Source organism: Streptomyces griseoluteus, assembly GCF_004784465.1.
In the GTDB taxonomy this organism is placed as follows: domain Bacteria; phylum Actinomycetota; class Actinomycetes; order Streptomycetales; family Streptomycetaceae; genus Streptomyces; species Streptomyces griseoluteus.
Genome location: NZ_SRRU01000008.1, coordinates 226,738 through 282,154, shown reverse-complemented (window position 1 = coordinate 282,154; position 55,417 = coordinate 226,738). Strand labels below are relative to the sequence as shown.

The following is a 55,417-nucleotide window of genomic DNA, read 5'->3' as shown; positions in this document are numbered from 1 at the left end:
GGACGGCGGTGTCGTCCGTGCGGCCGGTGCCCCGGTCCTCGCGCCAGGCGCGGATCGCGAGGGCGAGCGCGGTGAGCAGCACGTCGTCCACCCCGGCGTGGAAGGCGGCCGGCGCGGTGGTGAGCAGCGGGCCGGTCCAGCGGGCGTCCAGCCGGGTGGTGATGGTCCGGGTGTGCTCGGCGGTGTCCCGCTCCGCGTCGAGCGGCCGGTGTCCGATGCGCGGGTCGGGGGTGTTCAGTACGCCTTCCCACAGCGGGAGTTCGCGTTCCCGTTCCGGCGTGCGGGCCTGGGCGGCGAGGAGGCGGGCCCAGCTCCGGTACGGCGTGGCGACGGACGGCAGCGGCGACGGCGTGCCGGTGACCGTCCGCCAGGCGGCGGCGAGGTCGGCGCCGAGCACCCGCCAGGAGACCGCGTCGACGGCCAGGTGGTGGACCACGGTCAGCAGTCGGCCGGGGGTGGCCGGGCCCGCGTCGCCCCAGACGGCCTCGATGACATGGCCGTCGGCGGGCCGCAGCCGGGCGCGGGCCTGTTCGCCCGCCCCGGCGAGCGCGGCGCTCGCGGCGGCCGCGTCCAGCCCGGTGATGTCGAGCCGGGTCAGGTGCTTGCGCGCCTGTACGGAGCCGGGCGGCTGCGCGTACAGGGACGGCTCCTCCTCGGTGGAGCGGGTGACCCGCATCCGGAGCATGTCGTGGTGGTCGATGAGGAGTTGGAGGGTGGCGACGAGGGATTCCTCGTCGGCGTCGGCCGGGGTGCGCAGGACGGCGGACTGGTTGTAGCCGTCCGTGGGGCCGGGCCGTTCCAGGAACCAGGCCGCGATCGGCGTGGGCGGCATCTCGCCGGTGCCCGCCTCGGCGGGTTCGGCGGAGTCCGCCGTCAGCACGGTGGCGACGGCCGCGATGGCCTCCGGCGTGCGGTGCACGAAGACGTCGCGCGGGGTGACGGCGAGCCCGGCCTGCCGGACCCGGCTGACGAGCTGGATGGAGAGGATGCTGTCGCCACCGAGCGCGAAGAAGTCGTCGTCGGTGCGGACCGTGGGCGCGCGCAGCACGGAGCCGAACACCTCGCACAGCAGGCGCTCCCGCTCGGTACGAGGCTCCCCGCCCGGCCGGGTTCCGGCGGTGCGGGCCGGCGCGGGCAGGGCACGCCGGTCGGTCTTGCCGTTGGCCATCAGCGGCAGCGCGTCCAGGCGCACGAAGACGGCGGGCGTCATGTACGGCGGCAGCACGTCGGCCAGCCCCCGGCGCAGCGCGTCGTCGGCCACGTCGGCCGCTCCCCCGCCGGGCACGACGTAGGCCACCAGCCGGCGTTCACCCGGCTGGTCCTCGCGTACGACGGCGCAGGCGGCGGTGATGCCGGGCAGGGCGGCGAGCGCGGTCTCGATCTCGCCGAGCTCGATGCGGAAGCCGTTCAGCTTGACCTGGTCGTCGGCGCGGGAGACGTAGGTGAGCAGGCCGTCCGCGTCGCGCCGGACGAGGTCGCCGGTGCGGTACATCCGGCTTCCGGCGGGCCCGTACGGGTCGGCGACGAAGCGGGTGGCGGTGAGCCCGGCCCGGCCCAGGTAACCGCGCGCCAGTCCGTCGCCGGCGATGTACAGCTCACCGGTGACACCGGGCGGCACGGGCTGGAGGCGGGCGTCGAGGACGTGGGCGCGGGTGTTGTCGACGGGGCGCCCGAGCGGCACGCTCCCCTCGGCGGTGTCGGTGTCGTCGTCGGTGTGGTGGTGGGCGGTGGCGTCGATGGTGGTCTCGGTGGGCCCGTACAGGTTGTGCGGCTCGGCCCGCCAGGCGTCCCGGACCCGCCGGGCCAGGGTGCGCGGCAGGGGTTCGCCGCCGCAGAGCACGGCCCGCAGCGTCGTCGGCGCTTCCTCGCCGGCCGTCTCGGTGAGCACCAGCGAGAGGTGCGTGGGCACGAACTGGGCGATGGTGACGCCCAGTTCACGTACCCGGCCGAGCAGCCCGGCGGGGTCGTGGTTGAGGGCGGCCGGTACCGGGCAGGTGGAGCCGCCGTGCAGCAGGGGCAGCCAGGTCTCCCACACCGAGGCGTCGAAGCTGGGCGAGGTCCGGGCGAGGACCCGGTCGGCGCCGGTGAGGGCGAGGTGCCCGGCCATCCACGCCATGTGGTTGGTGAGCGAGGCGTGAGTGACGACGACACCCTTGGGGCGCCCGGTGGAGCCCGAGGTGTAGATGACGTACGCCGCGTCGCGCGGGTCGGGCACGGTGGCGGGCGGCGCGGTGTGCCCGGTGGACCAGGCGGCCCGGTCGTCCAACGTGAGGATCGGAACGGCAAGTCGGCGGCCGCGGACGCGGGGGGCGTGGGTGAGCAGGAGGACCGGGCGGGCGTCGGACAGGGTGTAGGCGATGCGTGCCTCGGGGTGTTCCAGGTCGACGGGCAGATAGGCGGCCCCGGCCTTGGTGACGGCGAGCATCGCCACGACCTGGTCGGCGGTGCCCTCCAGGGCGAGGGCGACGAGGTCGCCCCGGCCGATGCCCCGGTCGCGCAGGTGGTGCGCGAGAGCGCCCGAGAGCTGGTCGAGTTCGGTGAAGGTGAGGGTGCGGTCGGCCCCGCGTACCGCGACGGCGTCCGGGGTGCGGGCGCACTGCGCGCGGAACGCCTCGGGTGCCGTACGCGCGGCCACCGGGCGGACCGGCCCGAGTGCCGCCCGCTCCAGCCGCTCCCGCTCGGACGCGCCCAGCACCTCGCTCTGGTGCACCCGCTGGCCGGGGTCGGCCGCGAGGGAGGCGAGGAGGCGGGTCAGCCGGTCGGCGAGGGCGTACGCGGTGGCGTGGTCGAACAGCTCGGTGGAGAACTCCAGCACCCCGTCGAGCCCGGTGGGGCGCCCTGCACTGTCTTCGGTCTCGGTGAAGGTGAAGGTCAGGTCGAACTTGCTGATGCCGGTGCGCACCGGCTGCTCGGAGACGGTGAGACCGGGCAGCTCGATGTCGGCGCCGGCCGTGTTCTGGAGTACCAGCATGGTCTGGAACAGCGGGTGATGGTTCTGCGCCCGCTCCGGGCTGAGGACGTCCACCAGCCGCTCGAAGGGCACGTCCTGGTGGTCGTAGGCGGCGAGGTCGAACTCCCGCACGCGGTCCAGCACTTCGTCGAAGGTGGGGTCGCCGGTGAGGTCGGTGCGCAGCACCAGGGTGTTGACGAAGAAGCCGACCAGGTCGTCCAGGGCCTCGTCGGTACGGCCGGCGACGGCGGTGCCGAGCGGGATGTCCTCCCCGGCGCCGTGCCGGGACAGCAGCACCGCGAGGGCGGCCTGCAGCACCATGAAGAGGCTGCACCCGCGGGCGCGGGCGAGCGCGGCGAGGGCCTGGTGGGTGCCGGCGTCCACGGGGAAGGCGAACGCGTCGCCCCGGTGCCCGGTGACCGCCGGGCGCGGCCGGTCGCCGGGCAGCTCCAGCAGCCCGGGCGCTCCGGCCAGCGCCTCACGCCAGTAGGCGAGTTGCCGGGCGGCCCGGCTGCCCGGGTCCTCCTCGTCGCCGAGCAGCTCGTGCTGCCACAGCGTGTAGTCGGCGTACTGGACGGCGAGGTCGGTCCAGCCCAGCTCCTCGTGCGCGAGCCGCGCCCGGTACGCCTCGCCGAGGTCGCGGGAGAGCGGGGCGAGGGACCAGCCGTCGCCCGCGATGTGGTGCAGGACCAGGACGAGGACGTGCGTCTCGGTGCCGAGCCGCACCAGCCGGGCCCGTACCGGTGCCTCGGCGCTCACGTCGAAGGCGTGGGCCACCTCGGCGGCGAGCACCTCGTCCAGGCGGGCCGGGTCGGTGTCGCGGGGGGTGAGGTCGAGGTCGGCGGTGCGGGCGTCCAGGATGAGCTGACGCGGCACGCCGTCGGTGTCGGGGAAGACGGTGCGCAGGCTCTCGTGGCGTTCGACCACGTCGGCCAGCGCGCTTTCCAGCGCGTCGGCGTCCAGCGGGCCGTCCAGGCGCAGCACGAGCGGGACGTTGTAGGTGTCGCTGGGCCCCTCGAACCGGTTGAGGAACCAGAGGCGGCGCTGCGCGAAGGACAGCGGCAGCGGCTCCGCCCGGTGCCCGGCCCGCCGCAGCGGCAGCCGCGCCGCCTCGGCACCGTCGAGCACGGTGGCCAGCGCGGCGGGCGCCGGATGCTCGAACAGGGTCTTGACGGGGACCTCCACGCCGAGCGCGGCCCGGATACGGGCGGTGAGCCGGGTGGCGAGCAGGGAGTGGCCGCCGAGGGCGAAGAAGTCGTCGTCGGGACCGACCGCGTCCAGGCCGAGCACGTCGGCGAAGAGTCCGCAGAGGATCTCCTCGCGTGCGGTACGGGCCGGGCGTCCGCTCACCGGCGCGTACTCGGGAACGGGCAGCGCGCGCCGGTCCACTTTGCCGTTGGGGGTGAGCGGGAGCGCGTCCAGCGTGACGAGGGCGCTGGGCACCATGTAGGCGGGCAGGGACCGGCCGACGGCGCGGGCGAGATCGGCCGGGTCGGGGGTGGCACCGCTCGCGGGGACCACGTAGGCGACGAGGCGGCGGTCGCCGGGTGTGTCCTCGCGGACCACGGCGAAGGCGTCCGCGACGCCCAGGCAGGAGGCGAGGGTGTTCTCGATCTCGCCCAGCTCGATCCGGTAGCCGCGCAGCTTCACCTGGCCGTCGGACCGGCCGACGTAGGCGATCTGCCCGTCCGGGGTCCAGCGGACCAGGTCGCCGGTGCGGTACATCCGGCCGCCCGCGGCGTCGAACGGGTCGGCGACGAAGCGGGTGGCCGTCAGGCCGGGGCGGCCCGTGTAGCCGCGCGCCACACCGTGTCCGGCGAGGTACAACTCGCCGACCACGCCCGGCGGTACGGGCCGCAGCGAGTCGTCCAGGACGTGCAGGCGCATGCCGTCCAGCGGGCGGCCGATGGGCGGCGGCCCGGCGGGCAGGTCGGCGGCCACCGGGTAGCGGGTGGCGAAGGTGGTGGTCTCGGTGGGGCCGTACACGTGCAGGACGCGGGTGTCGGGGGCGAGGGCCGCGACCCGCTGCATCGCGTCCGGGGAGGCCAGCTCACCGCCGGCACACACCAGCCGCAGACCGGTGAAGGCGCCGGGGTCGGTCTCGGCGATCACGTTGAACAGGGCGGTCGTCATGAAGACGGCCGTGGCCCCGTGGGTGTGCACCGCGTCGTCCAGCGCGCGGGCGTCCAGCACGCCCTCGGGCGCGACGACGATCCGGCCGCCGTGCAGCAGCGGGGTCCAGATCTCGAAGGTGGAGGCGTCGAAGACGTACGCCGAGTGCATCAGCACCGCGTCGGCGGCGCCCTCCCGCCAGGCGGAGTCGGCGGCCAGCGCGACCACGTCGGCGTGGCTGACGCCGACGCCCTTGGGCAGGCCGGTCGAGCCGGAGGTGAACATCACGTAGGCCAGCGCGGCGGGGTCCGGTACCGGCACCGGGCGGCCGGGCCGCTTCGGCGCGCCACGCAGGACCCGGCCGAGCCGGTCCAGGACGACGACCGGTGTCCGTCCGGCGGCCGCGCGCACCCAGGGTGAGCCGTGGGCGGCCTTGTCGACCAGGAGCACCTTCACGTCCGCGGCCCCGGCGACCTGGTCGAGCCGCTCCTCGGGCCAGCGGGCGTCGAGCGGGACATAGGCCCCGGCGGCGCGGACGGTGCCGAGGGAGGCGGTCACCACGGCCGGGGAGCGGCCGAGCAGTACGCCGACGCCGGTCTCGGGGCCGACGCCGAGGCCCGCGAGAGCGGCGGCGAGTTCGGCGGAGAGGCCGTCGAGTTCGGCGTAGGTGAGGGAGGTGTCGTCGGTGGTGACGGCCACCGCGTCCGGGGTGCGCGCGGCCTGGGCGGCGAACAGCGCCGGCAGGACCGCGGGCTCGTCGGTGGCGGGCAGGGCGCGGCCGGTGCCCCAGCGGGTGACGCTGGTGTGCTCGTCCGGTGTCATCAAGTCGTGTTCGGCGACCGGGCGTTCGGGCTCGGCGGCGACCCGCTCCAGCAGGCGCAGCAGCCGGGCGGTGAGGTTCTCGACCGTGCTCCGGTCGAACAGCGCCGTGGCGTACTCCACGCCGGCGCCGAGGCCGCCGTCCCGCTCCTCGGTGAAGGCGAAGGTGAGGTCGAACTTGCTCAGCCCGTTGTGCACGAGCCGGTCCTCGACGGTGAGGCCGAACAGGTCGGGTCGGACGCTGTCCTGGTTCTGCAGCACCACCATGGTCTGGAACAGCGGGTGGTGGTCACGGGCCCGGACCGGGTTGAGGTGCTCCACCAGCCGCTCGAAGGGCACGTCCTGGTTGGCGTAGGCGGCGAGGTCGAACTCCCTGACTCGCACGAGGAGTTCGCGGAAGGTGGGGCGTCCGGAGAGGTCGGTGCGCAGCACCAGGGTGTTGACGAAGAACCCGACCAGGTCCTCCAGCGCCTCGTCCGTGCGGCCCGCGACGGGCGAGCCGAGCGGGATGTCGTCGCCGGCTCCGTGCCGGTGGAGCAGGGTGGCCACGGCCGCCTGGAGCACCATGAAGAGGCTGCTGCCCGACTCCCTTGCCAGTCGCCCGAGTCGGATGTGCAGCTCGGCGGGCACCTCGAAGGTGTGGACGCCGCCCCGGGGGTCGACGGCGGCCGGGCGGGGCCGGTCCAGCGGGAGGTCGATCAGGCCGGGCATCCCGGCGAGCGCGGTGTTCCAGTGGTCGAGCTGTCCGCGCAGCACGCCGTCGTCCTCGGCGTCGCCCTCCCCGTCGCCGAGGAGAGCTCGCTGCCAGAGGGTGTAGTCGGCGTACTGGAGCGGGGTGCCGAGCGTGAGCCCCGGCTCGGCGCCTTCGAGGCGGGCCCGGTAGGCGGTGCCGAGGTGGCGGGCGAGCGGGGCGAGGGACCAGCCGTCACCGGCGATGTGGTGGACGACGAGGACCAGCACGTGGTGTTCGGGCGCCGAGCGCAACAGCAGGGCGCGCAGCGGCAGGTCGGCGGTGACGTCGAACGTCTCCCGCACGGCGGCCAGCACGGTGGCGTCCCTGTCGGCGGGTGCCGTGCTCACCACGGGCAGCGCGGGCGTGGCCGCCTCGGCGGGCAGGATCGTCTGGTACGGCACGCCGTCCCGCTCGGGGAACACCGTGCGCAGCGCCTCGTGCCGCTCGATGACATCGCCGAGCGCGGCCCGGAGGGCGTCCGGATCGAGGGCGCCGTCGAGTTCGAGGACGAGCGGGATGTTGTACGTGGAGCTGGGGCCCTCCAGCCGGTTGAGGAACCAGAGCCGCAGCTGGGCGTAGGACAGCGGCAGCGGCTCGGGGCGGTGGGCGGCTGGCAGGACGGCGGGGCGGGCCCGGCCTGGCGTGTCCAGGGCGCGGGCGAGGCCGGCGACGGTCGGGTGCTCGAAGAGGGTGCGCACCGCGACCTCCGCCCCGAGGACGGCACGGATGCGGCTGACGACGCGCATGGCGAGCAGGGAGTGGCCGCCGAGCTCGAAGAAGCTCTCGTGCGGGCCGACGGCGGGGCGGTGCAGCACGTCGGCGAAGATCCCGGCGAGGAGTTCCTCCTGCGGGGTGCCCCGGCCTGGGGCCACCGACGTCCCGGCCTCCGGCTCGGGTTCGGGCAGCGCGCGCCGGTTCACCTTGCCGTTGGGCAGCAGCGGGAGTTCGTCCAGGACGACGACGGCGCCGGGCACCATGTAGTGCGGCAGCGTCTGGGCGAGGTCGTCGCGCAGGGTGAGGGCGCGCGGGGCGCCGTCGGCGGTGACGGCGTAGGCCACCAGCCGGCGGCTGCCGGGGGCGTCCTCGCGGATGACGGCGCAGGCCGAGGTGACGCCGGGACGGGCGAGAAGGGCGGCCTCGACCTCACCCAGCTCGATGCGGAAACCCCGCAGTTTGACCTGGTCGTCGGCGCGGGACACGTACTCGATCAGCCCGTGCCGGTTCCACCGCACGAGGTCGCCGGTGCGGTACATGCGGGCACCGTCGGTGCCGAAGGGGTCGGCGACGAAGCGTTCGGCGGTCAGGCCGGGGCGCCCCAGGTAGCCGCGCGCGAGGTTGGGCCCGGCGAGGTACAGCTCGCCGGTGACCCCGGTCGGTACGGGGCGCAGCCGGGTGTCGAGGACGTAGGCGCGCATGGTGTCGACGGGCCGGCCGATCGGCACGGTGTCCGCCGCGTGGCCCTCGGCGTCCTCGGGGACCCGGTGGGCGGTGGCGTCGATGGTCGCCTCGGTCGGGCCGTACAGGTTGTGCGCCTCGGCGTGCCAGGTGCGGGCGATGTCGTCGGCGAGGGCGCGGGGCAGCGGTTCGCCGCCGCACAGGACGGCGCGCAGCGCGGGCAGCGGTGCCGCGTCGGCGGCCTCGGCGAGGACGAGCGCGAGGTGCGAGGGCACGAACTGGGCGACGGTGACGCCGAACCGGCCCATCCAGCCGACCAGCGCCCGCGGGTCCTGGTTGGCCCCGTCGGGCAGCACGCACACCTCGGCGCCATTCATCAGCGGCAGCCACAGCTCCCACACGGAGGCGTCGAAGCTGGTGGAGGTACGGGCGAGAACCCGGTCGCCCCGCGTCAGCGAGAGGTGCCCCGCCATCCAGGCCATGTGGTTGGCGAGCGCGCCGTGCGGCACGGTCACGCCCTTCGGCCGGCCGGTGGAGCCGGAGGTGTAGATGACGTACGCCGGGTCGGCGGGGTGGATCGGCTGCCCGGAATCGCTTCTGCCCGGGACGCGTTGGTCCGGGTCGAGCCACGGTACGTCGGTGGGCGGGAGCGTCTCGTGGACGTCGCGTGTGGTGAGCAGCAGGACCGGGCGGGCGTCGGTGACCATGTGCCGGATGCGGGTGGCCGGGTAACGCGGGTCCACGGGCAGATAGGCGGCTCCGGCGCGCAGGACGGCCAGCATGGCGACGACGGAGGTGACGGACGGTGGCAGGGCGAGCGCGACCAGCGTCTCGCGCCCCGCGCCGCGCTCGCGCAGTAGGTGGGCCAACGCGTCGGCACGGCGGTCCAGTTCGGCGTAGGTGAGGCTGGTGTCGGCGTCCCGTACGGCGGTGGCGTCCGGGGTGCGCGCGGCCCACTCGCGGACCGCTTCCGGCGCGGTGAGCGCGGGGAGGGGACGCTGGGTGCCGTGGCCCTGGGCGAGGAGGCGGTCGCGTTCGCCGGGGCCGAGCGGGTCGAGGTCGCCGAGGCGCCGGTCGGGGTGGCGCACGGCCTCGGTGAGGACGCGGGCGAACCGGTCGCACAGGTCGCGGGCGGTGGCCTCGTCGAAGAGGTCGGTGGCGTACTCGAGGTAGCCGCCGATGCCCCGGGCGGGCTCGCTCCGGTCGGCGGAGGCCGCGTTCTCGGTGAGGGAGAAGGTCAGGTCGAACTTGCTGATCCCGGTGTGTCCGGAGCGGTCGCGGCTGGTGACGCCCGGCAGGTCGATCCGGGCCCGCTCCTGGCTCTGGAGGACCAGCATGGTCTGGAAGAGCGGGTGGTGGTCGCCGGAGCGCTCGGGGTTGACCGCCTCCACCAGCCGCTCGAACGGGATGTCCCCGTGGCTGAACGCGGCGAGGTCGAACTCCTTGACCCGGCCCAGGAGTTCCCGGAACGTCGGGTCACCGGAGAGGTCGGTGCGCAGCACGAGGGTGTTGACGAAGAAGCCCACCAGGTCGTCCAGCGCCTCGTCCGCGCGTCCGGCGACCGCCGTGCCGAGCGGGATGTCCTCGCCCGCGCCGTGGGCGCGCAGGGTCACGGCGAGGGCGGCCTGCAGCACCATGAACGGGGTGCAGCCGGCCGCGCGGGCCAGCCCGGTCAGCGCGGCGTGGGCAGCGGCGGGCAGCTCGAAGGGCACCGCCCCGCCCCGGTGGCTCGGAACGGCCGGGCGCGGCCGGTCCCACGGGAGTTCGAGCAGGTCGGGGGCGCCGTGCAGCGCCTCGCGCCAGAAGGCGAGCTGCCGCCCGGCGAGGCTGTCCGGGTCGCCGTCCTCGCCGAGCAACTCCCGCTGCCACAGGGCGTAGTCGGCGTACTGCACCCGCAGCGCGGGCCAGTCGGGCGTGTCCTCCCCCGCCAGCCGGGCCCGGTAGGCGGCGCCGACGTCCCGGCTCAGCGGGGCGAGGGACCAGCCGTCGGCGACGACATGGTGCGGGACCAGGACCAGGATGTGCCGGTCGGCACCGAGCCGCAGCAGCCCGGCACGGAAGGCGACACCCCCGGCCAGGTCGAAGGGGGCGCCGGACAGCCGGGCCACCGCCTCCTCGGCCCACACCTCGGCGTCCGCCCCGGCCGGGGGCTCCTCGACGGCGAGCGGGACCAGCTCGGCGGCGTGCGCGGCGTCCAGGACGACCTGCCGGGCCACCCCGTCCTCCTCCGCGAACACCGTGCGCAGGCTCTCGTGCCGGGCCACCACGTCGGCGAGGGCGCCGCGCAGTGCGTCGGTGTCCAGCGGGCCTTCGAGGTCGAGGACGAGCGGCACGTTGTAGGTGTCGCCGGAGTCCTCGGCCCGGTTGAGGAACCAGAGCCGCTGCTGCGCGAAGGACAGCGGCACCGTGTCGGGCCGGTCCCGCTGGCCGAGCGCGGGGCGTGCCGCGCCGGAGGTGTCGAGCACGGCGGCCAGCGAGGCGACCGTGGGGTGCTCGAAGAGGGTCCGCAGGTCGAGTTCGGCGCCGAGCGCGGTGCGGACCCGGCCGGTGAGGCGGGTGGCGAGCAGGGAGTGGCCGCCGAGGGCGAAGAAGTCGTCGTCCACGCCGACCGCGTCCACGCCGAGCACATCGGCGAACAGCCCCGCCAGCACCTCCTCGTGGGCGGTGCGCGGGGCACGCCCGGCGGCCGTGGCGGCGCGGGGCGCGGGCAGGGCACGGTGGTCGAGCTTGCCGTTGGCGTTCAGGGGCAGCGCGTCGAGCAGGACGAACGCGGACGGCACCATGTAGGCGGGCAGCGCCCGGCCCACGGTCCGGGCGAGCGCGGCGGCGTCCGTGGCGGTGCCGGGTTCGGGGACGACGTAGCCGACGAGGCGCGGGTCGCCGGGCACGTCCTCCCGGACCAGGACGCGGGCGGAGCGTACGGCGGGATCGGTGAGCAGGGTGTTCTCGATCTCGGCGGGCTCGATACGGAACCCGCGCAGCTTGACCTGTCCGTCGACGCGCCCGGCGTACTCGATGTCGCCGTCGGCGGTCCAGCGCGCGAGGTCGCCGGTGCGGTACATCCGGGCGCCGTCCGCGTCGTACGGGTCGGCCACGAACCGGGTGGCGGTGAGCCGGGCGCGGCCCAGGTAGCCGCGGGCCACGCCCCGGCCGCTGACGTACAGCTCGCCCACCACGCCGGGCGGCACCGGGCGCAGGCGGTCGTCGAGGACGTAGGCGTTCATGCCGTCCAGGGGGCGGCCGATCGGGGGCACGCCGCTCGGGCCGGCGGCCACCTGGTGGCGGGTGGCGAAGGTGGTGGTCTCGGTGGGGCCGTAGACGTTCAGCACGCGGGTGCCGGGGGCGGCCTCGGCGACCCGCTGGGTGAGGCCGGGGGCGGCCGCCTCGCCGCCGGTGGAGACCAGGCGGAGCCCGGCGAAGGCGGCCGGGTCGGTCTCGGCGACGAGGTTGAACAGCGAGGTCGTCAGGAACAGCGAGGTGACCCCGTACCGCTCCGTCATCTCCCTGAGCACGCGCGGCTCCAGGCCGCCGGGCGGGGCGACGACCACCCGGCCGCCGTTGAGGAGCGGCACCCAGATCTCGAAGGTGGAGGCGTCGAAGACGTAGGCGGAGTGCATCAGCACCGCGCCGGAGACGCCGTCCCGCCAGGCGGAGTCGGCGGCCAGCGCGAGCACGTCGTCGTGCGTGACGCCGACGCCCTTGGGGAGGCCGGTGGAGCCGGAGGTGAACATCACGTAGGCGAGGCGGTCACCCCGTTCCACCGCGCGCGGGGTACCAGGCTGTTCCGGGGCGCCGCGCAGAAGGGTGCCGCGCTCGTCCACGACGAGGACGGGGAGGGTGGCGGCCCGCTCCGTGACCCAGTCCGCTTCGGCGTTGGCCGCGTCCACGACCAGGGCGCGGACCCGGGCGGTCCCGGCGACGCGGTCCAGCCGGCCGGCGGGCCATGCGGCGTCCATCGGTACGTACGCGGCCCCGGCGCCCACGGCGCCGAGCGTGGCCGTCACCACGGCGGCCGAGCGGTCCACCAGAACCCCGACACCGTCCTCGGCGCCGACGCCCCAGCCGCTCAGCGCGCCGGCCAGCTCATCGGCCGCCTCCGCGAGCTCACTGTAGGTGAGGGTGTGCGCCCCCGCGACGACGGCCGGGGCGTCCGGGGTACGGCGGACCTGCGCGGCGAACGCCTGCGGGAGCGCGGTGTCCCCGGCGGGCAGTTCGGTCCCGCGTCCCTGGGCGAGCACCTCGGCGGTGGCGGTGTCGTCGAGCAACGGGATCTCGGCGAGCGGGGTTTCGGCGTCCGTCCCGGCCAGGGCCGTGAGGAAGGAGACGACGGCGTGCTGGTGCAGCCGGACGTCGTCCGGGTGGTACAGCTCCGGGTTGGTGTCGAAGCCGATCAGCGGCCCCTGCCCCTCGGAGCGTTCGGAGACGAAGAGGGACACGTCGTCCACCGGGCCGATGGACAGCAGCCGGGAAGTGGCGGTGCTGCCGCCGAATTCGAGGCCGTACTCGAAGCCCATGATGTTGACGACGACGTCGGTGAGACGGGCCCCGTCGTCGGCCATGTTCAGCTCGCGCGCGAGCTGTTCGCGGGAGAAGCGGCGGTGGCGCATCGCGCCGCGCATCTCGGCGGCGACCGCGCGGACCAGGGCGCCGACCGTCATGTCGGGGGTGACGGCCAGGCGCAGCGGCAGGATGTTGGAGGTCATGCCCATGATGTGGCGCAGCCCGGCGTGCCGGCCATGGGAGGCGAGGCCGACCCTGACGTCCCGCGTGCCGGTGACCCGGGCGACGTAGGCGGCGACGGCGCTGACCAGGACGGCGCTCCAGGTGGTGCGGCTGTCCCCGGCGAGACGGCGCAGCTCGTCCAGGACGGTGACGGGGAGGGTGTCGCCGGAGTGCAGCTCCACCGGCGCGTCGCAGGCGGCGCGCGGGGCCGGGGTATCGGTGCGGCGGCGGACGAGCGGGGCGGCGGCGCGGGTCCCGTCGTCGGAGGCGTCCCCGGCCGGGGTGGTGAAGCGGCCGGTCCAGTAGGCGCGGTCGGCCTCGGTGCGGCCGGAGGCGCGGTAGGCGGCCTCCTCGTCCACCAGGTCGCGCAGGGGCGCGGCGGTGATGTCGTCGGTGTTCTCGCCCCGTAGCGCACGGGTGTAGAGGTCGGCGACGGTGCGGGCGAAGAGGGCGCCGCTGAGACCGTCGACGGCGATGTGGTGGTAGCGGATGTACCAGAAGTGCAGCGTGGGGCTGAGCCGCAGCAGCGCGAAGTGGTGGCGCGGGGAGTCCAGTCGGTCGACGGTGGCCATGTCGTCGGCCATGTAACGTTCCGCCGCGGCGGTCGGGTCTCCCTCACCGCTCAGGTCTACTCGACGGAGCCGGCTCGGGGCGTCCGGTCCGGGGCGCACCACCCGCTGGCGAATCGTTTCACCGTCAGTGACGAACTCCAGGTGAAAGCTGTCGTGGAGGTACACCGCGCGGTCCACCGCGGCGGCGAATAAACCCTCGTCGAGGCCGCCACGGATCTCCAGGCATTCCCCGATGTTGTATTTGGGGCTGTCCGGATCGACCAGCTGCCCATACCACACACCCTGTTGCGCGGCGGTCAGTTCGAACGGTTCTTCGGGCGCCACTGAGAACGCGGCCGAGCGGTTTTCACGCATGCGGGATCAACCTTTGGGGAGAGGTTCCGGGGACGGTAAGGAAAGCCGGGGCATAACGAACGAGCGCACGGCGGCTCGCCCCACGGCTTTTCCGTGACGGTGAAAGGAAGAGAGTGCGTCTGCGAGATGTCGAACACGGCCGAGCCGATCCGCACTTCCGCTTACCGGCGCACGAGTGCCCGCCGCATCCACGCACGTCGACCCCGCGGCCGGGCGGGCCGCCGGGACCTCCGCGAGCGGGAACGGGAACCGGCGCGAGCGTCTCGCCCGCGGTGACGATCGTCCGGCGCGCCGACGCGACGGCCTCCCCGGGCGAGAGCGGCGCCCAGGGGGTCACATGGCGGCGAATGCCGTACGACCAGGCACGACACCCCGGACGGGCCGGGGTTCGCGGGCCGACCTATCCGTCGGCCGCCATCGCCCGCACCAGACTGGCGGGCCGCATGTCGGTCCACTGGGCCTCGATCGCGTCCAGGCACTCCTGGCGCGACCCCTCCGGGCCCTCGGCCCGCCAGCCGCCCGGCACGGCGAGCGTCGCCGGCCAGAGCGAGTACTGACCCTCTTCGTTCACGAGCACCAGGAACTTGCCCGATTCATCGTCGAAAGGATTGACCACGACGCCCCCCTTGGCGGCACGTACATCAGCTTGTTTTTCCGAGCCGCCGCGCATTCCGTTTCCGCGGCTCCCGGACTGCTTGCCCGATCCGCACAGTGCGTCAGATCGAACGAAGGAGCGAAGCGCTCCATCCCCGAGATGACAGTTCCCGTGCGGCCGGTCGGAACCAGACTGCCCGGACCCTGTTCATTCACACTCATCACACTAAGGGAAAGTCCACGATCGGAGGTACTCGTTCGATCGATTACCGATGGGTAATAGAGCGTGCAATAATCTCCTGCACTGCCTTTGGCATATGACCAACGGCATTCAGCATTCAGCATTTGGCCAACAGGCGCCCCGAGTATGCCGGTTCGGCCGCATATGACCCAGGTCGATCCGGCCGGTCCGGCGCATGTGCCACCGCGCTCTCACTTGAGCGCATACGACTCCGCACCACGCACCCGTGCGCCGACCGTGCGCCCCGTTTCCACCCGTGACGCCTCGCCGCACCGACCAGATCAGGACACGAGGGGCGAGGAACAGACCGTGCACCCCGCTTTCGGGACGACCGGTATCCGGCCAAGGTGCGCACCGGCCCCACTCGAAGCCTTAAGAGTCTGTCGTGGCTGACGGATGATCAATAACCTTACGGAACACGCCATTCCCGGTCTCGACGGAGCATCATGACCACTGCGGCACAGATACCCGACATCCTCTCCCCCGAGTTCGCGGCGGACCCGTACCCGGCCTACCGGCTGATGCGGGAGTCCGCGCCCCTCATCTGGCACGAGGCCACGCAGAGTTACATCATCTCGCGCTACGAAGACGTCGAACGTGTCTTCAAGGACAAGGACGGCGAGTTCACCACCGACAACTACGACTGGCAGATAGAGCCGGTCCACGGCAAGACCATCCTCCAGCTCAGCGGCCGTGAGCACGCGGTGCGCCGGGCCTTGGTCGCCCCTGCCTTCCGCGGCCGGGACCTCCAGGAGAAGTTCCTGCCCGTCATCGAGCGCAACTCGCGCGAACTGATCGACGCCTTCCGGCACTCCGGCTCCGCCGACCTGGTCACCGACTACGCCACCCGGTTCCCGGTCAACGTGATCGCGGACATGCTGGGCCTGGACAAGGACGACCACGCCCGCTTCCACCGCTGGTACACCGCCGTCATCGCCTTCCTCGGCAACCTGTCCGGCGACCAGGAGGTGGCCGCGGCCGGCGAGCGCACCCGCGTGGAGTTCGCGGAGTACATGCTGCCGATCATCCGCGAGCGCCGCGAGAACCTCGGCGACGACCTGCTGTCGGTGCTGTGCGCCGCCGAGGTCGACGGGGTACGGATGAGCGACGAGGACATCAAGGCGTTCTGCAGCCTGCTGCTCGCCGCCGGCGGTGAGACCACGGACAAGGCGATCGCCAGCATCTTCGCCAACCTGCTGAGCCACCCCGACCAGCTCGCCGCCGTCCGGGCCGACCACAGCCTCATCCCGCGGGCGTTCGCGGAGACCCTGCGCTTCACCCCGCCGGTGCACATGATCATGCGGCAGTCCGCGACAGAGGTGAAGCTCAGCGGCGGCACCGTCCCGGCCGGGGTCACCGTCACCTGCCTGATCGGCTCGGCCAACCGGGACGAGAACCGCTACCGCGAGCCGGACCGCTTCGACATCTTCCGCGAGGACCTCACCGCCACCAACGCCTTTTCCGCGGCCGCCGACCACCTGGCGTTCGCGCTGGGCCGGCACTTCTGCGTGGGCGCGCTCCTCGCCAAGGCGGAGGTCGAGATCGGCGTCGCCCAACTGCTGGACGCCATGCCGGACCTGCGCTTCGCCGACGGCTTCGACCCGGTCGAGCAGGGCGTGTTCACCCGCGGCCCCCAGGCTCTTCCGGTGCGGTTCACCCCCACCGCCTGACCAGCGGCCCGCTGGGCCCCCGGAGGAGGGGGCCCAGCGGGCCGCCGGCTATCCGTCGACCGGGGTGAACCGGACCGGCAGCGTGGTCAGCCCCCGCATCCAGATGGACGACCGCCAGGTCAGCGTGTGCGGGTCCACCGCGAGCACCAGGTCGGGCAGTCGCTCCAGCAGCGTCTCCACGGCGGTGCGCGCCATGACGTCCGCGAGCAGCGGCGCCGGGTACGGGCACCGGTGCTCGCCGTTGCTGAACGACAGGTGCGCGGCGTTCTCCGCGCCGACATGGCCCTCGGGCCAGAGACTCGGGTCGGTGTTGGCGGCGGCCAGCCCGAGGACCAGGCAGTCGCCGGCCCGGATCTGACGGCCGCCGAGCTGGGTGTCACGTACCGCCCAGCGGCCGATGAAGTTCTGGGTGGGCGTGTCGAGCCAGAGCACCTCGTTCAGCGCCTCGCCCACGCTGACCCGGCCGCCGGACACGCTGAGTTCGAACCGCTCGTCGGTGAGCAGCAGACGCAGCGCGTTGCAGATCCAGTTGGCGGTGGGCTGCTGCGCGGCCGCGATGACCGAGATCAGGTCCTGGACGATCTCCTGGTCGCTGAGCCCCGCCGGGTGCAGCACCATCCGCGAGGTGACGTCCTTGCCGGGGTCGGCCCGCTTGTCCTGGACCAGCCGCACCAGCCGCTCGCCCACGCGCCCGTAGGCCGCCACCGGGTCGTCGCCCTCGGCCGCGTCCAGGGAGATCCGCAGGTCGTCCACGAGCTGCTGGGTGTCGGCGCCGGAGACCGGCATACCGCACATCTGGACCACGGCCCGCATCGGCAGCGCGTGCGCGTACGACGACATCAGCTCGGCCTGGCCGCTGCCGGCGAACCGCGCGATCAGCTCGTCGGCGATCAGCTCGCAGTCGCGGGCCAGCTCGAACTGGTCCACCCCGGACAGCGCCTCGGTGATCACCCCGGCCCGCCGCCGGTGCTCCTCCCCCTCGGTGAACAACACCGAGGGCTGGTAGCCGACGAAGGGCATCAGCGGCCAGTCCGGCGGGATGTTGTCCCACTGGTTCCAGCGGCGCGAGTCCCGCGCGAACAGCTCGTCGTGGCTGGTGACCTGGGCGACCTCGTGGTAGCCGAGCACCAGCCAGGCCGGGATGTCGCCGTCCAGCAGGACGGGCGCGACAGCGCCGTGCTCGCGGCGCAACGCCCGGTACATCTGCGACGGCGTCTGCTGGTACTCCAGTCCCGCCAGGCGCACCGCGTCGGTGTGGGCGGGGCAGCCGGGCGGCGGGGCCTGGTGCGCGGAGAAGGGGCCGGGGTCGGTCACGGGGTCGCCTCCTGGGCCGTGGCCAGCGTGTACACATGGTCCACGAGAGTGATCAGCACGTCCTTGCCCGACTGCCTGACCCGTGCGTCGCAGTCGAGCATCGGCACGTGATCCGGGAGCGCGAGGGCCTGCCGGATCTCGTCCAGGGAGTGGTGGTTCGCGTCGTCGTCGAACCGGTTGACGGCCACCACGAAGGGCGTGCCGTGGTGTTCCAGCCGGTCTATCGCGTACCAGGAGTCGTCCATCCGGCGGGTGTCCACGAGGACGACGGCGCCGAGGGTGCCGGAGAAGAGCCGGTCCCACAGGAACCAGAAGCGCTTCTGGCCGGGCGCGCCGAACAGGTACAGCACCATGGTGTCGTTGAGGCTGATCCGGCCGAAGTCGAAGGCGACGGTGGTGGTCGACTTCGCGGCGACGCCGCTGGTCTCGTCGATGCCGACGCCGGCCTCCGTCATCACCTCCTCGGTGTTCAGCGGCCGGATCTCGCTCACGGAGCGGACCAGCGTGGTCTTGCCGACGCCGAAGCCGCCCACGACGACGATCTTCAGCCCGGTTTCCGCCGCGTCGGCCAGTGGCGTGCGGTGGGCGGGCAGCTCAGAGATTGCGGAGCCCATGGAGCACTTCCTTGAGAAGGGCGGGGTCGGGGAGCGAGGGGTTCACGGGTGGGTGGCGTGCGGTGATCCGGCCGGTGTCGAGCAGGTCGGCCAGCAGGATGCGGACGACCGTGATCGGCAGTTCCAGCTCGGCGGAGATCTCCACCACCGAGGTGGGGTGCCGGCACAGGGTCAGGATGCGGCTGTGCTCCGACTGCATGCCTGTGGTCGGCTGGCACTCCGCGACGATGAGCGTGACCAGGTCCAGGGTGTCGTCGACGCTGCTGCGCCCGTTCGTGACCGTGTAGAGCCGGTCGGGGGCACCGGTGTCCACCGGCTTGCGGGTCACGGCCGGGTACTCCCCTGGAACGGCTGCCTGGGCGCGGCCCGCAGATGCTCACCGATCTTGTCGACCAGCCCGGTCATCTCCTCGCCGAGGCGGCCGGGGTCGGCGTCCTCGGCGGCGACGACCGCCAGGTGCGCGCCCTCACCGGCGCCGACGATGCACAGCAGGCCGCCGTGGAAGGCGGTCATGGCGTGGAGCACGCCGCCGGAGCCGTCGCCGAACTCCACGGACGCGCCGTGGGACAGGGCCTGGAGGCCGGAGCAGATCGCGGCGAGCTGGTCGGCCTGATCCGCGGCCAGGTCGGGAGTCCAGCACAGCTTGAGGCCGTCGCGTGAGAGGACCAGGGCGTGCCGGGCACCGGGCGTCTGCTCCAGCAGGTTCTGCAGTAGCCAGACGAGGCTGTTGTCGGTGGTCTGCATGATGGGTGATGGGACGGTGGTGTCCGGCTGTTCGGTCACCGGCCCGTTCCTCCAATCTCATGGGCACGAGGGGGGCGTGGCTGCCGGGCGCGGGCCCGGCGGGGCTTGGGGGGTGCTTAACCGGCGGTCGGCGGCTCGGGGTCGGGGCGGCCGCCCAGGGTGTCGCCCGAGGACTTGCGCGAGCGGTGGAAGGCGCCGAAGCGGGAGCCGACGTCGTGCACGGGCCGCTTGCGGGGCGGGGCGGGCTCGCCGGCGGGGCGCTGGGCGCGCTCGGCGTCGCTCATGGTGCGGCCGGGCTTGCGGACGGGCAGGCCGTTCGGGGTGGCGGCGGCGGACGCGGCGGCGGGCGGCTCGTGCCGGGTCTGCTCGGGGACCCCCCGCAACTTCACGGGGGGATCGGGGCGGACGGACGCCTCGATGACGGGGGCCGGGGCGGGCGTCGGCGCTTCGGGCGCCGGGACCGGACGGACGGTGGCCGCCCGGGCCGCCTCCCGCTGCGCGGGCCACGGGTCGCGCTGCTGCGCGATGAGGTGCCGGGGCAGCAGGACGACCACGCCGGTGCCGCCGCGCGAGGAGGGGCGGTAGCTGACGTTGATCCGGTACTTGAGCGCGAGCAGTCCGACCACGGCGAGGCCCAGCCGGGTGCCCTGGAGGGAGGCGAGGTCGGCCATGCTGCCGGCCACCGCGCCCTCGGCGTGCCGCATGGCCGCCTCGGACATGGTCAGTCCGCTGTCCTCGACGGTGACGACGATCCCGGCCCGGTGCTCCTCGACGTAGACGTGCACCTCGTCGGTCGGCGGGGAGAAGTTGGCCGCGTTGTCGATCAGTTCGGCGAGGAGGTGCATCACGCCTTCGGCGGCGAATCCGGAGATCGCGGCCTGGGAGGTGAAGTGCAGCCGCACCCGCTGGTAGGCGGCGATACGGCCGATGGCGCCCCGGAGGATGCTCTCCATCCGGATCGGCTTGTTCCAGGTACGGCTGGTCTTGCCGCCCATGAGCAGCGCCAGCCGGTCGGCGATCAGCACGAGCTGGGAGGTCTTGTGGTCCAGCCGCATCAGATCACCGAGCATCTTGCCGTCGTGCTCGTCCTGCATCGCCCGCAGGTCGGCGAGCATGCTGACGGCCTTGGCCTGTACACGGCTGAGTGCCTTGGTGGAGGCGATCCGGGCACCGCCCGGGCACCGCCCGCGCGCCGCTCGCTGCGCGCCAGTTCGCGGACGACCAGCTCGGTCAGGTCGTGCATCAACGGCACCTGGGGAAGCGCGAGTTCACCGAGGACGGTGTCGGCCGAGCGGCCCTCGGCGAGCCGGGCGACGGCGGCGGGCAGCGTCTCCCGGCCGAGCCGGTCCACCTCGGCCAGCACCTCGTTGAGCGCCTCCTGGGTCTGCCGGGACTCCTCGCCGGCGGCGGCCGCGCGGCCCACGGCCTCCTCCAGGGCACCGGCGGAGAGCTGGGCGAGCCGGCGCAGGTTCTGGTCGTTGGGCGTCGACACGCCCGCGAGCGCGTCGGCGGCGCCGCTGCCGGCCAGCACCAGGTTGTACAGGGAGGGCAGCGTGACGTTGACCAAGTGGCTGGTCTGTGCGGCCGTCTGCTGTGCCTGCGCGCGGAGCCGGTCGTTCTCGGCGGCCTGGGTGGCGGCGGCCAGCCTGGCCCGGCGGACGAGGAGGTGTCCGACGAGCACCGCGACGGCGACGCACGCCCAGCCCGCGCCCGCCACGATCAGGGTCCATCTGCGGGTGCCGGTCGGCGCCGCGCCGACCGCGACGGCGACCGCCGCGGCGGTCACCGCCACCACGGCCGCGGGCACCGCCAACGAACTGCGCTGAGCGGCCGTCGAGCGGTGTTGAACGGACGGTGCAGGAACTGACATTCCGCGGTCCCTCGGTCTGCGAGCAGAAGAATCGGCGACCGATCGCCTCGATCGCGGGTCCGGAAGCGGCCGCCGCTGAGGAAGGCGATCTTCCATTCCGGTTACGCCCACATGCTAGTCACACCGGAGTGCACCAAGTTCCGAATGGCCCCTCCTGACCCCCCGGACCTGAAGTCGTCGTGAAGCAACCATTGCGACGAGGGGGCGTGATAGAGGACCCACCAGGCCGCACCGCTGCTGCCAGGCCCGGAAACACCCCATGCGCCCCCCATGCCCCGCCCCCCGGGTAGCGACCGCAAACCCCGAGAAGTCGTCAACCCCCACGGGAGGGACCCCTTTCCAGCCAACCGAACGCGCTCACCGGAAGAGTGGCGACGACACCGATCACCCAGATGGCCAGAAATGCGCTGGCCAGTACCAGACATCCGGCGGCCGCCAGGAAGCCCTTGACGTCCGCGTGCCCGGAGCTTTCCAGGTCCTCCGGGGACGCGGCCGGCGGCCAGGTCCTCGTCGCCTCGGGCGAGGGTGTCTCTCAGTGCCATGAGCTGATGATCGGCCGCGAAGTGGGCGGAGGCGAACGGGGTTTCACCCGAAGGGGGAATGTCGTCGCCAGGGGAGCGCGCTCAACGGCAGGTAGTGTCCGCTGCATTGCCCAATTTCGGGACATTCAAGGGAATTTCCTATAAGGGGCGAAGAATGAATAGTGGGGACGACCGCTTCATGGTGACTACCGGGATCGCCCGGCTGTGCGCGGTGCCCGGTCTCGCCGGGCCGGGCCGGCTCGGGCTGGTGACGAACCACAGCTGCGTGCTGCCCGACCTGAGCCCGACGGCACCCGCGTTGATGGAGGCCGGCGTGAACCTGGCCGCGCTGTTCGGCCCCGAGCACGGGCTGTACGGCACCGCCCAGGCGGGCGGCGGTGAGCCGGACGAGGCCGACCCGGCCACCGGGCTGCCGATCTACGACACGTACCGCCGCGAGGGTGATCGGCTCGACAAGGTGCTGATCAACAGCGGCGTGGACGCGCTGGTGTACGACCTCCAGGACGTCGGGGCGCGCTTCTACACCTACGTGTGGACGATGTTCGACCTGATGGCCTCGGCCGCGCGCACCGGCGTGCGGTTCGTGGTGGCCGACCGGCCCAATCCGCTCGGCGGGCTCGTCAGCGAGGGCCCGGTGCTCGATCCGGCGTTCGCGAGCTTCGTCGGCCGGGCGCCGGTGCCGATCCGGCACGGGCTGACCTGCGGGGAGCTCGCCTGGTGTCTCAACAGGTCGGCCGTGGCCGAAGTCGCCGGGCGGCAGGCCGACTTGACCGTGATCAAGGCCGCAGGCTGGCAGCGGAAGATGGACGCGGAGGCCACCGGCCTCCCCTGGATCGCGCCCTCGCCCAACATGCCGACGTACGCCACGGCCGTCGTCTACCCCGGCACCTGCCTCTTCGAGGGCACCAACGTCTCCGAGGGCAGGGGCACCACTCAGCCCTTCGAGACCGTCGGCGCCCCGTACATCGACGCCCGCTTCGCCCCCGCGCTCGCCGAACTCGGCCTGCCCGGCGTGCACTTCAGGGAGGTCCGCTACGTGCCGACCTTCGACAAGCACGCCGGCCGCCCCGTGCGCGGGGTCCACCTCCACGTCACGGACCGCGAGGCGTTCGCCCCCGTACGCACCGCCGTCGCCATGCTCGGCACGCTGCGGCGGCTGTACCCGGACGACTTCGCCTGGTCCGGCGACTTCATCGACCGCCTCTGGGGCTCCGACGAACTGCGGCGGACGGTCGACGCGGGCGAGGACCCGCTGCGGCTGTGCGAACCGCCCGCACCGCCCGGCCGGTGGGCCGGTGAGGACGTACTGCTCTACCCCTGAGACGGAAGGACGTCGATGACCGATCCCACGACGAGAGCCCGGACCGTGATCCGCGGGTTCCGGCCGGGTGACGGTCCGCCGCTGGTGGCGGCGTGGCGCCGGAGCGCGCCCGCCGACCCCGTCACCGCGGACCGCTTCCGCTCCCTGGTGCTGCTCGACGCCAACTTCGACCCGGCCGGCCTACGGGTCGCCGTGGAGGACGGCAAACTCGTCGGCGCGGCCTACGCCGTACGCCGGCTGACCCCGATGACCGGCACCGACCTGGAACCGGAACAGGGCTGGCTCCCCTTCTTCTTCGTCGACCCGGCCGCCCGCGGACGCGGCGTGGGCCGGGAACTGCTGACCGACGCCCTGGACTGGCTGCTCGCCCACGGCCGCACCCGCGTCGACTTCGCCCCGTACACCCCGAACTACTTCCTCCCCGGCCTGGACGCCGAGACGTACCCGGAGGCGGCCGGGTTGCTGGAGTCCCTGGACTTCCGCACCGTGGACGAGGCGGTGGCCATGGACCGCTCGCTGACCGACTACGCCCTGCCGACCGAGGTCGGCCGCCGGGCCGCCGAACTGACCGCGCTGGGCTATGCGTTCGGCTCCCCCACCGACGACGACCTGCCCGCACTTCTCGCCCTCGCCGCCGTCCACTTCGTCCCGGACTGGGCGCGCGCGATCCGGGAGTGCCTGCTGACCGGCGCCCCGCTGGACAGGATCGTGGTCGCACGGGACCCCTCGGGCCGGCTGGTGGGCTGGGCGATGCATGGCGCGTACGAGTCGGCGATCGAGCGGTTCGGCCCGTTCGGGGTGCTGGCCGAGATGCGCGGGACCGGACTGGGCAACGTGCTGCTGCACCTGGTCCTGGAGCGGATGCGGGCGCTGGGCGCGGGGTCGGCGTGGTTCCTGTGGACCGATCATCAGTCCGCAGCGGCCCGTCTGTACCGCCGGGCCGGGTTCGGCACCACGCGGGTGTTCCGGGTCCTGCGCCGGGAGGCCCTCCGGTGACCGGAGCACCGCACGGGCTGAGCCGCCGCCGTTTCACGCTCGCGGCAGCCCTGCTCGCGGCGGGCTGCGCCGCGCCGCACCAGGGCACCGGACGGCCCAACGACCCGATCGTCCTCACCCTGCTCTCCCACTACGCGAGCGGTGAGCTGAAGGCGGCCCTCCAGGGGCCGGTGGACGAGTGGAACGCCACGCACGACCGGGTCAAGGTGCGCACCAAGGCGGTGGAGTTCAACGACCTGCTGACCACGTTCATGGTCCGGCAGGCGGCCGGACAGGGCGCCGACATCCTCCAGCCGTACTGTCTGTGGAACGGCCAGCTCGTCCGCGCCGGCGTCCTGCGCCCCGCCCCGCCGGAGGACGCGGCGGAGATCACCCGCGGCTACGGCGCGGCGGCGGCCGGCTCCGCATCCGTCGGCGGCAAGGTCTACGGCTACCCCACCGAGGCGCAGACGTACGCCCTCTACTACAACAAGCGCCTGCTCCGGGAATCCGGCGTCACCCACCCCCCGCGCACCTGGCGGGAGCTGGAGGACACCGCGTACCGCACCACCCGGCGCGACCGGTACGGCAACACCCTGGTCCAGGGCTTCGGCCTCTCCACCTACGACGAATCCACCACCGTCGGCCAGACCCTCGCCCTGCTCAACGCGGCCGGGGGCACCTTCGTGTCCGGGGACGGCAGGCGCACCGCCATCGACTCAGCTGCCGGGCGGGCCGTGCTGGACCTGGAGCGCCGTCTGGTCAGCAGCGGGGCGAGCGAGCCCGGTGTCAACGTCTACAAGGCGTTCCAGTCCGGGCAGGTGGCGATGGTGATCAGCGCCGGATGGTGGACCGGCAGCCTGAAGGCCCAGATGGGCGACGCCTATCGGGACGTGGCCGTGGCCCCCGTGCCCGTACCGGAGCTGGGCGCCAAGCCCGCCACCCTCGCCACCGGGTTCATGCTGGGCGTCAACGCCTCCAGTCAGCACCCGCGTGAGGCCTGGGAGTTCCTTCGCTGGCTCAACACCGACCGGGTGGGCGTAGGCAAGGGCGCGACGGTGACTCGGATGAGCGCCCTCCAGGTGTCGGTGGGCTCGCTGACCGGCCGCGCCGACGACATGCGGACGCTGCTCGGCAAGGGCGGCGACCCCAACCTCCGCCCGTTCCTGGACGCCTTGGGGTACGCCGTGCCAGAGCCGAACGTGCCGGGCGCGCAGCAGGCCAAGTCGCTGCTGCGGAAGAACGTCGAGGCGCTGTGGACCGGTCAGCAGTCGGTGGACGAGTCGCTGCGCACCATCCGCCGCCAGGTCGACCGGGAGGTGTCGCGCTCATGGTGAACGCCCTGACCCCGGAGACGACCGCGCGGCCTCCGCGCCCGCGCTCCGCCGGCCCGGCCCGCACGGCCGTCGGCCCACGAGCGCGGGCCCGGCGCCATCAGGCGGTCGTCGCCTATCTGTTCCTGGCGCCGGTGCTGCTTTTCTTCGCCGTCTTCCTGATCCTGCCGCTCGGCTTCGCGCTGCTGCTGTCGATGTCCCACTGGGCCGGGTTCCACCTCGGCGACATCCAGCCGGCCGGCCTCGACAACTTCACGAGCCTGTTCGCCGGCGGCTCGACGTTCCTGACCCCGGTCCTCACCAACACCCTGCTGTTCGCGCTGGGCACGGTGGCCCTGGCGCTGGCGGGCTCGGTGCTGGTCGCCACCTGCGTCGACAACCTGCGCTTCCAGGGGCTCTGGCGCACCCTGTACCTGCTGCCGATCGTGACGACCGTGGTCGCCGTCGGCAATGTGTGGAAGTACATGTACGAGCCGGGCGGCCTGGTCAACGGCGCCCTGAACGCCGTCGGGCTCGACTCGGTGGCGTTCCTCCAGGACCCGGACACCGCGCTGCCCGCGGTGGTGGTCGTGCAGGCGTGGGCGTCGGTCGGCACGGCGATCCTCATCCTGACCGCCGGGCTGAAGTCCATCCCGGAGTCGTACTACGAGGCGGCCGCGCTGGACGGCGCCGGTCCGGTGACCGTCTTCTGGCGGATCACCCTGCCGCTGCTCCGGCCGGCGCTGCTGTTCGTGTGCGTCACGCAGTTCATCACCGGGCTCCAGTCCTTCGCGCTGATCATCGTGATGACCAGGGGCGGTCCCGGTGACGCGACCAACGTGGCGGCGCTGGAGATGTACCGGCAGGCGTTCTCCTACGGTGACTGGGGCACCGCGAGTGCCGCCGCCTTCGTGCTGTTCGTGGTGATCCTGCTGGTCACCCTGGCGCAGTTGTGGATCTTCCGGCGCAAGGGGGAGGACGCGTGATCCGCCGCCGTTTCCCGTGGCTGTCGTATCTGCTGGTCGTGACGGGCGCCGTGCTCACGGTGGTGCCGTTCCTGGACATGGTGATGACCTCGTTCAAGGGGCCGGGCGAGTCGGGCACGCTGCCGTACCGGTTCCTGCCCGAGGCGTTCGACCTGTCCAACTACCGGGCGGCGGTCGACCAGCTCGATCTGCCGGTGCTGTTCCGCAACAGCGTCGTCGCCACTACGGTGATCAACGCGTCGGTGCTGCTGACGTCCTCGCTCGCGGGCTACGCGCTGGCCAAACTCCGGTTCCCCGGGCGGGACTTCATCTTCCGGCTGGTGCTGTCGACGATGATGTTCCCGCCGTTCCTCTTCTTCGTCCCGCACTTCCTGATCCTGGTGCACTGGCCGCTGGCGGGCGGCAACGACCTGCTGGGGCGGGGCGGTGCCGGGCTGACCGTGAGCATCGTCGCGCTGGTGATGCCGTTCCTGGTCAACGGCTTCGGGATCTTCCTGATGCGTCAGTTCATGGTCTCGATCCCGGACGAGGTGCTGGAGGCCGCGCGGATCGACGGCGCCGGGGAGTTCGCGGTGTGGTGGCGGATCGTGGTGCCGCAGACCAGGCCGGTCATGGTGACGCTGGGGCTGCTGACGTTCGTGGACGCGTGGAACGAGTACATCTGGGCGCTGCTGGTGTCGACCGCCAACCCGGACGTGATGACGCTGCCGGTCGGCATCCAGATGCTCCAGGACTACGTCGACCCGACGCGCACGATGCCGATCGTGATGGCGGGCCTGGTGCTGAGCATCCTGCCGGTCCTGATGCTCTTCCTGCTCCTCCAGCGGCACTACGTACGCGGGATCATGCTCAGCGGCCTGAAGTGAGCGGCTCTCACAGGTCGATCATCCTGACCAGGAAGTAGCCGGCGACGAGCGCGCAGCCGAGGACGATCAGGGCCAGCCAGAGCCGGGGGTGCTCGAAGGGACCGCCGTCCGGCCGCTCGGGATGGGCCTCGGCGGTCGATCCCTCGACGGGCGGGGTCTCACCGGGCGGCGGCAGTGAGTCGGTCATGATCCACCTCCTGGCATCGGGTGACACATGCGGTACTTCGGTGCGGGGGCGCCGCTCGGATGCGGCTCCCCCGTCTCAGGAGGCCCCGGTGCCGAGCCCGCCGCCGCTCAGCAGCAGCGCCACGTCCAGCAACGCCACGGCGACCGCCGCCGCGAACGCGGCCCCTTCCCGGCGGCGGCCCAGCACTGTCCCGGCCACCGCGATCAGCCCGGCCCCGGCCAGCGCAGCCATCTGCCGGACGCCGGGCGGTCCGGCGGGCCCGAGCGCCAGCAGGGCGGACGCGGTGACCAGAGGCACCGGCAGCAGCAGCCGTACGCGGTCGGGGCCCAGCCGCTGCGGCCAGCCCCGCACCCCGGTCGCGAGGTCGCCCCGGATGTCCGGGAGCACATTGCCGAGGTGGGCGCCGACGCCCAGCAGGGCCCCGGCCGCGAGCACCCACCAGGCGGGCCACGGCCGCCCCGGCAGCCCCAGGGTGACGAACGCCGGGAGTGCGGCGAAGGCGACCGCGTAGGGCGCCCAGGACCAGCGGGTGGCCTTGAGCCGCAGGTCGTACGCCCACGCGGCCGCGACGGCGGTCAGATGCGCGGCGCCCGCCACCCACCCGCAGGCGAAGGAGAGCGGCACGCACAGAGCCAGCGCGGCCCAAGCCGCGGTCCACACTTTCCTGACCTCGATCGCGCCGTCCGCGACGGGCTTGCCCCGGCGGCCGGTGGCGATGTCCCGGCGCGCGTCGAAGGCGTCGTTGCACCAGCCGATGGAGAGCTGCCCGGTCAGCACGGCGCCGGTGGTGAGCAGGCAGCGGCCCGGCTCCTGACCGGCCGTCACGGCCAGTGCCGCCGTCAGCGCGGTGACCACCACCAGCGGACCGGGGTGGCAGGACCCGGCCAGCGCGGAGACCTTGCGGGCCGGGATCGTCGACTGCTCGGGGGTCACCACCCGGCGATCGTAGGGGCCCGCCTGCCGCGTCACGATCCGGAACGGCCGGACGGGCGATCTGTGGTGCCGGTTCGGCGGTGCAGGGAAGGGCTGCTGAGTCCCCCCGGATCGGTCGACGTACGGGAGCCTCATGACGCGGATCGCCGCCGTGCACGGTGCCCTCGCGCGGTACCGCTGCGCCCAGGCCGACATCACCGACATGGTGGCCCGCGCCTGTCTGCCCGAGGGAGCCGACCGCCGGGTACTGGACCGGCTGCACCGCAACGCCGGGGTCCGCGCCCGGCACATGACCCTGCCGCTCGACCGGTACGAGACGCTGGACGGCTTCGGCGCCGCGAACGATCTCTTCATCGCCACCGCCACCGACCTGGGTGCGCGCGTGATCCGGGAGGCGCTGCGCGGTGCCGGGCTGTCGGCGGGCGACGTGGACCTGCTGATCTTCACCTCGGTCACCGGGGTCGCCGTCCCGTCGGTCGACGCACGGGTGGCGGGCCGGCTCGGGCTGCGGCCGGACCTGCGGCGGATGCCGTTGTTCGGGCTGGGCTGTGCCGGGGGCGCGGCCGGGCTGGCGCGCGTGCACGACTTCCTGCTGGGGCGCCCCGACCAGGTGGCGGTGCTGCTCTCGGTCGAGCTGTGCTCGCTCACCTTCCAGCGCGGCGACGCCTCGACGGCCAACCTGGTCGCCACCGGCCTCTTCGGCGACGGCGCGACCGCGGTGGTGGCCTGCGGGGCGGAGCGCGGGGGCGCGTTCCCGGGCCCGGCGATCGTGGACTCCCGCAGCCGGCTGTACCCGGAGGCGGGCGGAGTGCTGGGCTGGGACATCGGGGACTCGGGCTTCAGGGTCGTCCTCGATCCGGACATCCCGCAGGTGCTCCGGCATCATCTGGCCGGCGACGTACGGGAGTTCCTCGCCGGCCACGGTCTGAAGCCGCAGGACGTGACGGCCTGGGTGTGCCACCCCGGCGGCCCCCGCATCCTGGACGCCGTCACCGAGGCACTCGACCTCCCCACCGAGGAACTCGCCCTCAGTCGGCGCCACTTGGCCGAGGCCGGCAACCTCTCCTCGTCCTCCGTGCTGCACGTCCTGCGCGACACCCTCGCCGAACGTCGCCCGCCTCCCGGCACTCCGGGTTTGCTGCTGGCCATCGGGCCGGGGCTGGCCTGCGAGTTGGTGCTGCTGAGCTGGTGAGCACGACAGGAGGACACATGATCTGGTACGCGCTGCTGGTCGCGGCCGTCGCGGGTGAGCGGGTGGGCGAACTCGTCGTGGCCCGGCGCAACGAGCGGTGGTGCAGGGCCCGTCGGGCGATCGTGGCGGGCGACGGGCACTATCCGGCGATGGTCGCCCTGCACGTGGGGCTGCTGGTGGGCTGCCCGCTCGAGGTGTGGCTCGGCGATCGGGCGTTCGTGCCCGCGCTGGGCCTGCCGATGCTGGCCGTGCTGGTGGGCGCGCAGGCGTTGCGCTGGTGGTGCATCGGGACGCTCGGGCCGCGCTGGAACACCCGCGTGATCGTCGTACCGGGCCTGCCGCTGGTGGCGCGGGGGCCGTACCGGCTGTTGCGGCACCCGAACTATGTGGCCGTGGTGGCCGAGGGGGTGGCGCTGCCGCTGGTGCACACCGCCTGGGTGACCGCCGTCGCCTTCACGGTGCTGAACGCCGCCGTACTGACCGTGCGCATCCGGTGCGAGAACCAGGCGCTGGCCGCCGCGGGGGCGGCGTGATCGACGTGCTGGTGGCCGGTGGTGGTCCGGCCGGTCTCGCGGCGGCCGTGCACGCCAGGCTGGCCGGGCTGACGGCGGTGGTGGTCGAGCCGCGCACCGCGCCCGTGGACAAGGCGTGCGGCGAGGGCGTCATGCCCGGCGGGGTCGCCTCGCTCAGGGCGCTCGGCGTGGAGCCTGCGGGCCGGGAGCTGCGCGGCATCCGTTACGTGGACGGCGTCCGGCGCGCCGAAGCCCCCTTCCGCGACCGGCCGGGGCTGGGCGTCCGCCGTACGACCCTGCACCGCGCCCTGCACGAGCGCGCCCTCGGCCTCGGCGTGCGGATCGTGCCCGGCAGGGTCGGCGAGGTGCGCCAGACGCGGGACGGCGTCACCGCCGCCGGGATCACGGCCCGCTGGCTGATCGCCGCCGACGGCCTGCACTCCCCCGTCCGCCGCCGCCTCGGCCTGGAGCTGCCCGGCGGCCCGCGCGGCCGGTACGGACTGCGCCGCCACTACCGCCTCGCCCCGTGGACGGACTTCGTGGAGGTCCACTGGTCCGGCCAGGGCGAGGCCTATGTGACCCCGGTCGCCGACGGCCTGGTCGGGGTCGCGGTGCTGAGCCGGGTCCGGCGCGGCTACGACGAGCATCTGGCCGGTTTCCCGGCGCTCACCGCCGCCCTGCGAGGGGCGCCCGCGACCGAGGTGCGCGGTGCCGGGCCGCTGCTCCAGCGGGTGCGGCGCCGGGTCGCGGGCCGGGTGCTGCTCGTCGGGGACGCGGCGGGCTATGTGGACGCGCTCACCGGGGAGGGCATCGCGCTCGCCCTGGCGACGGCCGAGGCCGCCGTAAGGTGTCTCGCGGCCGGGCGGCCCGAGCGGTACGAGCGGGAGTGGACGCTGGCCACGCGCCGCCACCGCCTGCTGACCAGGGCGTTGCTGGCCGTGAGCAGCCGTCCGGGCACCGCCCGGCTCGTCGTGCCGGTGGCGTCCCGGATGCCGCCGGTGTTCGCGGCGGCGGTGCACGCGCTGCGGTAGCGAAGGGCGGCTACTCGTCGTCCTCCGGCAGCCGTTCGCCCTCGGCCTGCGAGGGTGTGGTGCGCGGCACGTCGGGGTGGACGGCGCGGGTACGGCTTTCCTCCGGGTCCGGTTCCCGCTCGCCCTCTGCCTGGGACGGGGTCGGGGTCGGCTCGCTCATGTCCGGCCTCCTTGTCGGGGGTTCGATGGGTACGGGGTTCGCACGGGGCGGGTGGCGCCCACCCATGCGTGGTCGACGCTCCGGGAGAACAGCGCCACGGGCCGGCCGCGCGGCGCGGGCAGTCCGGCCGCCTTCGTGACCGTCTGCTCCAGTGTCTCCACCACGACCGCGGCAGGCGACCAGGGCTCGTGTCCCACGGGCGTCTCCCAGAGCAGGCCCAGCCGCCTGCTGTACGCCCGCCACCGCGAGGTCAGCCAGCCGTCCAGCTCCGTCGGCCCGGCGGGCGCGCCGGGCCGGACGACCAGGCGGTATCCGGCGTCGCCGGTGCGGCGCGCCCCGGTGTACGTGACCGTGTCCCCGCTGACGCGGACGCGCAGGTCGGCCAAGTGGTACGGAACGCCCAGCGCCCGGGCCGCCAGCAGCGGGGGGCAGGTCACGTCGAGGGAGAAGAACCACACGGCGTCCCCTCCCCGCACATAGGTCCGCAGGTTGGTCTCGGCGAAGGCCGGCAGCGCGGGCGCTCCGAGGACCCGGACGTCGGCCATGAGGAGCGGCGTCAGGGTGACCCACGCGGCGTCCTCGAACTCGTCGGCGACCAGCCCCTCGGGCAGCAGCGCCTGGACCGTCGCCGGCGCGTAGGCCCAGCTCAGGAAGGTCTGCGTCAGCCAGCGGGCCCGCAGGACCGGCACGCGGTTGGCCACCATGGACAGCGAGTCCCCCCGACGGGAGCACGGAAACGCCCTCGATCGGGGCCACCGTGTCCTCGGTCCGTTCAGGACCGGCCGATATGGGAACTGCTGGAGGTACGCGAGGCGCGCCCCGCACCGGCCCTTCACAGCGGAACTCGTACAGGAAGAGACCCGGCCATGAACGATCTCAAGCCTCTCGCCCTGGTCACGGGCGCGTCCAGCGGTATCGGCTTCGAGCTGGCCAAGCAGCTGGGCGAGCGCGGCTACGACCTGATCATCAACGCCGAGAACGACACCCGGCTGCGGCAGGCGGCCCAGGACATCCGGGCGGAGACCGGGGCGTCGGTGGAGCCGGTCCGGGCCGACCTGCGCCATTACGACCAGACGGAGGAGCTGTGGACGGCGGTCACCGCGACGGGCCGTCCCCTCGATGTCGCGGTGCTCAACGCGGGGGTGGGCCAGGGCGGCCCGTTCGCGGAGACCGACCTGGAGGACGAGCTGGAGATCGTCGACCTCAATGTGCGCTCGACCGTGCACCTGGGCAAGCGGGTGGTGCGCGAGATGGTGTCCCGGGGCCGGGGCCGCATCCTCGTCACCTCGTCCATCGCCTCTACGATGCCCGGCACCTTCCAGGCGGTGTACAACGCGTCGAAGTCGTTCGTGCAGTCCTTCGTCCAGGCCCTGCAGAGCGAGCTGAAGGACAGGGGCGTCACCCTGACCCTGCTGATGCCCGGCCCCACCGAGACTGAGTTCTTCCACCGCGCCGACATGGACGACACGCAGGTCGGCCAGCAGGAGAAGGACGACCCGGCCGAGGTCGCACGCGAGGGACTGGACGCCCTTTTCGAGGGCAAGGACAAAGTAATCGCGGGGTCCGCCAAGACGAAGGCGGAGGGTATGGCCGCCAAGGTGGTCCCCGACAAGCTCAAGGCCGAGGCCCATCGCAGGATGGCCGAGCCCGGCTCGGGCGCCGAATGACCGATTGGACACAGCGAAGAGGGCCGGTCCCCGGACCGGGCAGGGAGGACGGGCCGCGTGCGCAGCGTGGGAGTGGAGGAGGAGCTCCTCCTGGTGGACGCGGAGAGCGGCGAGCCGCGGGCCGTCGCGGCGGCGGTGCTGGCGCAGGCCGACAGGGCCGCCGGGGCTGACGAGGAGCAGGTCTTCGAGCCGGAGCTGCAACGCCAGCAGGTGGAGTTCGCCACCGCACCGCAGACCCGGGCCGACGAGCTGGCGGCGGAGATCCGCAGGTGCCGCGCCGAGGCGGGACTGCTCGCGGGGCGCACCGGCGCGGCGGTGGCCGCCCTCGCCACCTCTCCCCTGCCGGTCAGCCCGACGCTGACCCCGGACCGGCGATACCACTGGATGGCAGACCGCTACGGGCTGACGCTGTCGGACCAGCTCACCTGCGGGTGTCATGTGCACGTTTCGGTGGACTCCGACGAGGAGGGCGTGGCCGTACTGGACCGTATCCGCCCCTGGCTGCCGGTCCTGCTCGCCCTGAGCGCCAACTCCCCCTTCTGGCAGGGTCAGGACAGCTCCTACAACAGCTATCGCAGCCAGATGTGGGGACGCTGGCCCTCGGCCGGGCCGACGGACCTCTTCGGCTCCGCCGACCGGTACCACGAGCGGGTACGGGACATGATCGGCACCGGAGTGCTGCGGGACACCGGGATGATCTACTTCGACGCCCGGCTCTCCGCCCGGTACCCGACGGTCGAGATCCGGGTCGCCGACGTCTGCCTGGACCCGGACACCACGGTCCTGCTGGCCCTGCTGTGCCGCGCCCTCGTGGAGACGGCCGCCCGCGAGTGGCAGGCGGGCGAGCCCCCCGCCCGGCTCGACACCTCCCTGGTCCGGCTCGCCGCCTGGCAGGCCGCCCGCTACGGCCTGGAGGAGCACCTGCTGCACCCCCTCACCATGCGTCCCGCCCCGGCGGAGACGGTGGTGCGGGCGCTGTTCGACCACGTACGCGACGCCCTGGACGACCACGGCGACGCCAAGGGCGTCCAGGACACCCTCGCGGGTCTGCTGAAGCACGGCAACGGCGCGATGGTCCAGCGCGCGGTCCTGGCCCGCACGGACAGCCTCCGCGCGGTCGTCACCGAGTGCGTGCGCCGCACCGGCGAGGTATGACCCTCAGGCGGCGGTGACGAGGACGGCGGGCCGGTCCTCGGCCACCGGCACCGGCGCCGGGGCCCACCGGCCGCGCAGCAGATGGCCGGCGCCGACCGTGGCGGCGATGAGCAGTCCGCCCGCGACGAGGGCGCCCCGCGCACCGGCGTGCTGCATCAGCAGGCCCAGCACGGGCGGACCCGCGAGCCCCCAGAGCGTGGAGACGGTGCTCCAGACGCCGAGGACCCGGCCGCGCAGGTGGGGCGGCGGGTCGGTCTGGAGGACGGTGGTCCCGGCGGTGTCCGAGACCGACTCGACGACGGCCATGGGCAGCACGAGCACCAGCAGCACCGCGAGCGACGGCGCGAGTCCGGCGACCACCTGGAGCAGACCCCCGGTCGCCGCGAGCAGGCCGACCAGCCGGACCGACGGCTTGCGCAGCCGGGCGGCGAGCACCGCGCCGACGATGCCCCCGGCGGCGAGCACCGTGGAGACGGTGCCGAACGACCCGGCCCCGCCGGCGAGCGGCCCGGTGACCAGGACCGCCAGGGTGAGGGCGTAGTTGCGGCCGAACACCGCGCTGATCCCGGTGATGCCCGCGAGGGCGACCAGCCGCGGGCGGCGCGCGAAGAAGAGCAGTCCCTGCCGTGCGCTCATGTCCGGCGCGTCCTTCGAGGCGCGGTCCAGGGCGGCGGGCTCCGTGTGGCGCTGGGGGCGCAGGAAGGGGATCACGGCCGCGACGAACAGGAAGGACAGCGCGTTGGCCGCGTAGGCGGAGGCCGTCCCGAGCAGGCCGACGGTGACTCCGGCCAGCGCCGCGCCCGCGAGCCGTCCGGCGCTGTGCACGAGGGAGCCCACGCCGATGGCGGAGGGCACGTCCTCGGCGCGGACGAGGTCGTTGCCGAGCAGCGAGCAGGCCGGTCCGTCGACGGTGGCGACCAGACCGGTCACGGCGGCCAGCGCCATCAGCGCGGGCAGGTCGAGCCGGTCCGTGACGACGAGGAAGGCCGTGACGAGGGCGACGACACCGAGGAGCGCCTGGCTGACGGCGGCGGTCAGCTTGCGCGGCCACCGGTCGACGAAGGTGCCGCCCGCCAGGCCCATCAGCAGACCGGGGGCCGCCTGTACGGACATGGACAGGCCGGTCGCCGCGGCCGAGCCGGTGATCTGGAGCACCAGCAGGTTCTGGACCGTGAGCTGCATCCAGGTGCCGGTGTTGGAGACGAGGTGGGCGACGGACCACCATCGCATGCTGCGGTACTTCAGGGAACGCCAGGGTGAGGAGGCGTCGGTGAGCGCACGCGGGCGCGGGGCACCGGCGGAGGAGGAGGACATGGTGGCGTACCTGATGGGACAGGCCCGGTCGCGGTGACGCGCACGGGTATCGGCGGAGACGGCGGGGCCGCGGGCCCTCGTCGGCCTGCGCGGTCGTTCCGCCGAACTGTCGGCTGCCGCGGCGGGGGCCACCAGGGGACCTGCCCGGCCTGCGGCCCGACCATCCTGGCAGACCAGGACACCTCCCCCGGCCCGCCGCCGGTGACGTTCGCGTACGGTCGGCCACCGGACCCGCCTCTGCCTGCGCCTTCGTCCGTAAGGTGCGGTTCGTCACATAAGGCACCCCGGACACACGGGCACCTCCCGCGCGTCGGCGGACGCGGGGGAGGTCGCCGTGGGTGGTGCTGTTCTCGCGGAGCGAGTGTGTTCAGATCCGGCCCCGGGCCAGTCGGGTCAGGGGGCCCATCTGCGGCTTGGCCGTCGAGCGGCCTATCGCGAAGGCGGCTCCGGCGACGCCCGCCACACCGGCCGCGGCCGCGGCGGCGGCCGCCTTGCGGTGCTTGATGACCGTCCACGCGGTGCCCGCGACCTCGACGGCCTTGGCGGTGTTGGCCGCGACGACCTGCTGGCCGGTCTGCAGACCGGCGACGGCCGCGCGGCTCACACGCTGGGTGGTGTCACCGACCGACTGGGCGGTGGAGACCGTCGACTTCTTGGCCTCCTGCGCCGACTCCTTGGCGGTGCCGGCCGTCGCCCGCGCCGCGGCGGTACTGGACGAGGCGGCCTTCTTGGCACTCGCCGCGGTGGTGCTCCTGGTGTTCTTTTTGTCGTCAGTCATAGTGCCCTAGTGTCCTTTCCCCCGGCGCCAAAACAGGTTTTCGGAATTCACAGGTCTCGGGGCAGCAACGATCCCAACGGGCCGAGATCCAGGTTCAGTTCGTCCATTGTCAAGTTGTATCGCTCACACAGTTCTTCCATGCGTTCCTGGAGAATCATCAGCGTCATACCGATGCGTTCTTCCTGGTCGTCGTCGAGATCTCCCTGGTCCACCCGGTGAATGGCCGTGCGCTCCATGAGCTGGCGCAGCAATTCGACAATGGTGAGCACCAGCTTCATCAGATCCCGTTCCACCGTGTCGGGGTCCGTCCGCATATGGGCGGCCAGCGCGTTCGCGGGTGTTTCCGGCATCGTCAGATCTCCTCAAGCCTGCTCGGTGCGGCACGCGGCGGGATGATGGCGGGCCCCGGCGCGTCCCCCGTGATCGAGCGGATGACCGCGCGCAGGTTGATGTGCACCAGGTCGACGTCGGCGATGCTCAGCACGATGTCGCCGGTGAGCACCGCCCCGCCGTTCAGCAGCCGGTCCAGCAGGTCGATCAGGGCGACGGGTGGCTGGCCGACCGGCTCGGCGCCCTGTCCGTTCGCGGGCCGCATGCTCAACTCGCGACCCCGCCCGCGAAGGAGTACGGCGCCCAGGGCCCGGTCACCTCGATGGTGACACCGGGGAGGTCCGAGGCGAGCGCGCCCAGCTCGGTTCGGAACCGGTCCACGTGCTGCCGGGGCACGAGATACGCCTCGTTGGCCACGTTCTCGCCCCGGCCGGCCGACCATTCGCCCTGCTGGGGGCGGTGGACGGCACGGGCGGAGGCGAGCGCGGAAGCCACCTGGGCCGCCTGCTCCGCTGTGTCGCGGGCGGCGCCGTAGGTGTCCTGGGCGCGGCGGCGCTCGGCGCGGCGGCGCTGCAGATACGCACGGCCGGGGCTCGCGCCCGCCGGCTCGGGCTCCTCGGCGGGCGCGGCGGCGCGCGGCTCGGCGTACACCTTCAGCCCCAGTTCGACATGGCCGTCCAGGGTGCGCAGCAGTTCCTCGAAATAGGCGTGCTGCTCGTCGAGCATGGCGGCGACGCGCGTCTGGTCGCGGTAGACCGTGGCCAGGCGCATCGGGAGGACAGTGGCGGTGGCGAAGGCGGCGTCCACCACGGCGTGGTGGGCCCGCGCGATCGCCTCCAGCCTTTCCAGGTCCTCCAGTTGGGGTGCGAGGTGCTCCTCGGCGAACCGGTCGGCCGGAACGGCGGACACCAGGGCGGTGAGCCCCCGTGCGCCGCCGACCGTGCGTACGGTGCCGCCGTCGACCCCGGCGACCGGGGCCGTCCGGTCGAGGGCCAGGCCCCCGGGGCCGACGGCGTACACGTACTCCATCTCCGCTTCACTCACGGCCGGTCTCCTGTTCCGCGGGCTCCGGCCGGGCGGCCGCGTCGGCCTCCTGGCCGGCGGGCAGCTCGGCGGCGGCGCGCAGTCGGGCGATCTCGGCCCGCAGCCGCTCGTTCTCCTCGCTCAGCGCCGGGTCCGGCGCGGCGGGAGCGGTGGCGGACGGCTGCGCGCGGGAGGAGAGCGAGGGATCGTGCTCCCACCAGTCGATGCCCATTTCCTTCGCCTTGTCGACGGATGCGACGAGCAGGCGGAGTTTGATGGTCAGCAACTCTATGTCGAGCAGATTGATCTGGATGTCCCCCGCGATCACAATTCCCTTGTCGAGGACCCTCTCCAGAATGTCGGCCAGATTGGCGCTGCTTCCCTGCCCCGCGTAGGACGGCGCGGTGCGCGGAGGGCCCGGCATTCGACCGGCGAGTGAATCGGACACGTTCTCAACCCTGTCTTTCGGCTGGTTCCCGGATCAGGCGCTCGCGTCGGCGGTGCGCCGGCGCCGGGAGGACCGGGGAGCCGTCTCTTCGTCCGCCTCGGGCTCTTCCTCGGCCTCGTCGTAGGACTCCTCGTCCTCCGGCTCGTCGGCCTCGGCCTCGTACTCCTCGGCGTCCTCGGGCTCGACGTCGTCGTCGGCCTCGTCGAGGTACTCCTCCTCGCCGTCCTCGGCGGGCTCTTCGTCCTCGGCGGCCTCGTCGGTGAACTCGTCGTCCTCGAGGTCGTCCTCGTCGGAGTCGGCGTCGGCGTCGGCCGCGTCGGTGGGCTCGCCCTCGTCGCCCTCTTCCTCGGCGCGGGGCTCGTCCTGCTCCTCCTCGCCCTGTTCCGCCTCTTCCTGCTCGATGGCGTCCTCATGGCTGACGACCACGTCACCGTCGCGGATCTCGCCGCGCCAGCCGTCGGTCGCCTCGCCGCGCATCATGATGAACTTGCGGTAGAGCTTGAGGTCGAGCCGGGCCCGGCGGCCCTGGGCGCGCCAGATGTTGCCCGTCTTCTCGAACAGCCCCTTGGGGAAGTACTCGAGGACCAGCAGCACCTTGGTGAGGTTGTCGGTGATCGCGTGGAAGGTGACGACACCCTTGACGGTGCCCTTGGCCCCTTCCGTCGTCCAGGTGATCCGCTCGTCCGGCACCTGCTCGGTGACGTTCGCCTTCCAGCTCCGGGTGGACTTGGCGACCTTCACCTTCCAGTTGCTGGTGGTGTCGTCCGCCTTCTCCACGCTCACCACGCCCTTGGCGAAGGTGGAGAACTCCTGGAACTGGGTCCACTGGTCGTACGCCTCGCGCACCGGCACGCCGACTTCGATGTCCTCGACGATGGTCACGCTCTTGGACTTGCCGCCACCGGACTTGCGTCCCTTGCCGAACAGACCCTTGACCTTGTCCTTCACGGTGTCCTTCAGGTGGGAGGCGCCCGCCGACATGGCCGCCTGCGCCGGTGACTTGCCGTCGGCGAGCGCCTGCCCGCCCTTGGCGAGGCTCTTGAGCGGGCCGCCCTCGCCCGGCGTGCCGAGCTTGGTGACGCTCTCGCCGAGCTTGTGACCGAGCTGGCTGACGGTGTGCTCGGCGCGGGCGCGCAGATAGTTGCCCAGCGCTTCCTTCAGGCGGTCGGTCGACTCGTTGTGGACGACCTCGTCCTTGGCCTTGCTCAGTGCGGAATCAGCCATTGCCGTTACCGCCGCTCTTGCGCGTGGCGGAGGAGGCCCGCTTCTTGGCGGCCCCGCCGCTGCGGGAGGCGGCCGACTTCGCGGCGCCGGTGCTCTTGCGGGCAGCCGCGGTCTTGCGGCGCGTGCCCCCCGAGGCGGAGGAGCGCTGCTGCTTGGCGGGCTTCTCCTCCTCGTCGCCCTCCTCGTCCTCGGCCTCGTCGTCCTGTGGGCCGTCCAGCGCCTTGGTGCGCTGGGAGATGGAGTCGGCGAGCGAGTCGGCGAGGCCGGTGGCGCGCTTGGTCAGCGCCTCGGTCGCCGCGGCCTTCGTGGTCTCCACCAGCTCCTTGCGGACCTGGGCGTTGAGACCGGCGAGGGCGGGCGACTCGGCGATCAGCGTGCCGATGCGGCGCGGGTCGAGGTCGAGCTTCTTGCCGGCCAGGAACATGCCCAGGCCGATGGCCATCTTGGCCTTCTTGGTCCGCCCCAGTACATATCCGCCCACCAGGGCGGCGGCTATCTTGGCGTTCTTCGTCATTCGTTGAGTACCTCAGTCTCTGCGGGTTGTCGTGTGCGCGGTCTGGTCAGCGACCTCCTCCGTTCCCTCGCCGGTGGGCGTCGATCTCGTCCAGCCTGTCGAGCAGTTCGTCCTCGCGGCGGTCGTACTCCTCGTCGGAGATCTGGCCGCTGGTCAACGCCCGTTCGAGTTCGGCCAGTTCGCGCCGGACGGGTTCCGGGTCGTAGTACTCCTCCTCCGCGGCGGTCAGCACCTGGTCGATGACCCAGAGCGAGCCGCGCACGGGGGCGAGGGGAAAGGTCACGATGCCGGTGATGAGTCCCATTCCGGTGCTCCCTTCCGTCGTCGGCCGGGCGAGTGTGATCAGACGAAGCTGTACGGCGGCAGCGGCCCGGTGAGGGTGAAGGTGTACGCGTCCCCGCGCTGGTCCGACTCGCGCTCCACGGCCTGGACGAAGCTCTCCACCCCGTCCTCGGGGACGAGGAAGGACACGTTCAGGAAGTGCGTCGAGCTGGGTTCCCCCGCCGACAGACGGGTCGCCGCGGGCGCGAGCCGCTGGGAGAGCTCCTCGGCCTCCGCGCTGCTGCGGGCGGACACCTCGCGGGAGATCAGCTCACCGAGCGCGACCCGCTCGTCGTGCCCGCCGGACTGGTTCCGCGTGCGCTCGCGCAGCTCACGGACCTGCTCGGACTCGGCCACGATCTCGCGCAGCAGGTCGTCCTCCTCGCGGGAGACCTTGAGGTGGTACTCGACGTGGCCGTCCAGCTCCTCCAGGCGGGCGCGGTAGCGGTCGCTCTCGGCGTCGAGCGCGCTCGCCACCTGCTCGTCGTCGGGGGCGAGCAGTCCGAAGCGCATGGGGAGAGTGGCGCCGTCGCCCATCAGGACCTCCAGCACGCGCTGGTGGGCCTGCACATCGCGGCGCTTGGCCCGCAGGCCTTCCGGCGCATCGCTGACGACGGCGGTGAGGTCGCCGGTGCGGACGGTGCGCAGCGGTGCCGGGGTCTCGCCGACGCCGAAGACCTCTTCCAGGTGCAGCGGATGGTCGGCTCCGGTGATGCCGTAGACGTAGGTGGGCACGGATTACTCCCCGCGGTTCTGGCTGGACTGCCGGCTGGACGTGGACTTGCGCGCCGCGCGCTTACGGGGCTGCGGCTCCTCCTCCTCGGAGTCGTCGCGCTTGCTACCGAGCGACTCGGTGAACGCCTCGACGGCTCCGGTCAGTGCTCCTTTTGACTTTCCTTTCGCCCCGCTCTCCGTCATGTCGCCGACGAGGTCGGTGAGCTGGCTCGGCGCCTTGCGGCCGGCCTCCAGGTCGAGGCGGTTGCACGCCTCGGCGAAGCGCAGGTAGGTGTCGACGCTGGCGACGACCACCCGGACGTCGATCTTGAGTATCTCGATGCCGACGAGGGAGACGCGCACGAACGCGTCGATCACGAGCCCTCGGTCCAGGATGAGTTCCAGGACGTCGTAGAGATTGCCTCCACCGCCGCCGCTTCCGCCGGACTGGGTGCTGGACTGCTGTACGAGTGCCATGCTGACTTCTTTCCGTTGATCCGTTCAGGGCGCCGCGCGCTCGATCCGCTGCGGCCGCCCTCTGATTCAGCGGCGGTCGATCTGACCCCGGGCGTATCGGCGTACGCGCTCGTAGGCCATGAGCCGTCCCTGCTTGTCGAGTTCGACGCGGTAGGAGGCCATGACACTCATCGTGTCCGGCACCTTCTCGACCTCGACGACCTCGACGTCCGCCATCCAGCCGTCGTCGGTGGCCTTCACGGCCGAGACCGCGCTCACCTCACGCTGGAGCAGTCCGGCGAGCTGTGCGCCCGCCTGCCGCATCACGGTCGGCAGGTCCATGCGCTCGTCCGAATCCTGACCGCTCTTCTCGCTCTTGCTGTCTGTTCTGTCCACGATCCCCTCCCCTGAACGGGAGTCTTCGAGGAGGTCCTTCACCTGTCCTCTACGCCTTCCGCTTCGGTTGCCCGTGGGTCTCGCACATATGCGTGAGCGATCGAATCGAACGGCGGTGCTACTGGAGGGGAGCAGTTCAGGACGTGGCGAGGGACGCCAAGAAGCCGTCCAGCAAGGTGACTTGGGCGTCCTCAGGGAATCGGCCCGGATCGAAAAGAGCCTGCACGACGAGGCCGTGCGTGAACGCAACGGCGGTCGCGGCGAGTTGTTCCGGGTTCGCGTGCGCGGAAAGTTCGCCCAGCTCGCGCGCTGCTTCCAGGTGGGGGCGGAGCGAGGCCCGCAGCCGGGTGTACCGGTCCGCCTGCTGGGCGGCCAGCCCGTCGTCGGCGAGCGACAGGTCCCAGGAACTCACCCAGACCCGGTTGCGGGCGGTGTCCCCCGGTGTCAGCGGCAGGATGTCGAGCAGCATCGCCCGTACGGTGGCCAGGCCCGGTGCGGGGCGTTCGCGGCGCGGGCGCCCGGCGGTCCGGGTCTCCAGCAGGTCCAGGGCGTGGGTGATCAGGGCCCGCTTCGTCGGGAAGTAATGCATCAGCATCCCGGTGGAGACCCCCATCGCGGCGGCGACCGCCCGCAGGGTCAGCCCGCCGAACCCCTTGTCCGCGAGCACCTGCCACACGGCCCGGCTCACGTCCTCCCGACGGGCGTCATGATCTCCGGGCGCGGGCGGCATGCTGCTACCTTACGTACCGAACGCTTGTTACGTACTCCCCGCCCGGAGGTCACCGTGCACGAACGTGTACTGCGGGTCAGCGAGGCCCTGCGGGAACTCGGCAGCGACGCCGAAGTGGTCGAACTCCCCGACCCGGCGCCCACCGCGGCCACCGCGGCGGCCCAGGTCGGCTGCCCGGTGGGGGCGATCGCCAACAGCCTGGTCTTCTCCGTCGGCGGCGACCCGCTGCTCGTCCTCACCAGCGGTGCCCACCGCGTGGACACCCGGCGTCTCGCCGGTCTGCTGGGCGTGGCCCGCAAGCGAATCCGGCGCGCGGACCCGGCCTTCGTCCTCACGGCCACCGGCCAGGAGGTGGGCGGCGTGGCCCCGGTCGGCCATCCGCGGCCCGTACGCACCCTGATCGACGCGACCCTGGCCGAGCACGAGCACCTCTGGGCGGGCGCCGGAATGCCGCACACGGTGTTCCGGACGACCTTCCCGGAGCTGGTACGGATCACCGGCGGGGAGCCGGCCGAGGTCGCCGAGGCGTAGGTACGCCTCACTCCTCGATGACGGCCACCACGTCGAGTCCCGCGTTGCGGAGGATGCGCTGGACGGTCCGGCGGGGGCCGCGGATGGTGAGTTCGGCGGGTTCCGGCCGCAGGGTGGCTCCGCGCAGGAGGGCGAAGGCGCAGGCCAGGTCGATGCGGGTCACCCGGCTCATGTCGACGGTCCAGGCGGTGGCCGTGTGGAGTGGCGGGGAGCCGAGGACCTCCTCCAGATCACGCAGGGCTTCGGCGCCGATGTCCCCGGCCAGGATCAGCTCGGGCAGCCGGACGTCGGCGGCCGAGACCGTCAGGACAGGCCCGATGGGCGGCTCGAAGGGCGGTTCGGCTGCCATGGGGACCTCCTTCGCAGCGGGAGGCGGAACACTGCTCTGCCTCCCATGGTCCCTCAGCCCACCGGGTCCGTACACACGGCCGCCACATCATCGGTAGCGCTTCTTCACCCGCGCCACGCGTCCCCGTCACCACGGTGTGAGAACCGTCGCGCCCGAGAGGCTGAAATTTGCGTCCGACCTGCGGTGACGTGTTGGGGTGGCGTGATGCGCTCCTCCACTCGCATGGCGTCCCACCGCTCGACGAACGCCCAGGATCACGCCGTAGCCGGCGGCCCGTCCGCGGGCTGGACCGACCCTGGCGGGCAGCCTTCCGGTCGCCGCGGGCGCGGGCGGAGGCGCACCCGGCGGTTCAAGAATCTGCGGCGCCTGGTGAAGGCCGGGATCGCGGTCGCCGTGGCGCTGGCCTTCCTGGTACTGGGCGACCGGTTCGCGGTGCTGTTCGCGGAGCGCGAGACCGAGGACCAGTTGCAGAAGTCGCTGCGTCTGGAGGCGGCGCCGCAGGTCGAGATCGACGGCTTCCCGTTCCTGACCCAGGTGCTGGACAAGCGGATCGACACCGCGCACGTCACGGTCCCCGACCTCGCCGCCGACCGGGTGTCGCTGGCGCGGGTCCATGCCACCGCCCACGACGTACGGCTCGACGGCGAACTCCCCTCCCGCCTCAAGGGCGGCACCGTGCACTCCGTCGACGGCGACGTACTGCTCTCCTTCGAGGACCTCGACCGTGAACTGGGCGCGTCCCAGGTGCAGTTCAGCAAGCTGGGGCCTGGCGCGATCAAGGCGGACGGGCAGGTGCCGATCGGCGGGCAGCGGCTCGGGCTGCACGCGCAGGCGCGCATCGGGCGGTCCGGCGACCGCGGGGTCTCGACCGGCATCAGCCGGATGCGGCTCGACATCGGGGACGTGGCCGTCTTCCGGCCCGGCCGGAACGGAGGGCTCCGGCTCACGCCGAAGGCGGCGCGCGCGGTGGCGGAGCGGCGGGACAAAGTGCGCGCCATGCTGGCCGTGCCGGTGATCGCGGAGCGTGCCGGGATCGACCGGTCGCAGCTCCGCGATGCCATGCGCAGCGAGCCGGCCCTGGAGCGGCTCACCGGCACGCCGGGGTTCGTGGCCAAGCTGATGAAGGTCAACCTGTTCGACGTGGCCGCCGACCAGCCCGACCTGCCGGCCAAGCTCGGCGTCGATCCCCGGCTGATGGGTGCGGTCCGGGGTGTCACCGAGCCGCAGCTCGCGGATCGGCTCAATCTGTCCTTCGAGCTGCCGAGGACGCCCGGTGACATCCGTATCCAGCGCGTCACGGTGGAGCGGGACGGTATCCGGGCCCACCTCAGCGGCGGTGCGCTGGCGTTCGGCGACACGTCGAAGGCGCGGGCGGCGGGCGGACGCTGAAGTCAGGCGTCCGGCGCCTTGTCCGGCAGGTAGCTCGCCAGGCCCCGCAGGATGATCTCCAGGCCGATGTCGAACCGCTCGTCGGAGGAGTCGGACACCATCACGTCCGCGAGTGCGCGCAGGTGGGGGAAGTCCGCCGGGGGCAGGGAGGCGAAGTAGTTCTGCATCTCGCCGGCCATCTCGCGCCAGTCGGGGCGGGCCAGTGAGGAGTCGCCGTCGTCCGGCCGGGCGGCGGCCCGGTCCTGCCACATGCCCTCCTCCAGCACGAAGCCGTCGATGTAGGTGGAGATGAGGTCACCTGCCTCCGCCGCGATCCGGTCCGGCAGCCCGGCCGTGCGGAATATGGCGAGCAGCCCCTCCACGTGCGGCAGGAGTTCGGCCGTGAAGGGGACGTGGGCCATGGAGATCCGGGCGACGTCCCGGTGGGAGAGCAGGCGCTTGCGTCCCGCGTGCGCGTAGTCCCGGATCTGCTCGCGCCACCGCTCGGGGTCGGGCGCGGGCATCGTGAAGCCGTCGAAGAGCCGGGTGTACATCAGCTCCAGCAGGTCGTCCTTGGAGCTGACATAGGCGTAGAGCGCGGAGACGGTGACGCCCAGTTCGGCCGCCACCTGGCGCATGGAAAGCCCGTCGAGCCCCTGGCGGTCCAGCACGGTGAAGGCGGCCTCGACGATCCGCTCGCGCGACAGGGGGGTGCGCTGGGGTGCCGTCTGCGGACGGGCGGGACGCTCGCGTTCCCAGGGGGATGGCGGAGGGGGTGCGGGGTTGCCGGCGGCCGCGTCGCTCATAGGGACAGTCTAGGCCGTCGGAGAACAGTGTTCACGGCTGGTGAGCGGTGTGAGCGCCGGGCGCGCGTTTCCTGGAGCAGTTTCCACAGGGCACCCCGCGGCAGTGAACACGCGATATATCTTGTTCTCGGCGCTCCCCTTGCGCTATATCTTGATGAACAGCGTTCTTTGGGTGAGCACTGTTCTGCTACGGTGAACAGTGCTCTCCGGCTACGGCCCCTTCCGCGAGGAGTTTTCGATGTCCACCACCGGTGTCGCGTCCGCCGGGACGCCCACTGACTCACCAGCGCCCTACCGGTGGCGCTGGGCTGCGCTTTTCGTGATCCTCGCGGCCGAGGTGATGGACCTCCTGGACGCGGTGGTCACGAACATCGCGGGCCCGTCCATGCGCGCCGACCTGGGCGGCGGTGCCTCCACCCTCCAGTGGCTCGCCGCCGCGTACACGCTCTCGATGGCCGTCGGCCTGCTCACCGGCGGCCGCCTCGGCGACATCCACGGCCGCCGCACCATGTTCCTGGTCGGCGCCGCCGGTTTCACCGTGGGCTCGCTGCTCTGCGCGGTCTCGGTGTCGCCCGCGATGCTGATCGGCGCCCGGGTCATACAGGGGCTCTTCGGCGCGGTGATGCTGCCGCAGGGCCTCGGCATGATCAAGGAGATGTTCCCGCCGAAGGAGTCGCAGAAGGCGTTCGGCATGTTCGGCCCGGTCATGGGCCTGTCCGCCGTCTCCGGGCCGATCCTGGCGGGCTGGCTCGTGGACGCCGACTACCTCGGCACCGGCTGGCGCATGATCTTCCTGATCAACCTGCCGCTGGGCGCCGCCGCCCTGCTGGGTGCCGTGCGCTACCTGCCGAAGACCCGTTCCGAGAGCAAGCCCCGCCTCGACATCCCCGGCATGCTCCTGGTCTCCCTGGCCGCGCTGCTCCTCATCTTCCCACTGGTCCAGGGCCGTGAGTACGACTGGCCGGTATGGACCTTCGTGATGATGGCCGCCTCGGTCGTCGTCTTCGCCGCCTTCGCGGCGTACGAGGCGCGGCGCAGCCGGGCGGGCCTGGACCCGCTGGTGGTCGTCAGCCTGTTCCGCAAGCGCGGCTTCAGCGGCGGCATGATCCTCGGCCTGGTCTTCTTCTCGGCCATGCAGGGCTTCATGCTGGTCTTCAACCTGTACACCCAGATCGGTCTCGGTTACTCGCCGCTGAAGGCGGGCCTGGTGATGGTGCCCTGGTCGGGCGGCATGATCGTCGGCTTCGGGCTCGCCCAGGCGGTCACCCGTTTCGGCCGCGCCGTGCTCCAGGGCGGCGCGCTGGTCATGGCGCTCGGCGTGTTCACGGTCTGGCTGACCCTGGACCTCGCGGGCAGCGGTGTGGGCCCCTGGCAGCTCCTGCCCTCGCTGCTGGTGACGGGTATCGGGATGGGCCTGCTGATGGCGCCCTTCTTCGACATCGTGCTGGCCAGTGTCGAGCAGCACGAGACTGGTTCGGCGTCCGGCACCATGACGGCGGTCCAGCAGCTCGGCGGCGCCTTCGGCGTGGCCATCCTCGGCACCGTCTTCTTCGGCCTGCTGGGCGGCGGCATCGCCACCGCCGTCGACCACGACTCCGACGGTCTGCGCAGGCAGCTGACCGCCGCCCATGTCGCGCCGGCCGCCCAGGACCGGGTCGTGGCGGATCTGCGGAGCTGCGCCTCGGACCGTGCGGTCGCCAAGGACCCGGCGGCGACCCCGGCCTCCTGCACCACGCTGGAGAAGGACACCCGGTCGGTCGTCACCTCGCCGCAGGACGGCGCCCGGATACCGGCCGCGCTCCAGGCCACCGCCACGTCGGCGTTCGAGGGCGGCTTCGGCTCCGTCATGAAGACCGTGCTGTGGATCGTGGACGGGATGCTCGTCCTGACGTTCCTGCTCGCCTTCCTCCTGCCGCGCCAGGCGCGCCCCGGGGAATCCGCCGGGCACTGAGCGGGCGGACGGGCCGGGCATCCCCGGCGCGGGGGTGCCCGGCCCGTCCCGTACCGGGGAGGATGAGCCCGTGCTCACTTCGTACGCAGCTCACTTCGACACACCGGCCGGGTATCTCGACTTCGCGCGGTTCGGGCCGCCGTCGCGGGACGTGGTGGACGCCACCGCACGGGCCCTGGCGGAGTCCGCCCGTGCCGACCACACCACGGTGGACGGCCTGATGCGGGCGGAGATGACCGCGCGGGACACCGCCGGCCGCCTCGCGGGAACCGACGCCCGGCACACCGTGCTGCTGCCGAACGCGTCCACCGGCCTCTTCCACGCGGCGCTCGGCATCCGGGAGGGCACGGTCCTCGTCCCGCGCAGCGACTTCCCCGCCAACCACTACCCGTGGCGCCGCACAGCGGGACTCGGCCGGGTGACGCCCCGCTGGCTCGACCCCGAGCCCGGCGGCGGAGTGACCCCGGAGCTGGTCCGGGCCGCGCTGACCGAGGACGTCGTGGCGCTGTCGGTGAGCGCGGTGGACTTCCGCACCGGGTTCCGGGCGGATCTGGCGGGGCTGCGCGAGGCGATCGGGCCGGACCGGCTGCTGGTCGTGGACGCCATTCAGGCGTTCGGCGCGGCCGAGCTGCCCTGGGACGCGGCGGACGTGGTGGTGGCCGGCGGCCAGAAGTGGCTGCGCGCCGGGTGGGCGACCGGCTTCGCCACCCTGTCCGACCGCGCGCTGGAAACCCTGGAACCAGTGCTCACCGGCTGGACGGGCGTGGCGGAGGCCGGCCTCTTCGACGGCGCGGAACACCCGCCCGCCCCGGACGCGGGCCGCTGGTCCATCACCAACCTGAGCCCGGTGACGGCAGCCGCGTTCGCGGCCGCCCTGGACCTCGTGGAGCGGCACACCGTGGGCGCGATCGAGGCCGCGATCGCGGAGCGGGCCGGTGAGCTCACCGAGGTCGTCCGGACATACGGCGGGAGGGTCCTCTCCCCCACCGACCCGGCCCGGCGCGCGGGCATCCTCTCCTTCACCGTGCCGGACCGCGACCCGGCGCTCGTGGCGAAGGCGCTGCACGCCGAGGGCGTCACGCCGACGGTGCGCGCGGACTCACTGAGGTTCTCCCCGCACGCCTCGACCCCGCCCGAGGTGTGCGCCCAGGTCACCGCCGCCCTGTCGGCCCTCGGGGACTGACCGGGCCGGCAGGGCCGTGCCATGATTCCTACTCGGCAGTAGCTACATTCCCGGTAGGAGGCAGCGCAGTGGCCCGTGTGCTGAGTGTCAGCGACAGCATCGTCATCGACGTCTCGCCGGACGCCGCCTACCGGGCGGTGAGCGACCCTGGTGCCATGGGCCGCTGGAGCCCGGAGAACCTGGGCACCACCCCCGGCTCGGCGGCGGGGCCGGCCGAGGTGGGCACCAGCTTCGTCGGACGGAACAAGCGCGGACGCTTCCGCTGGGTGACCCGGTGCACGGTCACGGCGGCCGAGCCGGGCCGCCGCTTCGCCTTCCGGGTCCACGCCATCGGCGTCGGCCGCCCGCGCCTGCGCGGCCCGATCGCCACCTGGGAGTACCGCTTCGAGCCGGAGGGCGAGGGCACCCGCGTCACCGAGACCTGGACCGACGACCGCCGCACCTGGCCCGACTTCGTGGCCGGCGTCTTCGACCGGATCGTCACCTCGGGCAGCACCTTCCCCGACTTCCAGACCCGCAACATCCGCAGGACCCTGGCCAACCTCAAGCGGGAGCTGGAGCGGCAGCACGCGGCGTGAGCCGTCAGCGGCGGTGGTGGGAGTGGTTCTCCGGGTTGTCCTCCGGGGTCTGCCAGCCGACGCCCGACTGGTCCTGCGGGCCACGGCGGGTGTCGGCGCCGGGCGGCTGCGTGGACATGCGGCGCGAGCGCGCCCGTCGGCTGCCCAGCAGGAATCCGCCCAGCAGGATCACGGCGACGATCACGCCCACGGCTAGGAGCCAGAGTGCGGTCCTGCTGGACGCGGCGAGGAATTCAGCAGCGATGTTCATGCAGGGCGGTTACCCCCGCGCACGCGGAGAATCCCTCTTCACCGGCCCCGTCAGCCTCCTCCGCGTCCGCGCTGCACCGAACGGAGCACCACTGCCGGGACGGCCTGCACGGCAACACGTCCACATGCCCTTCCAGTCGTGTGAATAACTTGGCAATCGTGTGCGTGTATTCGCTGGTCAGGGGCAATCGGCGGTCAGGAGGTTACAACAATGGTTCCTTTGCTTCTGGTTCTTCTGCTGGCTCTCATCCTCTTCGGCGCGGGCTTCGCCCTGAAGGCGCTGTGGTGGATCGCGGTGATCGTCCTGGTCGTGTGGCTGGTCGGTTTCTTCGTGCGCCCCGCGGGCAGCGGTGGCCGTCGTGGCCGCTGGTACCGCTGGTAGGCGGAACGCACGCGCGCACCGCGGGACATGACGAGGGGCCCGGCCTTCCCACGGCCGGGCCCCTCGTCGTGCCCGGGGAGAGTCAGCGGGCGGTGAGCCGCGTCTCCGGCTCCTCGTTGCGCAGCCAGATGGTGCGCTGCGGGAAGGGAATGTCGATGCCGGCCGCGTCCAGCGCGTCCTTCACACGGCGGCGCAGCTCGCGGGTGACGCCCCACTGCTGGAGCGGGATCGTCTTCACGGCGAGGCGGACGACGACACCGTCCGCGTCCAGCGACTGCACACCCCACACGCTGGGGTCCTCCAGCAGTACGGCGGAGAAGGCCGGGTCCTGGCGCAGGCTGCGGCCGGCGTCCTCCAGCACCTGGTAGACGGTGTCGAGATTGGCGTCGTAGGCGACGGCGACGTCCAGGACGGCACGGGCCCAGTCCTGGCTGTCGTTGCGGACGCGGAGGACCTCGCCGTTGCGGATGTGCCACAGGCCGCCGTTGAGGTCACGGACGTGGGTGAGGCGCAGGCCGATGCGCTCGACCTCGCCGACGGCCTCGCCGAGGTCGACGGTGTCACCGACGCCGTACTGGTCCTCGACCATGATGAGCAGGCCGGAGAGGTAGTCGGCGACCAGGCTCTGCGCGCCGAAACCGATGGCGAGGCCGACCACTCCGGCACTGGCCAGCAGCGGCCCGAGGGCGATGCCGACCTGGTCGAGGATCATGGCCGTACCAAGCAGGGCCAGAACGATGGTGACGCCGCTGCTGAGCACCGAGCCGATGGTGCGGGCGCGCTGTTCGCGGCGCTGGGAGGAGCGGGTGCGGTCGCGCAGCAGGACGGCGGCCCCGCGCCCGACGCGGCGCGGCGGGCGGGACTCGTGGTCGTCGCCGGAGGGCTGCAGGATGTGCTGGACGACGCGGGTGATGGCGCGCTTGGCCACCCAGCGGATCACCGCCAGGACGACGACGATCAGGGCGATGCGCAAGGGGACCTCGACGAGTGCCGTGGTGTGCGCCTCCAGCCAGTTCGGCCAGGACGCGGCGAGATGCACGGCTCCGGACGCGCTGGGCGGTGGGGAAAGGTGCGGTGTCGGCACGACTACTCCGTATTCGACGACTTTCGGACTTGTCGGCCGCGTCTACCCTCGAACAAGTAAGACATGATCATCTGAGCTGCCCAGTTGGACCGGGTCCCCGGACACGCGTTGCCGGTACCGCCCCTTAAGGTGTCGTGTGCCCGTTCCTGGCCGGGCGTTCCTCGGGACCGCCGTCTTCCGGCCCGCCGACGGTCCGGCCACGGCAGGTGACCGTCACCCGTCCCGTCGCTCCCCCCACCCCCGGCGACCCACTGGAAAGAGCAGCCTCCGCCATGTTCACCGACACCCCCATCTTCAGCCGTCTCGTCGCCGAGCGCGGTGACGTCCCCGCCGAGGTGCGGGGCGAAGCCGACCGCATACACCGCGACCTGGCACGGGTGATGCCCCCGGGCACCGGTCTGCCCGGCGCCGGGTCGCACACGCCCGGCCCGATGGGACCGCCCCTCGGCCGCTGACCCTGTCACGCCCCTCTGCGCAGGCGCACCAGCGCGCTCGCGCAGTCGCCGTCCGGCAGGTCGGGGACGGGCAGACCGAAGCCCGTGAGGGTCGCCCCCGACCACCCCGAGACCGGCCGCCCGCCGGGCCAGCCTCAGCTGGCCCTCCTCGGTGGTCTCGAACCCCGTCGCCTCCCAGGAGTTGTAGAGGACGGGCCGCAACTCATCTGGCCGGGGCAGGACATGACGCCGGACGTAGCTGTGGAAGGCGCGGCCGACGGCACCGAAGCCGCCTGTGGCGTGCATGGCGCCGCTGACCGGCGTGACGTGCCGTCGGCCGGGGGCCAGGGCGATCCCGGCAGCCCCCTCGCGCCCCTCCCCCAGCACCACGCCCACCTCCCCGCCCACCGTGCGCCGCACGGTGAGACGCCAACTGCCGCTCGACGAAGCCCAGCCCGGCGATGACCGCCTCGACGGCCGTACGGGTCTCGGGGTGACGGCGCGCTTGCCCGACAGCACGTACGACACCGTGGCGGAGGAGACTCCGGCCGCACGGGCGACGTCCGCCACGGTGACCCGCTCCCGCACCACTTCCACCCCTTGCCGTCTCAGCGCTCCGCGGCCAGTTCCCGATTGAGGGCGCCTAGGAACTCGGCGACGGTTTCGAGCTGCTCCGGAGTGAAGCGGCGGCGGGCCGCCTCGGTGCCGCGGGCGAGGGGGGTGAAGTACTGGCGGGCGAGGGTACGGGCGGCGGGGTTGTAGTGCAGGTGGACCACGCGGCGGTCGGCGCTGTCACGGGCGCGGGTGACGTGGCCGGCACGTTCGAGGCGGTCCAGACACGCCGATACGGCGCCCGAGGTGAGGTTCAGGCGCTCACGCAGCCGGGAGGGGGTCATGGGCTCGCCGTCCAGGGCCGAGGCGTCCATGATCGCGGCGAGCGCGTGGACGTCCGTGGCGTGAAGGCCGTGCGCCTGGGCGAACGCGTGGGCGATGCGGTTTATCTCGCTGTTCAGGGTGCGCAGGAGGACGGCGTACCCCTGGAGGTCGCTGGGAGGACGCTCCTCCGGGCGTTCGGGCTGCATGTCTCCAAGGATATGATCTCCAGATCTCTCGATCATTGAGATACTTTACGGTTGAGGCACCTTGCCCGGCATCCGCCCACTCCTGCCTGGGGAGCGCATGAACCCCGTACGCCGACCGGTCCGCTGGCTGGTCCCCCTCGTCCTTGTCCTGGTCTGGCTCGCCCTCGGCGGGGCCTTCGGCTCCTACGCGGGCAAGCTGGGCGAGGTGTCGACCAACGACCAGACCGCTTTCCTGCCGCGCAGCGCGGAGTCCACCCGGACCCTCGCCCTCCAGAAGACCTTCGACCGGCAGGAGACGCTCCCCGCCGTGGTGGTCTGGACCGGCGAGGACGGCGGGAAGATCACCCCGCCCCAGCGCGAGGCGGCCACGCGGGCGCTGGCGTCGCTCGCCGGCGGCGACGGTGTGGTGGGCCGTCCGTCCCCCGCGCTCCCCGCCGAGGACGGGGCCGCGCTGGAGGGTGTGGTCCCGCTCAGCCCGGAACTGGGCGAGAAGGTCACCGATGTGGTGGACCGGGTCGAGCGGACGGCGGCGGGCGTGGCGGGCACACGTGCCCAGGTCGCCGGTCCGGCCGCCACCCAGGCCGATCTCACTCACGCGTTCGGCGGTATCGACGGCATCCTTCTGGGTGCGGCACTGGCGGCCGTGCTGGTGATCCTGCTGCTGGTGTACCGCAGTGTGCTGCTGCCGTTCGTCGTCATCGTCGGCGCGGTGTTCGCGCTCGGCATCGCCTGCGCCATCGTCTACGTCCTCGCCGATCACGGTGTCGTCCGGGTGGACGGGCAGGTGCAGGGCATCCTCTCGATCCTGGTGATCGGCGCGGCCACCGACTACGCCCTGCTGCTCACCGCCCGCTTCCGCGAGGAGCTGGCGCGGGGCGCCCGGCGGGCGGAGGCGGCGTGGGGCGCGCTGCGCAATTCGTTCGGCGCGATCACCGCCAGCGCGGCCACCGTCGCGCTCGGGTTGCTCGCGCTGCTGCTCAGCGACCTGACGAACAACCGGGCGCTGGGCCCGGTGGGCGCGATCGGCATCGGGTGCGCGGTGCTGTCCACACTCACCTTCCTGCCCGCGGTGCTCGCTCTGCTGGGCCACGCCGCGTTCTGGCCGGCCAAGCCCCGCCCGGCGGACGCGGCGACGGGCGGCCACGGCCTGTGGCGCCGGGTGGCGCACCGGGTCGACAGCAGCCCCCGGAAGGTGTGGCTGGCGACCTGTGCCGTGCTCGTCGTGGGCGCGGCGTTCTTCCCGGCGCTCAAGTCGAAGGGTGTCCCGCTGGACGAACTCTTCGTCAACGACGCCCCGTCCGTCTCCGCCCAGCAGACGCTCGGTCGGCACTTCCCGGGCGGCTCCGGCCAGCCCGTGGTCGTCATCGCGGACGCGGCCAAGGGCGCGGAGGTGGCCGCCGCGGCGGCGAAGACGCCCGGCGTGGCCTCGGCCGCCCCGCTGAGCGCGACCGGCAAGCCGGGCGGTACCCCTCGGGTGGTGGACGGACGCGTACGGGTCGACGCGACCCTGACCGACGCGCCGGACAGCGACGCGGCCAAGGCGACCGTCGAGCGGCTGCGCGACCGGCTGCACGCGCTGGACCCCGGCTCGCTGGTGGGCGGTCACAGCGCCCAGCAGTACGACACCGAGCGCACCGCCGAGCACGACCGGAACCTGATCGTCCCCGTCGTCCTGCTGATCATCCTGGTGATCCTGATCGCGCTGCTGCGCTGTCTGCTGCTGCCGGTGCTGCTGGTGGCGACGGTCGCGCTCAACTACCTGGCCACGCTGGGCATCGCGGGCCTGGTCTTCCGCCACGGCCTCGGTTTCTCCGACACGGACGCGTCGGTACCGCTGTACGGGTTCGTGTTCCTGGTCGCGCTCGGCGTGGACTACAACATCTTCCTGATGTCCCGCGTCCGCGAGGAGACCGTCCGCCATGGCACCCGGGAGGGCGTCCTGCGCGGTCTGATCGCCACGGGCGGCGTCATCACCTCGGCCGGCGTCGTCCTCGCCGCGACCTTCGCCGCGCTGATCGTCATTCCGTTGGCGTTCCTCGTCCAGATCGCCTTCATCGTCGCCTTCGGCGTCCTCCTCGACACCCTCGTCGTCCGCTCCCTCCTCGTCCCCGCCCTGGTCCGGGACATCGGCCCGGCGGTGTGGTGGCCGGGCAAGCTGTCCCGTGAGCAACGGGCCCCACAGGAACGGGAGTCGACGGAGGACCGCATCGAGCAGAAGCAGTAGCCCTCTCCGGCCGCGGCTACGCCGGATCCAGGCGTCTGCGGAGGAGGCAGAACTCGTTGTCCTCCGGGTCGAGCAGGACGTGCCAGGACTCCTCGCCGGTCTGGCCGATGTCGGCCGGGCGGGCGCCGAGGGCGAGGAGGCGGTCGAGTTCGGCGGGCTGGCCGCGGTCGGTGGGGCTGACGTCGATGTGGAGGCGGAGCTTGGCGGGGCGGGGGTCGGTGGTGGGGCTGAGGACGAGCGTGGGCTGCGGGCCGCCGAACCCGGCGCCGGGCGGGCCGATCTCGATGCTGCCGTCGTCCTCCCGGCCGAGTTCCACGTAGCCGAGGACGTCGCTCCAGAACGCGGCGAGCCGCTCCGGGTCGACGGCGTCGACGACCAGCTCACTGATGCGGCATGCCATGCGCGCCAGTGTACGGAGAACGGGCGAATCCGGTGGGCCGGAAGGAAGCCGGACGTGCCGTACCGGGGAGCCTTCCGGCATGACCCTCACCGCACACATCGACACCACGCGCCCGGTGGCCACGCTCATCAACGTGTTCACCGTCGCCCCGGACCGCCAGGTCGAGCTGATCGACCTCCTGTCCCGCGCCACGGAGGAGACGATGAAGTATCAGCCCGGCTTCATCTGCGCCAACTTCCACGCCTCCCTGGACGGCGAGAGTGTCGTCAACTACGCCCAGTGGGAGACCGAGGAGCACTACCGCGCGATGCTGGCCGACCCCGAGGCGAGGGTGCACATGGACAAGGCGGCCACCATCGCCACCCACGTCCAGCCCCGCCTCTTCCGCGTGGAGTCGGTCCACGCGAGCTGACGGACCCCAGCCTCAGACTCTCCTCAAGTCCCTTGGCAGCAGCGGTGCCTGACCGCCACGATCGGCCGTATGACAGGACTCACGGGACTCACCGGGGGCCGGGCCTTCGTCCTGCCGCTCAAGGACTCGGACGCGATTCTGGCGGCGCTGCGCCGAGCGCTGGCGGACGCGCCGCCGCAGGAGCGGCCGGGGCTGGAGCGGGCCGTCGCGCTCGTGGAAAGGCCGAGCCGGCCCTCCGCCTGCTGACGGCGGTGGAACTCCACAAGAAGGCGGTGGCTCACCCGGAGTGAGGGGCGTCCCCCAGTCCGAGTTCCCGCTCGCCCAGCGGGGCGAAGAACCGCTCCACATCGGTGACCTCCGCCAAAGTCGCGGGCGACCAGCGCGGCGAGCGGTCCTTGTCGATGATCTGGGCCCGGACGCCCTCGACCAGGTCGGGCGTGCTCAGGGCCGCGCAGGAGACGCGGTACTCCTGGTCGAGGACCTCCTCCAGGGACCCGAGCCGGCGGGCGCGGCGGAGGGCGGCCAGGGTGACCTTCAGCGCGGTGGGCGACCTGGTCAGCAGGGTGTCGGCGGCCGACTTGGCCTCGGGCGA

The 55,417-nt window shown here is 72.8% G+C and carries 53 protein-coding genes and 1 pseudogene (2 of these 54 running past the window's edge); 21 read left to right on the top strand and 33 right to left on the bottom strand.

Annotation, left to right across the window (positions count from 1 at the left end):
* Both E5082_RS22735 and E5082_RS22730 read right to left on the bottom strand, forming a co-directional pair.
* Nucleotides 1-13,657, bottom strand: partial view of a non-ribosomal peptide synthetase gene (locus E5082_RS22735; protein WP_135793090.1) — the 5' portion only. Its footprint begins 650 nt before the window's first position; 13,657 of the gene's 14,307 nt are visible here — the first part of the coding sequence; its start codon is at nt 13,655-13,657; its stop codon lies off the left edge, out of view.
* Nucleotides 13,658-14,057: 400 nt separating this feature from the next.
* On the bottom strand, nt 14,058-14,273 hold the full coding sequence (locus E5082_RS22730) for an MbtH family protein (RefSeq protein WP_086693285.1): 216 nt from the start codon (nt 14,271-14,273) through the stop codon (nt 14,058-14,060).
* 665 nt (nt 14,274-14,938) lie between these two features.
* On the opposite strand from E5082_RS22730, the gene E5082_RS22725 reads away from it, so the two are divergent.
* Nucleotides 14,939-16,162, top strand: coding sequence for a cytochrome P450 (locus tag E5082_RS22725; RefSeq protein ID WP_135793089.1), 1,224 nt, complete (start codon nt 14,939-14,941; stop codon nt 16,160-16,162).
* A gap of 48 nt (nt 16,163-16,210) precedes the next feature.
* Here E5082_RS22725 and E5082_RS22720 read toward each other — a convergent pair whose 3' ends face one another.
* The 6 genes from E5082_RS22720 to E5082_RS33580 form a co-directional block, all read right to left on the bottom strand.
* Complete coding sequence (locus E5082_RS22720; RefSeq protein ID WP_135793088.1) at nt 16,211-17,476, bottom strand: cytochrome P450; 1,266 nt, start codon at nt 17,474-17,476, stop codon at nt 16,211-16,213.
* The gene (locus tag E5082_RS22715; RefSeq protein ID WP_130329887.1) at nt 17,473-18,090 is read right to left on the bottom strand and encodes a GTP-binding protein; all 618 of its coding nucleotides are present in this window, start codon (nt 18,088-18,090) and stop codon (nt 17,473-17,475) included. Before E5082_RS22715 ends, E5082_RS22720 begins: the two co-directional genes overlap by 4 nt.
* Nucleotides 18,071-18,418 (bottom strand): DUF742 domain-containing protein, encoded by a 348-nt coding sequence (locus tag E5082_RS22710; protein WP_135793087.1) that lies wholly within the window; start codon nt 18,416-18,418, stop codon nt 18,071-18,073. Before E5082_RS22710 ends, E5082_RS22715 begins: the two co-directional genes overlap by 20 nt.
* Entirely contained in the window at nt 18,415-18,834 is a 420-nt protein-coding gene (locus tag E5082_RS22705; protein WP_051887871.1) for a roadblock/LC7 domain-containing protein, read from the bottom strand. Before E5082_RS22705 ends, E5082_RS22710 begins: the two co-directional genes overlap by 4 nt.
* 116 nt (nt 18,835-18,950) lie before the next feature.
* Complete coding sequence (locus tag E5082_RS33585; RefSeq protein ID WP_308437497.1) at nt 18,951-19,949, bottom strand: sensor histidine kinase; 999 nt, start codon at nt 19,947-19,949, stop codon at nt 18,951-18,953.
* Nucleotides 19,889-20,647 (bottom strand): hypothetical protein, encoded by a 759-nt coding sequence (locus E5082_RS33580; protein WP_308437496.1) that lies wholly within the window; start codon nt 20,645-20,647, stop codon nt 19,889-19,891. The genes E5082_RS33585 and E5082_RS33580 overlap by 61 nt, the downstream gene beginning before the upstream one ends.
* Before the next feature lie 753 nt (nt 20,648-21,400).
* Here E5082_RS33580 and E5082_RS22695 point away from each other — a divergent pair.
* The 5 genes from E5082_RS22695 to E5082_RS22675 are packed head-to-tail and all read left to right on the top strand — an operon-like array spanning nt 21,401 to nt 26,707.
* Entirely contained in the window at nt 21,401-22,567 is a 1,167-nt protein-coding gene (locus E5082_RS22695; RefSeq protein WP_135793086.1) for an exo-beta-N-acetylmuramidase NamZ family protein, read from the top strand.
* A gap of 15 nt (nt 22,568-22,582) precedes the next feature.
* Entirely contained in the window at nt 22,583-23,563 is a 981-nt protein-coding gene (locus E5082_RS22690) for a GNAT family N-acetyltransferase (protein ID WP_135793085.1), read from the top strand.
* On the top strand, nt 23,560-24,879 hold the full coding sequence (locus E5082_RS22685; RefSeq protein ID WP_229918711.1) for an extracellular solute-binding protein: 1,320 nt from the start codon (nt 23,560-23,562) through the stop codon (nt 24,877-24,879). The genes E5082_RS22690 and E5082_RS22685 overlap by 4 nt, the downstream gene beginning before the upstream one ends.
* Nucleotides 24,873-25,841: a carbohydrate ABC transporter permease gene (locus E5082_RS22680; RefSeq protein WP_135793084.1), complete on the top strand. Its 969-nt coding sequence runs from the start codon at nt 24,873-24,875 to the stop codon at nt 25,839-25,841. Before E5082_RS22685 ends, E5082_RS22680 begins: the two co-directional genes overlap by 7 nt.
* The gene (locus E5082_RS22675; RefSeq protein WP_135793083.1) at nt 25,838-26,707 is read left to right on the top strand and encodes a carbohydrate ABC transporter permease; all 870 of its coding nucleotides are present in this window, start codon (nt 25,838-25,840) and stop codon (nt 26,705-26,707) included. Before E5082_RS22680 ends, E5082_RS22675 begins: the two co-directional genes overlap by 4 nt.
* A gap of 7 nt (nt 26,708-26,714) precedes the next feature.
* Here the strand turns inward: E5082_RS22675 and E5082_RS22670 are convergent, their stop codons facing one another.
* Both E5082_RS22670 and E5082_RS22665 read right to left on the bottom strand, forming a co-directional pair.
* Entirely contained in the window at nt 26,715-26,894 is a 180-nt protein-coding gene (locus E5082_RS22670) for a DUF6480 family protein (protein ID WP_135793082.1), read from the bottom strand.
* A gap of 75 nt (nt 26,895-26,969) precedes the next feature.
* Nucleotides 26,970-27,830: a UbiA family prenyltransferase gene (locus E5082_RS22665; protein WP_229918710.1), complete on the bottom strand. Its 861-nt coding sequence runs from the start codon at nt 27,828-27,830 to the stop codon at nt 26,970-26,972.
* Between the two features lie 130 nt (nt 27,831-27,960).
* On the opposite strand from E5082_RS22665, the gene E5082_RS22660 reads away from it, so the two are divergent.
* The 3 genes from E5082_RS22660 to E5082_RS22650 are packed head-to-tail and all read left to right on the top strand — an operon-like array spanning nt 27,961 to nt 30,562.
* On the top strand, nt 27,961-29,019 hold the full coding sequence (locus E5082_RS22660; RefSeq protein ID WP_135793080.1) for a type III polyketide synthase: 1,059 nt from the start codon (nt 27,961-27,963) through the stop codon (nt 29,017-29,019).
* A 17-nt stretch (nt 29,020-29,036) separates the two neighbouring features.
* Nucleotides 29,037-29,552, top strand: a complete 516-nt coding sequence (locus E5082_RS22655) for an isoprenylcysteine carboxyl methyltransferase family protein (protein ID WP_135793079.1) — start codon at nt 29,037-29,039, stop codon at nt 29,550-29,552.
* The gene (locus tag E5082_RS22650; protein ID WP_135793078.1) at nt 29,549-30,562 is read left to right on the top strand and encodes an NAD(P)/FAD-dependent oxidoreductase; all 1,014 of its coding nucleotides are present in this window, start codon (nt 29,549-29,551) and stop codon (nt 30,560-30,562) included. The genes E5082_RS22655 and E5082_RS22650 overlap by 4 nt, the downstream gene beginning before the upstream one ends.
* Nucleotides 30,563-30,572: 10 nt before the next feature.
* On the opposite strand, the gene E5082_RS32455 is transcribed toward E5082_RS22650, so the two are convergent.
* Nucleotides 30,573-30,722, bottom strand: coding sequence for a hypothetical protein (locus tag E5082_RS32455; RefSeq protein WP_167514121.1), 150 nt, complete (start codon nt 30,720-30,722; stop codon nt 30,573-30,575).
* Nucleotides 30,719-31,426, bottom strand: a complete 708-nt coding sequence (locus E5082_RS22645; RefSeq protein WP_135793077.1) for a YqjF family protein — start codon at nt 31,424-31,426, stop codon at nt 30,719-30,721. The genes E5082_RS32455 and E5082_RS22645 overlap by 4 nt, the downstream gene beginning before the upstream one ends.
* Nucleotides 31,427-31,588: 162 nt before the next feature.
* Between E5082_RS22645 and E5082_RS22640 the strand changes: the two genes are divergently transcribed.
* Together E5082_RS22640 and E5082_RS22635 are read left to right on the top strand one after the other, a co-directional pair.
* Nucleotides 31,589-32,389 carry an SDR family NAD(P)-dependent oxidoreductase gene (locus E5082_RS22640; RefSeq protein WP_135793076.1) on the top strand — a complete coding sequence of 267 codons (801 nt, stop codon included), beginning with the start codon at nt 31,589-31,591 and terminating at the stop codon, nt 32,387-32,389.
* Between the two features lie 57 nt (nt 32,390-32,446).
* Complete coding sequence (locus E5082_RS22635) at nt 32,447-33,544, top strand: glutamate--cysteine ligase 2 (protein ID WP_135793075.1); 1,098 nt, start codon at nt 32,447-32,449, stop codon at nt 33,542-33,544.
* Nucleotides 33,545-33,547: 3 nt separating this feature from the next.
* On the opposite strand, the gene E5082_RS22630 is transcribed toward E5082_RS22635, so the two are convergent.
* The 13 genes from E5082_RS22630 to E5082_RS22570 form a co-directional block, all read right to left on the bottom strand.
* Nucleotides 33,548-34,858: an MFS transporter gene (locus E5082_RS22630; protein WP_135793074.1), complete on the bottom strand. Its 1,311-nt coding sequence runs from the start codon at nt 34,856-34,858 to the stop codon at nt 33,548-33,550.
* Between the two features lie 367 nt (nt 34,859-35,225).
* Nucleotides 35,226-35,636, bottom strand: a complete 411-nt coding sequence (locus tag E5082_RS22625; protein WP_135793073.1) for a hypothetical protein — start codon at nt 35,634-35,636, stop codon at nt 35,226-35,228.
* A 47-nt stretch (nt 35,637-35,683) separates the two neighbouring features.
* Entirely contained in the window at nt 35,684-35,986 is a 303-nt protein-coding gene (locus E5082_RS22620) for a gas vesicle protein K (RefSeq protein ID WP_037854751.1), read from the bottom strand.
* A gap of 2 nt (nt 35,987-35,988) precedes the next feature.
* Entirely contained in the window at nt 35,989-36,231 is a 243-nt protein-coding gene (locus E5082_RS22615) for a gas vesicle protein (RefSeq protein WP_135793072.1), read from the bottom strand.
* Between the two features lie 2 nt (nt 36,232-36,233).
* The gene (locus E5082_RS22610; protein ID WP_229918709.1) at nt 36,234-37,010 is read right to left on the bottom strand and encodes a GvpL/GvpF family gas vesicle protein; all 777 of its coding nucleotides are present in this window, start codon (nt 37,008-37,010) and stop codon (nt 36,234-36,236) included.
* Nucleotides 37,003-37,413 carry a gas vesicle protein gene (locus tag E5082_RS22605; RefSeq protein WP_135793071.1) on the bottom strand — a complete coding sequence of 137 codons (411 nt, stop codon included), beginning with the start codon at nt 37,411-37,413 and terminating at the stop codon, nt 37,003-37,005. Before E5082_RS22605 ends, E5082_RS22610 begins: the two co-directional genes overlap by 8 nt.
* Before the next feature lie 57 nt (nt 37,414-37,470).
* Nucleotides 37,471-38,661 (bottom strand): SRPBCC family protein, encoded by a 1,191-nt coding sequence (locus E5082_RS22600; protein WP_135793070.1) that lies wholly within the window; start codon nt 38,659-38,661, stop codon nt 37,471-37,473.
* Complete coding sequence (locus E5082_RS22595) at nt 38,654-39,175, bottom strand: hypothetical protein (RefSeq protein ID WP_135793069.1); 522 nt, start codon at nt 39,173-39,175, stop codon at nt 38,654-38,656. The genes E5082_RS22600 and E5082_RS22595 overlap by 8 nt, the downstream gene beginning before the upstream one ends.
* A 46-nt stretch (nt 39,176-39,221) precedes the next feature.
* On the bottom strand, nt 39,222-39,479 hold the full coding sequence (locus tag E5082_RS22590; protein ID WP_135793068.1) for a gas vesicle protein GvpG: 258 nt from the start codon (nt 39,477-39,479) through the stop codon (nt 39,222-39,224).
* 38 nt (nt 39,480-39,517) lie between these two features.
* Entirely contained in the window at nt 39,518-40,231 is a 714-nt protein-coding gene (locus E5082_RS22585) for a GvpL/GvpF family gas vesicle protein (protein ID WP_135793067.1), read from the bottom strand.
* A gap of 3 nt (nt 40,232-40,234) precedes the next feature.
* Entirely contained in the window at nt 40,235-40,687 is a 453-nt protein-coding gene (locus E5082_RS22580) for a gas vesicle structural protein GvpA (RefSeq protein ID WP_086695747.1), read from the bottom strand.
* 66 nt (nt 40,688-40,753) lie between these two features.
* On the bottom strand, nt 40,754-41,062 hold the full coding sequence (locus E5082_RS22575) for a gas vesicle protein GvpO (RefSeq protein WP_229918708.1): 309 nt from the start codon (nt 41,060-41,062) through the stop codon (nt 40,754-40,756).
* Between the two features lie 136 nt (nt 41,063-41,198).
* Nucleotides 41,199-41,792, bottom strand: coding sequence for a TetR/AcrR family transcriptional regulator (locus E5082_RS22570; protein WP_135793066.1), 594 nt, complete (start codon nt 41,790-41,792; stop codon nt 41,199-41,201).
* 54 nt (nt 41,793-41,846) lie between these two features.
* Between E5082_RS22570 and E5082_RS22565 the strand changes: the two genes are divergently transcribed.
* Nucleotides 41,847-42,323, top strand: coding sequence for a YbaK/EbsC family protein (locus E5082_RS22565; protein ID WP_229918707.1), 477 nt, complete (start codon nt 41,847-41,849; stop codon nt 42,321-42,323).
* Between the two features lie 7 nt (nt 42,324-42,330).
* Here E5082_RS22565 and E5082_RS22560 read toward each other — a convergent pair whose 3' ends face one another.
* Nucleotides 42,331-42,672, bottom strand: a complete 342-nt coding sequence (locus E5082_RS22560; protein WP_135793064.1) for an STAS domain-containing protein — start codon at nt 42,670-42,672, stop codon at nt 42,331-42,333.
* 369 nt (nt 42,673-43,041) lie between these two features.
* On the opposite strand from E5082_RS22560, the gene E5082_RS22555 reads away from it, so the two are divergent.
* Nucleotides 43,042-44,061, top strand: a complete 1,020-nt coding sequence (locus E5082_RS22555) for an LmeA family phospholipid-binding protein (RefSeq protein WP_167514120.1) — start codon at nt 43,042-43,044, stop codon at nt 44,059-44,061.
* Nucleotides 44,062-44,063: 2 nt separating this feature from the next.
* Here E5082_RS22555 and E5082_RS22550 read toward each other — a convergent pair whose 3' ends face one another.
* Nucleotides 44,064-44,846 carry a TetR/AcrR family transcriptional regulator gene (locus E5082_RS22550; protein WP_135793062.1) on the bottom strand — a complete coding sequence of 261 codons (783 nt, stop codon included), beginning with the start codon at nt 44,844-44,846 and terminating at the stop codon, nt 44,064-44,066.
* A gap of 238 nt (nt 44,847-45,084) precedes the next feature.
* Between E5082_RS22550 and E5082_RS22545 the strand changes: the two genes are divergently transcribed.
* The 3 genes from E5082_RS22545 (at nt 45,085) to E5082_RS22535 (ending at nt 48,558) form a co-directional block, all read left to right on the top strand.
* The gene (locus tag E5082_RS22545) at nt 45,085-46,797 is read left to right on the top strand and encodes an MFS transporter (protein ID WP_135793061.1); all 1,713 of its coding nucleotides are present in this window, start codon (nt 45,085-45,087) and stop codon (nt 46,795-46,797) included.
* Nucleotides 46,798-46,867: 70 nt separating this feature from the next.
* Complete coding sequence (locus tag E5082_RS22540; RefSeq protein ID WP_135793060.1) at nt 46,868-47,980, top strand: aminotransferase class V-fold PLP-dependent enzyme; 1,113 nt, start codon at nt 46,868-46,870, stop codon at nt 47,978-47,980.
* Between the two features lie 68 nt (nt 47,981-48,048).
* Nucleotides 48,049-48,558: an SRPBCC family protein gene (locus E5082_RS22535; protein WP_135793059.1), complete on the top strand. Its 510-nt coding sequence runs from the start codon at nt 48,049-48,051 to the stop codon at nt 48,556-48,558.
* Between the two features lie 4 nt (nt 48,559-48,562).
* Here E5082_RS22535 and E5082_RS22530 read toward each other — a convergent pair whose 3' ends face one another.
* Entirely contained in the window at nt 48,563-48,808 is a 246-nt protein-coding gene (locus E5082_RS22530; protein ID WP_135793058.1) for a DUF6479 family protein, read from the bottom strand.
* Nucleotides 48,809-49,018: 210 nt separating this feature from the next.
* On the opposite strand from E5082_RS22530, the gene E5082_RS22525 reads away from it, so the two are divergent.
* Nucleotides 49,019-49,189 (top strand): DUF5670 family protein, encoded by a 171-nt coding sequence (locus E5082_RS22525; RefSeq protein WP_030805655.1) that lies wholly within the window; start codon nt 49,019-49,021, stop codon nt 49,187-49,189.
* A gap of 82 nt (nt 49,190-49,271) precedes the next feature.
* Here E5082_RS22525 and E5082_RS22520 read toward each other — a convergent pair whose 3' ends face one another.
* A complete protein-coding gene (locus E5082_RS22520; protein WP_190045208.1) occupies nt 49,272-50,273 on the bottom strand; it encodes a mechanosensitive ion channel family protein in 1,002 nt (333 codons plus the stop codon).
* Between the two features lie 272 nt (nt 50,274-50,545).
* Here E5082_RS22520 and E5082_RS22515 point away from each other — a divergent pair, with 272 nt between their 5' ends.
* Nucleotides 50,546-50,728, top strand: a complete 183-nt coding sequence (locus E5082_RS22515; RefSeq protein ID WP_135793057.1) for a hypothetical protein — start codon at nt 50,546-50,548, stop codon at nt 50,726-50,728.
* A 114-nt stretch (nt 50,729-50,842) separates the two neighbouring features.
* On the opposite strand, the pseudogene E5082_RS33755 reads toward E5082_RS22515, so the two are convergent.
* Both E5082_RS33755 and E5082_RS22500 read right to left on the bottom strand, forming a co-directional pair.
* Nucleotides 50,843-51,277 (bottom strand): annotated as a pseudogene (locus tag E5082_RS33755) (LacI family DNA-binding transcriptional regulator); the annotation flags it as partial.
* A 38-nt stretch (nt 51,278-51,315) separates the two neighbouring features.
* Nucleotides 51,316-51,789 (bottom strand): MarR family winged helix-turn-helix transcriptional regulator, encoded by a 474-nt coding sequence (locus E5082_RS22500; RefSeq protein ID WP_135793056.1) that lies wholly within the window; start codon nt 51,787-51,789, stop codon nt 51,316-51,318.
* 97 nt (nt 51,790-51,886) lie between these two features.
* Between E5082_RS22500 and E5082_RS22495 the strand changes: the two genes are divergently transcribed.
* Nucleotides 51,887-54,013 (top strand): MMPL family transporter, encoded by a 2,127-nt coding sequence (locus tag E5082_RS22495; protein WP_135793055.1) that lies wholly within the window; start codon nt 51,887-51,889, stop codon nt 54,011-54,013.
* Nucleotides 54,014-54,029: 16 nt separating this feature from the next.
* On the opposite strand, the gene E5082_RS22490 is transcribed toward E5082_RS22495, so the two are convergent.
* Nucleotides 54,030-54,413: a VOC family protein gene (locus E5082_RS22490; RefSeq protein WP_135793054.1), complete on the bottom strand. Its 384-nt coding sequence runs from the start codon at nt 54,411-54,413 to the stop codon at nt 54,030-54,032.
* 79 nt (nt 54,414-54,492) lie between these two features.
* On the opposite strand from E5082_RS22490, the gene E5082_RS22485 reads away from it, so the two are divergent.
* A complete protein-coding gene (locus E5082_RS22485; protein ID WP_135793053.1) occupies nt 54,493-54,825 on the top strand; it encodes an antibiotic biosynthesis monooxygenase family protein in 333 nt (110 codons plus the stop codon).
* A gap of 69 nt (nt 54,826-54,894) precedes the next feature.
* Nucleotides 54,895-55,071 (top strand): hypothetical protein, encoded by a 177-nt coding sequence (locus E5082_RS22480; protein WP_229918706.1) that lies wholly within the window; start codon nt 54,895-54,897, stop codon nt 55,069-55,071.
* A gap of 31 nt (nt 55,072-55,102) precedes the next feature.
* Here the strand turns inward: E5082_RS22480 and E5082_RS22475 are convergent, their stop codons facing one another.
* Nucleotides 55,103-55,417, bottom strand: the 3' portion of a protein-coding gene (locus E5082_RS22475; protein ID WP_135793052.1) for an enoyl-CoA hydratase/isomerase family protein. The gene runs 744 nt beyond the window's last position; 315 of the gene's 1,059 nt are visible here — the last part of the coding sequence; its start codon lies off the right edge, out of view; the stop codon is at nt 55,103-55,105.

What these genes read in the sequence shown, in the direction of transcription:
- E5082_RS22630 (WP_135793074.1), bottom strand. Translation starts at nt 34,858, where the DNA reads ATGTCCTCCTCCTCCGCCGGTGCCCCGCGCCCGCGTGCGCTCACCGAC.
- E5082_RS22690 (WP_135793085.1), top strand. Translation starts at nt 22,583, where the DNA reads ATGACCGATCCCACGACGAGAGCCCGGACCGTGATCCGCGGGTTCCGG.
- E5082_RS22600 (WP_135793070.1), bottom strand. Translation starts at nt 38,661, where the DNA reads ATGGCTGATTCCGCACTGAGCAAGGCCAAGGACGAGGTCGTCCACAAC.
- E5082_RS33585 (WP_308437497.1), bottom strand. Translation starts at nt 19,949, where the DNA reads ATGCTCGCCGACCTGCGGGCGATGCAGGACGAGCACGACGGCAAGATG.
- E5082_RS22640 (WP_135793076.1), top strand. Translation starts at nt 31,589, where the DNA reads ATGAACGATCTCAAGCCTCTCGCCCTGGTCACGGGCGCGTCCAGCGGT.
- E5082_RS22515 (WP_135793057.1), top strand. Translation starts at nt 50,546, where the DNA reads ATGTTCACCGACACCCCCATCTTCAGCCGTCTCGTCGCCGAGCGCGGT.
- E5082_RS22580 (WP_086695747.1), bottom strand. Translation starts at nt 40,687, where the DNA reads ATGGCACTCGTACAGCAGTCCAGCACCCAGTCCGGCGGAAGCGGCGGC.
- E5082_RS22590 (WP_135793068.1), bottom strand. Translation starts at nt 39,479, where the DNA reads ATGGGACTCATCACCGGCATCGTGACCTTTCCCCTCGCCCCCGTGCGC.
- E5082_RS22595 (WP_135793069.1), bottom strand. Translation starts at nt 39,175, where the DNA reads ATGACGAAGAACGCCAAGATAGCCGCCGCCCTGGTGGGCGGATATGTA.
- E5082_RS22500 (WP_135793056.1), bottom strand. Translation starts at nt 51,789, where the DNA reads ATGCAGCCCGAACGCCCGGAGGAGCGTCCTCCCAGCGACCTCCAGGGG.
- E5082_RS22680 (WP_135793084.1), top strand. Translation starts at nt 24,873, where the DNA reads ATGGTGAACGCCCTGACCCCGGAGACGACCGCGCGGCCTCCGCGCCCG.
- E5082_RS22480 (WP_229918706.1), top strand. Translation starts at nt 54,895, where the DNA reads ATGACAGGACTCACGGGACTCACCGGGGGCCGGGCCTTCGTCCTGCCG.
- E5082_RS22490 (WP_135793054.1), bottom strand. Translation starts at nt 54,413, where the DNA reads ATGGCATGCCGCATCAGTGAGCTGGTCGTCGACGCCGTCGACCCGGAG.
- E5082_RS22495 (WP_135793055.1), top strand. Translation starts at nt 51,887, where the DNA reads ATGAACCCCGTACGCCGACCGGTCCGCTGGCTGGTCCCCCTCGTCCTT.
- E5082_RS22560 (WP_135793064.1), bottom strand. Translation starts at nt 42,672, where the DNA reads ATGGCAGCCGAACCGCCCTTCGAGCCGCCCATCGGGCCTGTCCTGACG.
- E5082_RS22620 (WP_037854751.1), bottom strand. Translation starts at nt 35,986, where the DNA reads ATGCCGGAAACACCCGCGAACGCGCTGGCCGCCCATATGCGGACGGAC.
- E5082_RS22530 (WP_135793058.1), bottom strand. Translation starts at nt 48,808, where the DNA reads ATGAACATCGCTGCTGAATTCCTCGCCGCGTCCAGCAGGACCGCACTC.
- E5082_RS22615 (WP_135793072.1), bottom strand. Translation starts at nt 36,231, where the DNA reads ATGCGGCCCGCGAACGGACAGGGCGCCGAGCCGGTCGGCCAGCCACCC.
- E5082_RS22605 (WP_135793071.1), bottom strand. Translation starts at nt 37,413, where the DNA reads ATGCCGGGCCCTCCGCGCACCGCGCCGTCCTACGCGGGGCAGGGAAGC.
- E5082_RS32455 (WP_167514121.1), bottom strand. Translation starts at nt 30,722, where the DNA reads ATGAGCGAGCCGACCCCGACCCCGTCCCAGGCAGAGGGCGAGCGGGAA.
- E5082_RS22695 (WP_135793086.1), top strand. Translation starts at nt 21,401, where the DNA reads ATGAATAGTGGGGACGACCGCTTCATGGTGACTACCGGGATCGCCCGG.
- E5082_RS22545 (WP_135793061.1), top strand. Translation starts at nt 45,085, where the DNA reads ATGTCCACCACCGGTGTCGCGTCCGCCGGGACGCCCACTGACTCACCA.
- E5082_RS22670 (WP_135793082.1), bottom strand. Translation starts at nt 26,894, where the DNA reads ATGACCGACTCACTGCCGCCGCCCGGTGAGACCCCGCCCGTCGAGGGA.
- E5082_RS22715 (WP_130329887.1), bottom strand. Translation starts at nt 18,090, where the DNA reads ATGGGCTCCGCAATCTCTGAGCTGCCCGCCCACCGCACGCCACTGGCC.
- E5082_RS22705 (WP_051887871.1), bottom strand. Translation starts at nt 18,834, where the DNA reads ATGCAGACCACCGACAACAGCCTCGTCTGGCTACTGCAGAACCTGCTG.
- E5082_RS22625 (WP_135793073.1), bottom strand. Translation starts at nt 35,636, where the DNA reads ATGACTGACGACAAAAAGAACACCAGGAGCACCACCGCGGCGAGTGCC.
- E5082_RS22725 (WP_135793089.1), top strand. Translation starts at nt 14,939, where the DNA reads ATGACCACTGCGGCACAGATACCCGACATCCTCTCCCCCGAGTTCGCG.
- E5082_RS22485 (WP_135793053.1), top strand. Translation starts at nt 54,493, where the DNA reads ATGACCCTCACCGCACACATCGACACCACGCGCCCGGTGGCCACGCTC.
- E5082_RS22525 (WP_030805655.1), top strand. Translation starts at nt 49,019, where the DNA reads ATGGTTCCTTTGCTTCTGGTTCTTCTGCTGGCTCTCATCCTCTTCGGC.
- E5082_RS22645 (WP_135793077.1), bottom strand. Translation starts at nt 31,426, where the DNA reads ATGGTGGCCAACCGCGTGCCGGTCCTGCGGGCCCGCTGGCTGACGCAG.
- E5082_RS22655 (WP_135793079.1), top strand. Translation starts at nt 29,037, where the DNA reads ATGATCTGGTACGCGCTGCTGGTCGCGGCCGTCGCGGGTGAGCGGGTG.
- E5082_RS22660 (WP_135793080.1), top strand. Translation starts at nt 27,961, where the DNA reads ATGACGCGGATCGCCGCCGTGCACGGTGCCCTCGCGCGGTACCGCTGC.
- E5082_RS22550 (WP_135793062.1), bottom strand. Translation starts at nt 44,846, where the DNA reads ATGAGCGACGCGGCCGCCGGCAACCCCGCACCCCCTCCGCCATCCCCC.
- E5082_RS22570 (WP_135793066.1), bottom strand. Translation starts at nt 41,792, where the DNA reads ATGCCGCCCGCGCCCGGAGATCATGACGCCCGTCGGGAGGACGTGAGC.